General features: G+C 55.0%; 44 protein-coding genes (2 of these 44 cut by a window edge). 26 read left to right on the top strand and 18 right to left on the bottom strand.

All coding sequences use genetic code 11. The annotated features are described in order from the left end of the window. Positions 1–731, top strand: the 3' portion of a protein-coding gene (locus EH55_RS00770) for an aldo/keto reductase (protein WP_037974077.1). The gene continues 397 nt to the left of window position 1, outside the view; only the last 731 of its 1,128 coding nucleotides appear in the window; its start codon lies off the left edge, out of view; the stop codon is at positions 729–731. A gap of 107 nt (positions 732–838) precedes the next feature. On the opposite strand, the gene glsA is transcribed toward EH55_RS00770, so the two are convergent. From glsA to EH55_RS00755, 3 genes are all read right to left on the bottom strand, one after another. Beyond that, on the bottom strand, positions 839–1,780 hold the full coding sequence (glsA, locus tag EH55_RS00765) for a glutaminase A (protein WP_081839374.1): 942 nt from the start codon (positions 1,778–1,780) through the stop codon (positions 839–841). A 45-nt stretch (positions 1,781–1,825) separates the two neighbouring features. Next, positions 1,826–3,301: a sodium/proline symporter gene (locus EH55_RS00760; protein WP_201769314.1), complete on the bottom strand. Its 1,476-nt coding sequence runs from the start codon at positions 3,299–3,301 to the stop codon at positions 1,826–1,828. 73 nt (positions 3,302–3,374) lie between these two features. After that, positions 3,375–4,355 carry an agmatinase family protein gene (locus tag EH55_RS00755; protein WP_037974076.1) on the bottom strand — a complete coding sequence of 327 codons (981 nt, stop codon included), beginning with the start codon at positions 4,353–4,355 and terminating at the stop codon, positions 3,375–3,377. A gap of 207 nt (positions 4,356–4,562) precedes the next feature. On the opposite strand from EH55_RS00755, the gene EH55_RS00750 reads away from it, so the two are divergent. Next, the gene (locus EH55_RS00750) at positions 4,563–6,134 is read left to right on the top strand and encodes a PucR family transcriptional regulator (RefSeq protein ID WP_037974074.1); all 1,572 of its coding nucleotides are present in this window, start codon (positions 4,563–4,565) and stop codon (positions 6,132–6,134) included. 1 nt (position 6,135) lies between these two features. Beyond that, a complete protein-coding gene (locus EH55_RS00745) occupies positions 6,136–7,320 on the top strand; it encodes a M20 family metallopeptidase (RefSeq protein ID WP_037974072.1) in 1,185 nt (394 codons plus the stop codon). A gap of 133 nt (positions 7,321–7,453) precedes the next feature. On the opposite strand, the gene EH55_RS00740 is transcribed toward EH55_RS00745, so the two are convergent. Continuing rightward, on the bottom strand, positions 7,454–8,794 hold the full coding sequence (locus EH55_RS00740) for a glutamate--tRNA ligase (protein ID WP_037974071.1): 1,341 nt from the start codon (positions 8,792–8,794) through the stop codon (positions 7,454–7,456). A 151-nt stretch (positions 8,795–8,945) separates the two neighbouring features. Between EH55_RS00740 and EH55_RS00735 the strand changes: the two genes are divergently transcribed. The 4 genes from EH55_RS00735 (at position 8,946) to arcC (ending at position 14,536) form a co-directional block, all read left to right on the top strand. Then, entirely contained in the window at positions 8,946–11,483 is a 2,538-nt protein-coding gene (locus EH55_RS00735; RefSeq protein WP_141730451.1) for a DNA polymerase, read from the top strand. A gap of 113 nt (positions 11,484–11,596) precedes the next feature. Continuing rightward, a complete protein-coding gene (locus EH55_RS00730; protein ID WP_037974068.1) occupies positions 11,597–11,977 on the top strand; it encodes a DUF488 domain-containing protein in 381 nt (126 codons plus the stop codon). Between the two features lie 439 nt (positions 11,978–12,416). Next, positions 12,417–13,358 carry an AEC family transporter gene (locus EH55_RS00725; RefSeq protein ID WP_037974067.1) on the top strand — a complete coding sequence of 314 codons (942 nt, stop codon included), beginning with the start codon at positions 12,417–12,419 and terminating at the stop codon, positions 13,356–13,358. Between the two features lie 182 nt (positions 13,359–13,540). Further along, positions 13,541–14,536, top strand: a complete 996-nt coding sequence (arcC, locus tag EH55_RS00720) for a carbamate kinase (protein WP_051682507.1) — start codon at positions 13,541–13,543, stop codon at positions 14,534–14,536. 158 nt (positions 14,537–14,694) lie between these two features. Here arcC and EH55_RS00715 read toward each other — a convergent pair whose 3' ends face one another. Further along, positions 14,695–17,661, bottom strand: a complete 2,967-nt coding sequence (locus tag EH55_RS00715; protein WP_037974065.1) for an AAA family ATPase — start codon at positions 17,659–17,661, stop codon at positions 14,695–14,697. Positions 17,662–17,930: 269 nt separating this feature from the next. On the opposite strand from EH55_RS00715, the gene EH55_RS00710 reads away from it, so the two are divergent. The 10 genes from EH55_RS00710 (at position 17,931) to EH55_RS00665 (ending at position 29,958) form a co-directional block, all read left to right on the top strand. Beyond that, entirely contained in the window at positions 17,931–18,401 is a 471-nt protein-coding gene (locus tag EH55_RS00710; protein WP_037974063.1) for a (2Fe-2S)-binding protein, read from the top strand. After that, complete coding sequence (locus EH55_RS00705; RefSeq protein ID WP_037974062.1) at positions 18,398–19,234, top strand: FAD binding domain-containing protein; 837 nt, start codon at positions 18,398–18,400, stop codon at positions 19,232–19,234. The genes EH55_RS00710 and EH55_RS00705 overlap by 4 nt, the downstream gene beginning before the upstream one ends. Further along, positions 19,227–21,464, top strand: coding sequence for a xanthine dehydrogenase family protein molybdopterin-binding subunit (locus EH55_RS00700; protein ID WP_037974061.1), 2,238 nt, complete (start codon positions 19,227–19,229; stop codon positions 21,462–21,464). Before EH55_RS00705 ends, EH55_RS00700 begins: the two co-directional genes overlap by 8 nt. Positions 21,465–21,501: 37 nt before the next feature. Beyond that, complete coding sequence (locus EH55_RS00695) at positions 21,502–23,094, top strand: BCCT family transporter (RefSeq protein WP_037974059.1); 1,593 nt, start codon at positions 21,502–21,504, stop codon at positions 23,092–23,094. After that, positions 23,091–24,602: an HAL/PAL/TAL family ammonia-lyase gene (locus EH55_RS00690; RefSeq protein ID WP_037974058.1), complete on the top strand. Its 1,512-nt coding sequence runs from the start codon at positions 23,091–23,093 to the stop codon at positions 24,600–24,602. Before EH55_RS00695 ends, EH55_RS00690 begins: the two co-directional genes overlap by 4 nt. A gap of 89 nt (positions 24,603–24,691) precedes the next feature. Beyond that, complete coding sequence (locus tag EH55_RS00685) at positions 24,692–25,174, top strand: (2Fe-2S)-binding protein (protein WP_037974057.1); 483 nt, start codon at positions 24,692–24,694, stop codon at positions 25,172–25,174. Next, a complete protein-coding gene (locus EH55_RS00680) occupies positions 25,167–27,410 on the top strand; it encodes a xanthine dehydrogenase family protein molybdopterin-binding subunit (RefSeq protein WP_141730450.1) in 2,244 nt (747 codons plus the stop codon). Before EH55_RS00685 ends, EH55_RS00680 begins: the two co-directional genes overlap by 8 nt. Before the next feature lie 9 nt (positions 27,411–27,419). Next, positions 27,420–28,367, top strand: coding sequence for an FAD binding domain-containing protein (locus EH55_RS13195; RefSeq protein ID WP_051682506.1), 948 nt, complete (start codon positions 27,420–27,422; stop codon positions 28,365–28,367). A gap of 141 nt (positions 28,368–28,508) precedes the next feature. Beyond that, the gene (locus EH55_RS00670) at positions 28,509–28,922 is read left to right on the top strand and encodes a DUF3842 family protein (protein ID WP_037974055.1); all 414 of its coding nucleotides are present in this window, start codon (positions 28,509–28,511) and stop codon (positions 28,920–28,922) included. Positions 28,923–28,986: 64 nt separating this feature from the next. Continuing rightward, complete coding sequence (locus tag EH55_RS00665; RefSeq protein ID WP_037974054.1) at positions 28,987–29,958, top strand: formimidoylglutamase; 972 nt, start codon at positions 28,987–28,989, stop codon at positions 29,956–29,958. 158 nt (positions 29,959–30,116) lie between these two features. Here EH55_RS00665 and EH55_RS13190 read toward each other — a convergent pair whose 3' ends face one another. Then, entirely contained in the window at positions 30,117–33,548 is a 3,432-nt protein-coding gene (locus EH55_RS13190; protein ID WP_051682505.1) for an Ig-like domain-containing protein, read from the bottom strand. 268 nt (positions 33,549–33,816) lie between these two features. Here EH55_RS13190 and EH55_RS13185 point away from each other — a divergent pair, with 268 nt between their 5' ends. Further along, on the top strand, positions 33,817–34,473 hold the full coding sequence (locus tag EH55_RS13185) for an XRE family transcriptional regulator (RefSeq protein ID WP_051682504.1): 657 nt from the start codon (positions 33,817–33,819) through the stop codon (positions 34,471–34,473). A 361-nt stretch (positions 34,474–34,834) separates the two neighbouring features. After that, the gene (locus EH55_RS00630) at positions 34,835–35,182 is read left to right on the top strand and encodes a colicin immunity domain-containing protein (protein WP_037974053.1); all 348 of its coding nucleotides are present in this window, start codon (positions 34,835–34,837) and stop codon (positions 35,180–35,182) included. A 112-nt stretch (positions 35,183–35,294) separates the two neighbouring features. Here EH55_RS00630 and EH55_RS00625 read toward each other — a convergent pair whose 3' ends face one another. Beyond that, on the bottom strand, positions 35,295–36,623 hold the full coding sequence (locus EH55_RS00625; protein WP_037974051.1) for a sigma 54-interacting transcriptional regulator: 1,329 nt from the start codon (positions 36,621–36,623) through the stop codon (positions 35,295–35,297). Positions 36,624–36,977: 354 nt separating this feature from the next. On the opposite strand from EH55_RS00625, the gene EH55_RS00620 reads away from it, so the two are divergent. The 4 genes from EH55_RS00620 to EH55_RS00605 are packed head-to-tail and all read left to right on the top strand — an operon-like array spanning position 36,978 to position 41,221. Beyond that, entirely contained in the window at positions 36,978–38,096 is a 1,119-nt protein-coding gene (locus EH55_RS00620) for a mandelate racemase/muconate lactonizing enzyme family protein (RefSeq protein ID WP_037974050.1), read from the top strand. A 34-nt stretch (positions 38,097–38,130) separates the two neighbouring features. Beyond that, positions 38,131–39,696, top strand: a complete 1,566-nt coding sequence (locus EH55_RS00615; RefSeq protein ID WP_037974049.1) for a BCCT family transporter — start codon at positions 38,131–38,133, stop codon at positions 39,694–39,696. A 2-nt stretch (positions 39,697–39,698) separates the two neighbouring features. After that, positions 39,699–40,049, top strand: a complete 351-nt coding sequence (locus EH55_RS00610) for a UxaA family hydrolase (protein ID WP_051682503.1) — start codon at positions 39,699–39,701, stop codon at positions 40,047–40,049. Beyond that, positions 40,046–41,221: a UxaA family hydrolase gene (locus EH55_RS00605; protein WP_037974047.1), complete on the top strand. Its 1,176-nt coding sequence runs from the start codon at positions 40,046–40,048 to the stop codon at positions 41,219–41,221. Before EH55_RS00610 ends, EH55_RS00605 begins: the two co-directional genes overlap by 4 nt. 347 nt (positions 41,222–41,568) lie before the next feature. On the opposite strand, the gene EH55_RS00600 is transcribed toward EH55_RS00605, so the two are convergent. The 9 genes from EH55_RS00600 to EH55_RS00560 form a co-directional block, all read right to left on the bottom strand. Then, positions 41,569–42,573, bottom strand: a complete 1,005-nt coding sequence (locus EH55_RS00600; protein ID WP_037974046.1) for a proline racemase family protein — start codon at positions 42,571–42,573, stop codon at positions 41,569–41,571. A 281-nt stretch (positions 42,574–42,854) separates the two neighbouring features. Beyond that, on the bottom strand, positions 42,855–44,018 hold the full coding sequence (locus tag EH55_RS00595; protein ID WP_037974045.1) for a YgeY family selenium metabolism-linked hydrolase: 1,164 nt from the start codon (positions 44,016–44,018) through the stop codon (positions 42,855–42,857). Between the two features lie 104 nt (positions 44,019–44,122). Next, positions 44,123–44,512, bottom strand: a complete 390-nt coding sequence (locus tag EH55_RS00590; RefSeq protein WP_037974044.1) for a hypothetical protein — start codon at positions 44,510–44,512, stop codon at positions 44,123–44,125. 210 nt (positions 44,513–44,722) lie between these two features. Continuing rightward, positions 44,723–45,655, bottom strand: a complete 933-nt coding sequence (locus EH55_RS00585; RefSeq protein ID WP_037974114.1) for a thiamine pyrophosphate-dependent enzyme — start codon at positions 45,653–45,655, stop codon at positions 44,723–44,725. Position 45,656: 1 nt separating this feature from the next. Next, complete coding sequence (gene porA, locus EH55_RS00580; protein WP_037974043.1) at positions 45,657–46,838, bottom strand: pyruvate ferredoxin oxidoreductase; 1,182 nt, start codon at positions 46,836–46,838, stop codon at positions 45,657–45,659. Then, the gene (locus tag EH55_RS00575; protein WP_037974041.1) at positions 46,828–47,172 is read right to left on the bottom strand and encodes a 4Fe-4S binding protein; all 345 of its coding nucleotides are present in this window, start codon (positions 47,170–47,172) and stop codon (positions 46,828–46,830) included. The genes porA and EH55_RS00575 overlap by 11 nt, the downstream gene beginning before the upstream one ends. After that, on the bottom strand, positions 47,169–47,741 hold the full coding sequence (locus EH55_RS00570; RefSeq protein ID WP_037974039.1) for a 2-oxoacid:acceptor oxidoreductase family protein: 573 nt from the start codon (positions 47,739–47,741) through the stop codon (positions 47,169–47,171). The genes EH55_RS00575 and EH55_RS00570 overlap by 4 nt, the downstream gene beginning before the upstream one ends. A gap of 401 nt (positions 47,742–48,142) precedes the next feature. After that, positions 48,143–48,439 (bottom strand): MGMT family protein, encoded by a 297-nt coding sequence (locus EH55_RS00565; protein ID WP_037974038.1) that lies wholly within the window; start codon positions 48,437–48,439, stop codon positions 48,143–48,145. 95 nt (positions 48,440–48,534) lie between these two features. After that, on the bottom strand, positions 48,535–50,349 hold the full coding sequence (locus EH55_RS00560) for a DEAD/DEAH box helicase (RefSeq protein ID WP_037974037.1): 1,815 nt from the start codon (positions 50,347–50,349) through the stop codon (positions 48,535–48,537). A gap of 587 nt (positions 50,350–50,936) precedes the next feature. On the opposite strand from EH55_RS00560, the gene EH55_RS00555 reads away from it, so the two are divergent. The 3 genes from EH55_RS00555 (at position 50,937) to hypD (ending at position 54,995) form a co-directional block, all read left to right on the top strand. Continuing rightward, the gene (locus EH55_RS00555) at positions 50,937–51,653 is read left to right on the top strand and encodes a GntR family transcriptional regulator (RefSeq protein ID WP_037974034.1); all 717 of its coding nucleotides are present in this window, start codon (positions 50,937–50,939) and stop codon (positions 51,651–51,653) included. Beyond that, positions 51,646–52,551 (top strand): glycyl-radical enzyme activating protein, encoded by a 906-nt coding sequence (locus EH55_RS00550; protein ID WP_037974033.1) that lies wholly within the window; start codon positions 51,646–51,648, stop codon positions 52,549–52,551. The genes EH55_RS00555 and EH55_RS00550 overlap by 8 nt, the downstream gene beginning before the upstream one ends. Positions 52,552–52,634: 83 nt before the next feature. Next, complete coding sequence (gene hypD / locus EH55_RS00545) at positions 52,635–54,995, top strand: trans-4-hydroxy-L-proline dehydratase (protein WP_037974032.1); 2,361 nt, start codon at positions 52,635–52,637, stop codon at positions 54,993–54,995. A gap of 153 nt (positions 54,996–55,148) precedes the next feature. Here hypD and glgC read toward each other — a convergent pair whose 3' ends face one another. Next, positions 55,149–56,447 carry a glucose-1-phosphate adenylyltransferase gene (glgC, locus tag EH55_RS00540; RefSeq protein WP_037974031.1) on the bottom strand — a complete coding sequence of 433 codons (1,299 nt, stop codon included), beginning with the start codon at positions 56,445–56,447 and terminating at the stop codon, positions 55,149–55,151. A 290-nt stretch (positions 56,448–56,737) separates the two neighbouring features. Next, a protein-coding gene (gene aepY, locus EH55_RS00535) for a phosphonopyruvate decarboxylase (protein WP_037974030.1) crosses the window boundary here: on the bottom strand, positions 56,738–57,671 show its 3' portion. 179 nt of this gene lie beyond the right edge of the window; 934 of the gene's 1,113 nt are visible here — the last part of the coding sequence; its start codon lies beyond the right edge, outside the window; it ends in the stop codon at positions 56,738–56,740.

Here is a 57,671-nt window from a genome sequence, read left to right as displayed (position 1 = left end):
CGGAAGGGAAAATCAAACACATCGGCTTTTCTTTCCACTCGACGCACGACGAGCTCGAGCTGATTCTGAAGGCCCACCCCGAGGCGGAATTCGTGCAGCTGCAAATCAACTACGCGGACTGGGAAAATCCGCGCATCCAGTCGAGAGCCTGCTACGAAGTCGCGCGCAAATACGGAAAGCCCGTCGTGATCATGGAACCGGTCAAGGGAGGGCTGCTCGCCGACCCGCCGGAAGCCGCGGTGGAAATCCTGAAGAAGGCGGACCCGAACGCTTCCTGTGCGTCGTGGGCGATCCGCTTCGCCGCGAGCCTCGACGGCGTGATAACGGTGCTTTCCGGCATGAGCGATATCGAGCAGATGGCCGACAACCTATCGTATATGCGCGACTTTAAACCTCTTTCGGAAGACGAGCAGGCGGTCGTCGCGCGGGTAAGAGACGTGCTGAACGCCCTGCCGATGATTCCGTGCACGAGCTGCGACTACTGCGCGGAAGTCTGCCCGCAGGATATCGGCATTTCGGGGACCTTCACTGCGCTGAACATGCTGAATATCTACGGAAAATACGACTACGCCGCCGGCCAGGAGAAGTGGCTCGTAGGCTCGCACGGCAAGGCGCGCGCCACGGAATGCGTCAAATGTGGAGCGTGCGAAGACGCCTGCCCGCAGCACATTCCGATTCGCAAGCATCTCGCGGAGGCCGCCGAAGCCTTCCATATGAACGGGACGAATTAAGACTTTTTGCACTGCAGCGTGCAGGCCGGCGTTTTTTCTTCGCCGGCCTGCACGCCTCCGCTCAGTTAGTCGGAGAATCTCTTTATAGCATGATAATCGTTTGCCTCTCAGAGCCCCAACCCGCGCAGGTCGAGCTTTTCGGAGAGCAGTTCTAGCGCCCTGATTCCCGCTACGGAGTTGCCCTTGGCGTTGAGCGCGGGGGAGAATACCCCTATTCCCATCCTGCCGGGAACGACGGCGAGTATCCCTCCGGATACGCCGCTCTTTCCGGGCAGCCCGACGCGGACGGCGAACTCCCCAGACTCGTTGTAGAGGCCGCAGGAGCTCATGAGCCCGAGCAGTGTGTAGACGGTCTCATTTGCGATCAGCTTTTCTCCGGAGACGACGGATGTGCCGCCGGAGGCGATCATCGCTCCGATCTTCGCGAGGCCGCCGCTTGTGCAGCGCAGGCTGCAGAGCGTGAAATACAAATCGAGTATCGCCTCTACGTCGCCGTGCAGCAGCCCCATGCTCTTCATAAAAAAGGCGAGGGCCCTGTTCCTGTCGGCGCTTCTCTTCTCGGATAGGAAGACCTTCTCGTCAAATCCGTTTTCCTCTCCGATAACGCTTTTAAGAAAGTCGGTTATCCTTTTTAAAGATTCTTCTTTATATGCCTTGAAAATGAGCGAACAGACCGCTATGGCCCCGGCGTTCATGAAGGGATTTGACGGCTTCGACGAGGTCATCTCTATACGCATGAGCGAGTTGAACGAGTCGGCGCTCGCCTCCATGCCGACGTGGCGGAAGACGTTTTCGCATCCGAATTGTTCGATCGCGAAGGCAAGAGATATTATCTTTGCCATCGACTGCATTGTAAAAAACTGTCCGCAATCCCCTGTCTCGACCATAGGAGAATCCACAGGCTGACAGCTCAGAGAAAAGAGCTCGGCGGACATTCGCGAAAGTTCCGGTATATAGCTTGCTACCTTTCCCTCCGCGCTTGTAACGCGGGCGATATTTCCGATGTCGTTCAAAAGCTGCTTGTTTAATAGATCAGATTGATTCTCCATAGTCTCTTCTCCTCAGCGCTTTTTTCTTTCCGGCGAGGCTTTAATCTAATCCTTGCGGGGTTGGGTGCAGACGGCGGCCACAACCGCCACAAGAAGGCTCACGAAGAAGGTCATCGCCCGCGCCGAAATCAGGCTTTCGTATCCGATTATGTTCCATATCACAGTAAAGAAAACACCTGTGACCATTGTAGCAAAAGCCGCCTGCGCCGTATAGTGCCTGCTGAATAACGCGCCGAGTATTACGACCGAAAAGGTCGAGCCGATTCCCGCCCAGGCGTAGCCCACTACGGTATGTATGAGTCTTGAAGGTACGAAGAAGGCCGCCAACAGCGCGAATACGGCTACGAGCCCCGTCGTCATGCGCGAATATCTGAGCAGCTTTTTACGGTCGAGCGCTTCGAGATTCTTCATACGCGGAAATATTATGTTTTCTGCAAGTTCCGTAGACGAGAGGACCAACAACGAATCTGCCGTAGAGAGCATCGCCGCTATGCCGCCGGTAAGAAAGAGCGCCGCCAGCATCGGGTGGAATACTCTTAGAAATACGGCCGGAGTTACCATTTCCGGATCTTCCAGACCGCTCGGTCCGAAGAGAGCCACGCCGAGAAGTCCGATGAGCGGAGCTCCTATGTATGCGCCGCAACTCCAGAGAATGCCGACGTTTCGTCCTATCTTGACCTCTTGATCGTCTTTGATAGCCATGAATCTTGTCGATAGTTGAGGCAGACCGCCTAAGAAGCCAAAGAGCCACGAACCTTCGCCTATAATGACGGTGAGCGCGGCAAATCCTGTGAGCCCGCCGGTCCAGCTGTTGAATTTTGGCCCTTGAGCGGCCATCTTCGAAAACACTTCCGTCAGCGAATGTGCCCATACGTCCGGCGCCTGGCCAATATACCAGAGACCAAAGATGGGTCCTATGACCAGTGCGCCGATCATGATCAGAGCCTGTACGCAGTCTGTATAGACGACGCTGCCGAAGCCGCCGTATATCGTGTATGGAATCACTATGCAGAATGTAACTAGCATGCCGATGTTGATCGGCATACCGAATACGGTATAGAAGGTCTTTGCTCCGCCTATAAACTGTGCGCCGACATAGAAGAAAAAGAAGAAAACGATGGCGGTGCTGCTGAACACAGAGATATAGGTACCCATCGAACCGAAGCGCTTCGAGAGATAATCTGAGAATGTAACGGCATCATACTCTGCCGCCTGATCCCTTAACGGCCTGGCTATGAAAAGCCATGAGAGCACTATCCCTGCGAAGCTGCCGATAGAGGCCCATGTTCCGGAGAGACCGGCTACGTAAACATAGCCGGGGAGACCAAGGAGGCACCACGAAGATTCTGCCGTGGCTCTCTCTGAAAGCGCCGCCACCCATCCTGGCAGGACCCTTCCCGCTATTGAAAAATCGGTGGCGCTCTTTACCTTTTTGCCTTGGTAGATGCCAAACCCCATGAGAAAAAGCACGTAAGCGATCATGACTATCATAAATTGCGTGTTACCGTGCATGTAGTTCATAGACGTCACCCCTTATTGTCGGATTATCGGTGCCGCCTGAAAAGACGGCACCAGGATACGTAATTTCTGCCTCTTAATACTCTTTGTTGATTTTCCATTTTGCTATGCCGCTTATCCCGTAGATTCCGGCCCAAGCTGCCATATGACTCGATATCCCCGCGTGGTCCTGCGGTGGATATATCTCTACAAAGTCGAGCCCCTGTATTCCCTCTGCCGCAACCCTGTGCACTAAGCTAAGGAGCTGGTATGACGTGAGTCCGGCGAAGTCCGAGGGTCCTCCAGGGTTTTCGGATACATCAAGGGCGTCGCTGCATATGGTCAGATATACTATATCTGACTTGTCGAGGACGGTTTCCTTTATTGTGTCAAATACCGCATCTATCCCCTTCTGGTGGAGTTCAAATGAGCTTACGACCGTCGCTTTATGCTTTCTTGCGTGTTCGAGTCCTCGGAAGTTGTTGCGTGGCCCTCTGATGCCGACGTGTATTATACTGGCGACCTCCTCCATGTCGTAGGCGCGGTGCATGGGGCAACATCTTGCCAGCGGTTCTTTGTCAAGAAAGCTTGGCATATTGTCGAGATGGGCGTCAAAGTGTACGACGCCGATCCTCTTGCCGGGAAAATTTTTCGCCAGCGAGCGCAGCATGGGGATCGTGATGGAATGATCTCCGCCGAAGCAGAGGCTTCGCTTATTGCGGGAAAATATAGCGTCGGCTTTTTTTTCTATAGAATCGAATGTCGCGGCGCTGTCTCCAGGAAAATGCGCCGCATCGCCAAAGTCCCCGGCGGATATATAGTCGAAGGCATCGTAATCAAATTCTGGCAGATAACCGCCGTAGCGTATCGACGCGCTGCGTATCGTCTTTGTTCCCAATTCGCATCCTGTATACGACCCCGTAGTGCAGATGCCCTCCCAAGGGGCCCCCATTACGATTACATCGTGTCCGTCTATTTCCTCTTCCGTTACTTTAGGCAGCCCGAGAAAGGTAGGTACGCCGCTGTAAATTTCCGGGATCTCCCCTCTGACGTCATAGCAGGTGGGCTTGTTCTTCATAGTTCTTTCCTCCTAGGTGTGTTCAGCATATGTTCTTTTGATTTATGATGTTCCGTTACCGTAGCGATATTCTAAAAATAGGCGGTAATTTTTTATAGTATCTTAAGGACAAATAACGAGAATTTTATTGTCCTGCCCGACAATTCGCATAAAGCCGGATTAAGGTATACTTTTAACGAAAGTTGACGATAAGCGAGGTGATGCTGATTGGTAAAGAGCGTTGGGGATTTTCTAAGAGATAAAAGGTTTAAAAAATTCAGACTGATCGGTGCCGTCTCTGGCGAGGGACGATCTCTTGACGGCATGAGAGTGGTCGATCTGTTCAAGCCCGATAAGACGGTCGATTTGCACGGCAACCTTGTCTTTCTCAGCAATGCCGTTGGTGAGACCCCAGGCCCCGCTCTAATCCGCGGGCTCGCGGAGGCAGGAGCAGCGGCTCTTCTTCTCGTCGCTGGCGATGAATCTCTTCTGAGACGCTACGGAGAAATTGCCGACGAATATGGTCTGCCGCTGATTACGGCGGATTCCAACCCGTTCAACGGCAGCTTTATCGCCGATTTCGTATCATTTTTATGGGATATTTCGCCAGGCGCTTCAAATTTTTTGTCTTATACCGACATTTCGGTAGAACTGATAGACAGTCCAAATATTATGGCGCTGATGAGCCGCCTTGAAGATTATCTTGGCATTCCGTCGGCATACCGCGACATGGCCCTTAACAGGACGCTGACGGCTTCTAAGGATAGGAATTTTACGGAGATGGTAAAGACATACCCCCTGCGCGAGCTACAACGGATATTTTATTACCGATGGATCGTAAACGAGGGGATGCGCGCTGGCTGTCTGCTTTTTTCCGAAGAAGTGAAACCGGAACAGCTGAGCATCATCAATGCCGCGCTTTTAGGACTGCGTATACATCTTAAGAAGGGCAATCAGGAACGTCTGGCGCGCAAAAAATTATCGTCAAATTTTTTCACCGCCATTTTAGAGGAACGGATAGAGGATTACGCCGTCTTTATGGAAAAGCTCCGCTCCGCCGGCCTCCACAGAGACAGCGATTGTCTCGCAGTTGCCGTTGAGCTGCGTGGAGAGATGGTGCTGGACTATGACGATTTTAAATTCATGATGGGCATCGAGTCCATAGAGAAGAGGATATCGTCGCTCTTCGAAAACGTCTTCGTAATGACATATAAGGATGCGATCCTCTGCATCATCATGCCCGCCGGCGGTCAACAGAAGGAGCGTATAATGGAGCGTGTGCTTCATGCGGTTCGTCTGGCCGTGGATGAGATGGGAAGGATGGGATGGCCGGAGTGCCATATAGGATGCGGCGGCATAAAAAATTCACTGGCGTCGTTGGGCGACAGTGCTTCGGAAGCGATGAAGGCCGCGCAGTATTCCAAGATAAACGAGATCATCGGTAGCCCGATATTCTGGGAAGAGCTGGACAGTTACCAGATCATCAGCACAATTGCCGCTTGCCCCGAAGCTAAAAGGCTTCACCATCGCGTTCTTGGAAGGGTGCTCCGGCATGACAGGGAGCATAACGGAGAGTTGACGGATACGCTGGTATCGCTGGAACGAAATAATTGGAATGTCCGTCTCACGGCTAAAGAAATGTCCTTTCATCCAAATACGATAAAGTACCGCTTACACAAAATTTCCGAACTGCTTGACGGAGATGTGGATGAATATCGCTTTAAATTCGATCTTTCAATGGCGCTGAGACTTAATGCAATTTACAGATTTGACAAAAGTATACTTATGGAAGGGGATTGAAATGACGGCTGAAATGAGGTTTAGCGTAGATAAAAAACAGACGCTTGATATATTGAGCCAGCTCATCAGGATACGTACCGTACTACCGCAGGGAGACGAAATGGACATGGTAAAATATATCCTCTCTCTCTTTCCGGAAAAGATGTTGGAGACTAAGCTGATAGACCATGGAAATAACCGCGCGTCGCTGGTCGCGTCGCTCCCAGGAGCCAACAGGGGCGTGAAAATAGCTTTGATAGGGCATATGGATACATTCCCGATCATTGGCGTGGAAAGATGGAATCACCCCCCATTTGCCGCCGACTATGACGGGGGTGTTGTCTACGGGCGCGGGGCCTCAAACATGAAGGGAGGTATAGCCGCCATGCTTATGGTACTGCTTACCTTCGTGAAGGAGGGCGCTCTCCCGCCGTGCGACGTCGTCCTCTGCCTGACTGCCGACGGCGACAACGCGGCTTTGACTGGAGCGCGGGCTTTGGCTTACAGCGGTTATCTTTCAGATATATCGGAGATGATATTTGCCGAAGCGACGGGAAACAAAATTGCCGTAGCGCAACGCGGCGGCGTTTGGCTGCATGTGAGGGTGACGGGAAAGCCCAGCTACGCCTGTATTCCCGGAATCGGAATGGACGCGCTGTCCAAATTTATAGAATTTCATTCGCACATCAAAAATTTTGTCGGCTGCGGAAGAGAATCTCATCAATATCTTGGGGAGCCCCTCTGCACAATAACTCAGCTGAACAGCGGGGTGGCGATGAATGTCATAGCGCCGGAGGCGGATGGTACTATCGATATCCGACTTTTGCCGTTGCAGGACAACGACGAAGTGATCCAATTCGCTTTCCGCAAAGCGGCAGAGATGATGGCGGGAAATCCTCCGCTAAAGATTGTTATAGAGGTTATGAACAGCAATCCGGCCGTGGGCATGCCGGAGGATTCTCCTATGATCAGGCTGTTCGAAAAGGTGGTGGCGGACTTCGGCGGGAAACCGGAGAAGAGCGGGCTGCTTTACTATACGGACGCCTGTGCGATGGTCCCGGTCGTTGGCGCTCCATTTTTACTTTTCGGCCCGGGAGACAATATATACCATACGATGATGGACGAATCCGTTTCATTGGACTCTGTGGTAAGGGCTGCTGAGATTCTCATAAAATATATCCTTGAGCGCGGCGCCCGTAACAATTGAAAATTTACTAAAAGGAAAAGGACGCCGGCATTATCGCGCTATACGCCCTAAATGTGTAGCGTCGCCGCGCCGCGGTTGCACGGGCGGTGCGGTAATTTTGCTTCCGCGCGGCCCGCCCGTATTTGCCGCCGTATCAGACTAAGCCGTAAAATTCCAGCCTTTTCTTTGTTTCTTCTTTGCCGAGCTGCGCCGCTACTTCGAAAACTCCCGGGCTCACCTTACGCCCGGTCAGGGCCCAGCGCATCGGCGTCGCGGATTCTTTCATAGAACTTCCGTTCGCGTCGAATATCTGCCGAGCTTCGTCCTGCAGGCGCTCAGGCGTGCCGTCGCCCCATGCGTCCAATAGCTCTCCGTAGATTTTCTTCAGCTTCGGGCGGAGCTCTTCTTTTATCTCTTTTCCGTCGTAGCGCTCCGTTACCTTCGAGAAGTCGAGGAAGTAGTCGCTGTATTCGGCGACCTCTATCGTCGTCTGCCCGCGCCCGCCGAGCGTTTTGAGCGACGACGCGAGGTATTCGTCGTCAAATTTTTCTACCGGCAGCCCCATCTGTTTCCAGAACGGGCGTATCGCTTCGAGCAGCTTGTGCGGCTCCATCATCTTCATCTGCTCCTGGTTGATGTGGTTCAGCTTGTCGACGTCGAAGACGGCGGGCTTTCTTGTGACATTTTTGATGTCGAATATTTCCACGGCCTCCTCGCGCGTGAATATCTCCTGACCGGTGCGCGGCGACCAGCCGAGGAGCGCGAGGAAGTTGAAGACGCCGTCGGGCAGATAGCCCATGTCGCTGTATTCGAAGACGCTCGTCGCGCCCTGGCGCTTGGAAAGTTTTTTCTTGTCCCTGCCGAGTATCATCGGCAGATGCGCGAAGTGCGGGCGTCTGAAACCGAGCGCGTCGTAGACGAGCAGCTGCTTCGGCGTGTTGATGACGTGGTCCTCGCCGCGTATGACCATGTTTATCCCCATGGTGAAGTCGTCGATCACGACGGCGTAGTTGTAGGTCGGCATGCCGTCGCGCTTCATTATCACTATGTCCTTTATCGTGCCGTCCTGGTTGACCGACGCGCGCTCGCTCTCGACGTCTATATCGCCGTAGACCTCGTCGTGGAAGTGTATGTGCCTTCCGGGCTCGATGCGGAAGAATATCGCGCCCTCCTTTTCGTAGGCCTTGCCTTCGTCGAGCAGCTGTCGGGCGTATTTTTTATAAAGATACATGCGCTCGGACTGGCGGTAGGGGCCGAAGGCCCCGCCCTTGTCCGGCCCTTCGTCCCAGTCGAGCCCCATCCAGCGCATGCCGTCTAAGATGCTCCGCTCGTACTCCTTCGTCGAACGTTCAAGATCCGTATCCTCGATGCGCAGCACGAAGGTCCCGCCGGTGCGACGCGCAAGAAGCCAGTTGAAAAGAGCCGTATGGGCCCCCCCGATGTGAAGCGATCCGGTAGGGCTCGGCGCGAATCTTACCCTGTATTTTTCAGCCATTTATCTTTTCCTCCCAAAAAATTTCTCGTATCGGCCGCCCGTCCGGCATTTACCGTAAAACGCCGTTCGGTGTATCATAGGAGAAGCTCTTGAGGCGGCGCGTTTATTGCCACAGGTGAATATTATATCCTAAAGACGGCGGTGTTGTATTGTGAAGAAAGAAATACTTCTGATAGACGGGCACGGGCTTGCTTTTCGCGGGTTTTACGCGCTGCCGGAGAATTTGTGCGCGGAGGACGGGACGCCGACCAACGCGATACTCGGCTTCATGAACATGCTTTTCAAAGCGCTCGACGAGTGGCCTAGCTCGGGGCTGGCTATCTTCTTCGACGCAAAGGGGCCCACCGCGCGGCATCTGATGTTCGAAAGTTACAAGGGCGGCCGCAAGCCGACGCCGGAGGGCTTCAAGGTGCAGCTGCCGCTGATAGCCGAGCTCTGCGAGGCGATGGGGCTGCCGGTCTTTTCGCGCGAGGGCGTAGAGGCCGACGACTGCATAGCCGCGACGGCGCGCGCCTGCGCCTCGGACGGCTGCCTCGTGAGGATACTTTCTGCCGACAAGGATCTCTTTCAGACGATAGACGAAAATATCGAGGTCATCCGGCCGTCGCGCGGCGTGACGGATTTCAGCCTCTACGACCGCAGGAGCTTCGGCGAAAAGTACGGATTTGCGCCGCCGCTGATGGCGGATTACTTAGCGCTGACGGGGGATTCCGTCGACAACATCCCCGGCGTGCCCGGCATAGGGGAAAAGAGCGCGAAAGAGCTCGTCGGGAAATTCGGAAGCCTTGAAGGAATCTACGAAAATCTCGAAACCGTCGCGAAGGCGCGGCGTTCTAAGCTGGAGGAGAATAGAGAACTCGCGTTCAAGTGTCGCGAACTAATAGTGCCACAGCCTACGGACGCCGTGCCGCAGGAGGAGCTCGAAGCAAAGGAGCCGGACGTCGAAAAGGTCTTGTCGCTCTGCGCGAAGCTCGGGCTGAAAAAGCTCGCCGCGCGCTTCAAATCGCCGGAGGAGGTCCCCGCGGAGGAGGAGCGCGGCGCGCTTTCGATCACGGAGGCGAAAGAAGTCCCCCTCGCCGAGCTGCTGAAAAGCGGCGAAATCGCAGCGGCCCGCGAGGGAGAAATTTTTGCGCTCGCGGACAGAAGCGGGCGCTTCGCGAAATTCGAGCCTTCGCGCGCGGAAGAGGCGCAGGCGCTTAAAGAGTGGGGGGCGCGCGGGACGCTTTACCTTTACGGGCTGCGCGAGCTGCTGACGGAATTCCCCGATATGCCTCTGCCTCCCTACGAAAGGATACGCGACCTCGAAGCCGAAAATTATCTGCTGCACCCGGACAGGGGCGGAAGGTCCGGAATAGCGCGCGCTATAAACATGCCCCTGCCCGAGGGGAGGGAGCTCGCGCTATTGCTCTTCGGCCTCTGCGAAGCCCTTGAAAGAGAAATAGCGAAGGACGAAAAGCTCGAAAGGGTGATGAAGGAGATCGACATCCCCCTTTCGTTCACGCTCGCGAAGATGGGGCGCACCGGCATACACGCCGACGCAGGAATGCTCTCCGCCGTCGAGGGGGAGCTTGCGGCCCACATCGCGGAGAGCGAAACGGCGATAGAGGAATACGTCGGAGAAAAGATAAACCTTTCGTCGCCGAAACAGGTCGCCCGTCTTCTCTTCGAGACGCTTAGGCTGCCGCCGATAAAGAAAAACAAAAGCGGATTTTCAACCGACGCATCAGTGCTCGAAGAGCTCGCGAAGCTTCCCGAGCCGCTCTGCACGGTGCCGCGCAAAATTATAGAATACCGCGAGGAGTCTAAGCTGCAAAGCGGCTTCGTCCAGCCCTTCCTTAAGCTCGCCCGCGAAGGCGGCGGGCTGATTCACTCGACCTTCGACCACCTGGCGACTGGCACGGGGAGGCTCGCGAGCCGCGACCCGAACGTACAGAACATGCCGGTCTTCGGGGAATGGGCGGAGCGCTTCCGCGAATGCTTCACGCCGAGGAGCGAAGAACATATATTCGTCGCCGCGGACTACTCGCAGATAGAGCTGCGCGTGCTGGCGCACTTCTCGGGAGAGGGGAAGCTGATCGAATCGTTCCGCGACGGCCGCGACGTGCACGCGGAGACCGCGTCGTGGGTCTTCGGCCTGCCGTCGGATGAGATAACGCCGGAGCAGAGGCGCTTCGCAAAGACGGTGAACTTTGGCCTGATATACGGCATGAGCGCGTTCGGCCTCGCCCAGCGCCTCGGCATCCCGCGCCCGACCGCCGCCCGTATAGTGGACAGGTACTTCGCGGTGCTGCCGAAGGTGAAAGAATATATAAGCGGAAGTATCGCCGAAGCGAAGGCGAAGGGACATACGAGCTCCATCTTCGGCCGCATCCGCCCCCTCTCCGAGGTCTCGACGATAGAGGGGCGCGGCAACAACCCGCTCGACAGGGTTGCGGTGAATTCGCCGATACAGAGCACCGCATCGGATATCGCCAAGATCGCGCTGATGAAATTCGACCTCGCGCTCGAAAAAGCCTTCCCGTCGGCTATGACGATTCTGCAGGTCCACGACTCCATAGTGTGCGAGTGCCGCAGGGAGGACGCGGAAGGCGTGGAAAAGCTGCTCGTTGATACGATGGAGGCGGAAGAGGTCCTGGCGGTGCCGCTGAAAGCCGAGCCGAAGAGAAGCGCGTCGCTGAAAGGCCTTTAAGCGGGACTACTGCGGATTTCGTTTTGCGTTGATGCCGAAAGCCAGGCATGGCTTGTATCGGCTCGGCGGGTTACGGCTTGGGATTTGTTATTCGAAAGAGGTGGTCCAGCTCTATGACGCGCGAATTGAAACTGCTGCGTGTGTATGACCTCGGGGGCGATGTGCAGGGGTATCGCGTATTGGTAGACCGGCTGTGGCCGCGCGGGCTCCGCAAGGAGGCTCTGCGGCTCGACCGATGGGCTAAGGAGGTAGCGCCTTCCTCGGAGCTTCGTAAATGGTTTGCCCACGCGGAAGAGCGCTTTGACGCTTTCGCGGCCGCTTATCGCTCGGAGTTGGAGGGCAATCCGAACGCGGAAGCCTTTACGAAGGAAATGGCCGCGCTTCTGGAAAAAGAGGACGTCTTGCTCCTGTACGCTGCTAAAAGCCCCGCCTGCAACCACGCGGTAGTCCTGCGCGGCTGGATGCTGGAACAATTGGGCAGAAGAGAAGAATGATATTTCGGCCGTAAAATTCTTTTAAAAGATGAAAACGGATAACGAATAGTTCTACAGGATGATTCGTCCATATATGAAAAAACCGCAGAGCCGCTTGCCATAAAAGGCGAGCGGCTTTTTCGTCGGGAAAATTTATGTCGTCGCGGATGATACGCGCCTTTGGCTTTCGCGTGCCGCGCAAATTCTAATCTCTTCCAACTGCCCCCTTAAAGTGTCGTACACTCGCCGTAAAATGAAAATATCAGATAAGCCAGGCAACGCTTCGCGGCAAATGAAGCCGCCGGCTGAAATTACGGAAAGGGGCGATGGCGATGCCGAATATAATGCCAGGTTATCCTTCGCCTCGTTTGGGAGCGTTTTTTATCCGCCGGCCCTATGGTCGTTTTCGGCGCTCCTGGGCTTATAATATTTACCTGACGTCTGTGAAGGGGAGAGCCTCATGTATGGATTTTTTCTTGTGCTTCCGCTGCTGATCATCATTTTGACGGGCAACCGGCTCCGTGCCCGCGGATTTTATTCGGCGGAGGACGTCGCGGCCCTCATGAAGACTCTTTTCTATGTGATACTCCCGCCGCTTCTTTTCAGAACGTCTTATATCGCGGGGCGCGACGCCTTGAGCCAACCGAATCTTTTTTACGCGACGACGCTCTGCTTTCTGCTGACGATGCTGTTCGCGTATTTCGCGGCGCGCTTTGCTGTTCACAGGGGGAATCTTCGCCGCATCGCGACGGCGGTCCTGGCTTCTTTCAGAGGAAATAACGTTTATCTCGGACTGCCGGTGATACAGCTTGCGATGGGCGACAAGGGGATGAGTGAGGCGGCCGTTTATCTTGCGGTGACGGCGGTCTCGTTTCAGCTGCTTTCGGTCGCAGCCGGCGAGATGGTCCTTTACGGCAGGCTGACGCTTTCGGGGGTCTGTTCGATGCTGAAGCGGCTATTTACTAACCCGCTGATTTTGTCGTGCATCGCCGGGCTGGGCGCGTCGATGGCTGGGATACCCATCCATTTCGTGCTCGACGAGACGATGAAGCTGATGGGCAACGCGGCGACGGCCGTCGCGCTGCTCGCGCTTGGCGGTTCGCTCGACCTTTCGCGCATGAGCGCGGTCGTCCGGATCGTCCGCGAGACGTGGTTCGACGTGCTCGTGAAGTTAGCGCTGAACCCCGCGCTCATGTATCTTATGCTCTATTTCTTCCCCGTTTCTGACGATATGAGGAAGGTCACAGTGATGCTTAGCGCGATGCCGACGGCGGTGAACTGCTTCATATTGGCGCGCGGCATGGGGATGGACGGCGAATACGCGGCGGATCTCGTGGCGGCGACGACGCTGCTCTGTATCGCGGCGATTCCGCTTTGGGCCCATATCCTTCATATGACCTGATTGAACTGGTTCTTTAAATCAAGTTTAGGCAAATCCTTTCGAAATCGCCTGAATCTGGGGAGAAAAGGGATTTTTTATAGCTGAGCGAAATTGCTTATTGAACTTTTTGCGCCAACAGGTTTATAATAGCGCTGCAAAAAGCGGACCTGACAATAAATCTTTATATGAAGGAGAGCAAGCCCATGATTCCCCACACGGTAGTTCCTGAAGCAAATATTTCCAACGCTACGAAAGTAGTTATAGCTCTCGGCGGAAACGCGCTGATGGAGGCGGGGACGCCTCCGACCGCGGAGGAGCAGCTCCGCGTCGTAAAAAAGACTTGCGAGAATCTCGCAAATATCAGCTGCAGCGGCTTTGAGATGGCCATAGTCCACGGAAACGGCCCGCAGGTGGGGCGCCTCGTCCTTCAGCAGGAAATCGCCGCGGCCGCGCAGCCGGATCAGCTCCCCGCCATTCCCTTCGACTGCTGTGGCGCTATGACGGAGGGGTATATCGGCTATCAGATTCAACAGAGCCTGCGCGACGCCCTCCGCAACAAGAATCGCAACGTTCCCGTCGTCACTATCGTCACGCAGGTCATCGTCGACGACGGCGACCCGGCGTTCCAGAACCCGACTAAGCCGATAGGACGCTTCTACACCGCGAAGGAGGCGAAGAAGCTCGCGAAGGAGAAGGGCTGGACGATGAAAGAGGACTCGGGGCGCGGCTGGCGCAGGGTGGTGCCCTCGCCGAAGCCGAAGAGGATCGTCGAGCTCGATTCGGTGAAACGCCTGTGGGATTCGACGATAGTCGTCACGGCGGGCGGCGGCGGCATACCTGTCGTCGAAAATATGGACGGTTCGCTCACCGGAGTCGCCGCGGTGATAGACAAAGACCTCGCGGCCGAGCGGCTCGCCGAGGATATGGAGACGGACATACTGCTTATCCTCACCGAAGTGGAGAACGTTTACATAAACTTCGGCAAGCCGGATCAGAAGGCGCTCGAACATATCACGGTATCGGAAGCGATAAAATATATGGAGGAGGGGCAGTTCGGTTCCGGCAGCATGGAGCCGAAGGTCATGGCCGCGATAAAGTTTGCGCGCCGCTTCCCAGGCAAGAAGGCGATAATAACGTCGCTCGCGAAGGCGATCGACGCGCTCGAAGGCAGGGCCGGGACGGTAATCACGATGGCGTAGGCGGAGATTTCCGCGCAGGGCGCGGGGAAGCCAAGAATAGAAGAAAAAACGTCGCGGAGCCGGCCAGATGGCCGGCTCCGCCGATTCTCAGGGGGCGCGGCGTTGCGGGGCCGGGCGCCGGCTGCGCCTGGCTATTAGCCGTCGTGCGCTATGTCGCGTTATCCGCTTTTGAATTTTTTCCTTATCCAGGCCGCGCGCGAGGGAAAGCCGTTTTCCTCGTAGAGGCGCGCGGCGGCTGCCGCCTCTTCGCGGAAGTCCCCGCCGCTTTTCAGTGCGGCCCAGGCCTTCGCGAGGCTGTGCGAAGCCCGCCAGTCTTTTTTGGGGACGAGGCGCAGCAGTCGTTCGGAGATGCCGAGCGCCCTGCGCGCGCCCTCGGCGTCTCCGCGCTCTGCGTCGGCGATCGCCTTCGTGCTGTAGAGTATCGAGCCACAGCGGCCTCCGCGGCAGCTTTCGAATAGAGCGGCGGCTCGGTCGATGTGTTGGAAAAATTCGTCCATCTCGCGCGCGTCGAGCGCGATGTTCGCGGCCGCGGTGTGGAAGTAGCTCCTTCCCCAGAAGAGGTTCATCTCCTCGCATTTTCGCGTGCATTCGGCGAGCTGCTCGGCGGCTTTTTCAAGCCTGCCGCTCCTCTCGTATATTTCGCCGAGGTAGCATTTCGCGACGAGCTTGCCGAGCGTGTATCTTCTGCCGGTCAGCGTCATCTGCTCGAAGAGCTCGACGGAGCGAAAGAATATTTTTTCGGCGCGACAGTAGTCCTGTTTCATCGTAAAGCCCATCCCTATGAAGCGCACCGCCGTAGCTAAGTAGTGCGGCGACGGCGCCTCCTTCGCCAGGCGCAGCAGTTCGCGCGCCGCGCCTATCAGCTTGTCGGCTTCTTCCGTCTGCATGTACATGTACGCGCGGTGCTTGATGCAGTGTATCTGCGTCTCGGTGAAGCCGTAAGCTTTCGATATGCGCAGCGCTTCACTCATGTAGAGCCTTGCCGCGGCGTATTCCCCCCAGCTTATGCGATAGCCGCCGGCGAGCTCGAAGCAGCTCGCCTCGAGCCGGGCGTATTCTCTTTCCGTCAGGGCCTCTGAGCCGCGCAGTTCGTCGAGTATCGAGATGACGCGCTCGACTTTTTTGTCGGTATCGTCGCGGCTGCTGTAGGGCATCGAGCATGACAGGAAGAGACGGTCTGAGAGCGTCGGGAAGAGATCGTGGTTGAGTGTTATGTCGAATATCAGCTCGCGCAGGTACTGTTTGAGTTCGAGCACCCTCTCGCCGGCCTTCGCGTAGTGGTGGCTGAGCACGGCGCTGAGTTCGGGGTCCCAGCGCTGAGGCAGGTATCTTTTGTTGAGAGCGGCGGCGGCGCGCCTGTGCAGCTCTCTGCGCTTCGCGGCCGGTATGGAGCCGTAGACGCAGTCGCGCAGCCTGAGGTGAGTCAGTTCGAGCACTGAGCCGGCGGCATCGCCGCGTTCGCGCAGCAGGCCGCGCGCGATCAACAGTTCGGCCGACGCCAGTGTGTCTTCTATCGGTATCGCAGTTATCTCTGATATCGTCTCCGCCGGCGCTCCCGAGCAGACCGCGACGGCGTTCAGCACGTCGCGTTCGCGCCGGCTCAGTTCGCCGATGCGTTCGAGTATCAACGCGCCGAGTCCCCTCGTGCAGTCCGAGCCCGGATTTTCTTTCAACGCGCGCAGCATTTCGAAAAGCATCAGCGGGACGCCCTCGCTTTCGCGGACGAAGAAGGAAAGCCCGTGCTCTCTTATCGTGCTTTCGGGCAGCATGCCGCGGCTTATGAATTTTATCTCCTCGTTGCTGAAGGGGGCGAGTTCGACCTCCGTGACCTCGCGCCCGCTCTTCGCTCGCTTCAACGCGGCAAGCGTCGCTCGCGCCGATTCCGGGCGGCTTGAGACTATCGCGTCCGCCTGCGGCGCGCAGGAAAGAAAGGCGCAGAGCAGCTCGGCTGATTTCGCGTCGAACCAATGTATGTCTTCGAAGACGAATATAAGGCGGCGCCGTTTCGCCGCGGCGGCAGCGAGCTCGGCTATCACCGAGGCGAGGGCGATCGGATTTATCTCCGCGACGCTCGATATGTCGGCGTTGAAGGAGAGCCTCTCGCCGTTCATGAAGCCGGGGAATATCGCGGCCAGCATGGAAACGCTCCTTTTGTCCGGCAGCGCTCCGTCGCGCGCGAGCAACGCGGATAATTCTTTCAGTATGTTGTTCCACGACGAGTAAGCGTAGCTGCCGCCGACCGGCGTGGCCTTCGCCGAGAGGACGGAAGTTTCGCCGGCTGGCATCTCGGAGAGCAGCTCGCCTATCAGCGCTGATTTCCCTATGCCGGCTTCGCCGTGTATGAATATGAGGGCGGGCGCGCCCGACGAAAGTTTTTCCGAGAGCAGCGCAAGCTCACGTTCGCGGCACCAAAATTTGTTCCGTCTCCCTTTTTTATTCTGCGCGCTCGTCAGCTTCGCATAAAATCTTACCGCCCTTTCGGAGGGGGAGAGCGAGAGCTTCGCGCCGAGCGCCTCGGAGTAGCCGCGGAAGAGCTCCGCCGCTCGGCTGAAGCGCCCAGTGTCGGAGTAAAGTTCCATGAGTTCGAGCACCGAGCCCTCGTCGAAGGGGTCGAGCCTCAGCAGCGCGGAAAGCGATTCTTCGACGGCGCCGCCGTCCTGCGTCTCGTAAGCGGCGGCGACGCGCTTTTTTATCAGTTCGACGAGCCCTTGGCGAATCTTTTCCCTCTCCGCCTCGAGCCATTCCGCAAACGCCGGCGACCCCGTTGGAGCAAGCCCCTTGAGCGGCGCCGCGAATATCCGCGGCGGCAGCGGGACGCTCGGGTCCGAAAGGGGCGCGAGCACGCCTACGTCGTCTTCGAAGGGCGCGGCGCGCACCGTGCGCCGGTTCACCTCGACGGCTTCCGGCATCGTGTTTTTTATCAAGTAGAGCGCGTTTCTAAGGTTCGCGGAGGCCTGCGATTCGCTTTTATCGCACCAGAAGAGGGATTTCAGTTCGTCGCGCGCGGTCTCGCCGTTGAGGGCGACGTAGTAGAACAGGCTCTCAGCTTTGTGGAGCTGAAAGACGACTTTTTTCCCGCCATACTCTATAAAGCTGTTGCCAAGCAGCGAAATTTTAAGCTTCATGCGGTTGCCCTCTTCCGTCGACGTCCTGAATAGATTATATCAGCATAAAGCCGAAGCGTAAAAACGGCGGTGGCGCTCGGCGTTTTTGCGGGGAATTTTTTTGACGTTCGATTGACGGCGTCGTCGTAAAATATTGACGGCGGGTCGTAGAAGGATAGGGCCTACCGGCTTTACGAAAAAACTTTCGAACGCTCGGCGCCGGAGGCGATGTAGAGGGGCCGCGCGCGGGCTGGGAGAACTTCTGCTGTGTCGGCTGTTGGAGGATAAAGATGCGTATCTCATTGAAAGTCAACGGAAAAAGAAGGATGGCTGACGTCGGCGCCGATACGCGGCTGATAGACATGCTGCGGAACGATTTCAGGCTCACCGGCGTGAAGGAGGGCTGCGGCGCCGGCGAATGCGGAGCGTGCACTGTGCTGCTCGACGGCGACGCGGTGTGCTCATGCGTGGTGCCGGCCGTGCAGGCGTGCGGGCGCGAGGTGACGACGATCGAGGGGCTTGAGGCGGACGGAGAGCTCGACGCGATACAGCAGGCCTTTATCGACTGCGATGCGACGCAGTGCGGCTTCTGCACGCCGGGCATGATCATGTCGGCCAAAGCGCTGCTGCTGAAGAATCCGCACCCGACGCGCGGCGAGATAAAACGCGCGATCGCGGGCAACATCTGTCGCTGCACCGGCTACCTGCCGATCGTGAACGCCGTGGAGGCCGCCGCTAAGCGGCTCGGAGATAAAGAATGACGGCGCTTGAACGCCCTCGCTCGCTGAGCGAGCTATTTTCGCTCCGGCGCGCCGGCGTGACCTTCGTCGCGGGGGGCACCGACTGGATCATAAGAAATCGCGGCAGGCTTTCCGACGACGCTGTTGTGGCCGACCTCTCGCTGATAGATGAGATGAGGGGCATATCGCTTGACGGAGGATATCTGCGGATAGGCGCCCTTGAGACTATGACGTCGCTGCACAGAAGCGCCCTTGTGAGGAAATACGCGTCGGCTCTCGCCGACGCGGCCTACGTCATGGGCTCCGAGCAGATAAGGAACCGCGCCACGGTGGGCGGCAACGTAGCGAACTCTTCGCCCGCCGCCGACACACCGCCGGCGCTGGCGGCGCTCGGCGCCGAAGCGGTCGCGGCGTCGGCCGAAGGAAAGAGGCGTGTACCCGTTGAGGAGATCGTCGGGCGCAACAAGAACAACCTGGCCGAAGGAGAGCTCATCAAAGAATTTATCATCCCGGCGGACACCGAAAGGATTTCCGCTTTTTTGAAGGTCGGCAGCAGAAGCCAGGTCAGCATATCGAGGATAAACGTCGCGGCCGCGGTGCGCCCGCAAGGGGGCCTCTATAAAGAGGGCAGGCTCTTCGTCGGGACGCTCGGCGTCGCCGCCAGGCGCTGCGCCGCGGCCGAAGCCGCGATGGGCGCGCCGGGCTTGGAAAAGAGCCTCCCAGAGGCGCTCTGCGCTTTAGCGGTCGAAGCGATACCGGGGCGTCCGACGCTTCCCTACAAGCAGTCGGTGCTGCGCGCGCTCGCGCAGGACCTATGCGCGAAGCTCGCTGAGAGGAGGGCGGCCGATGAATAAAGAGGATTACAAATACATCGGCAGGCGTGTGATACGCGAAGATGCGGCGGACAAGGTGCGCGGCGCGTACGATTACTTGGCCGATTCTCTCCCCCAGGACACGCTGGTCGGCGTGCCGCTGCTCAGCTCCCAGCCGAACGCGATCGTGAAAAATATCGACGCCTCCGAGGCGGAGAAAATCGACGGCGTCGTCGTCCTGACCTTCCGCGACGCGCCGGAGAACAAATATAACAGCGGAGAATGGTTCCCCGGGCAGAACGACTTTCGCGACGAAAGCGTCCTAACCGGGCACGCGCGCCATGTCGGCGACCGCATCGCCCTCGTCCTTGCGGACGACGAAGCGACGGCGCGCGGCGCGCTGCGGAAGATAAAGGTCGAATATGAACCGCTGCCGGCAGTGACGGATATAGAAAAGGCGGAGGAGATGGCGCATTTCCTTCACGAGGACGGAGAAAGATCTTTCCCGGGGAAGCTCGGATACGGCGACGTAGAGGCGGCCTTCGCCGCGGCGGCGCATATCGAAAGCGACGTGGTATACACGCAGAAGATACACCACGCGGCGCTGGAGCCTCACTGCGTGCTTGCGATACCGAGGCCCGAGAAGGTCATCGAGCTGCACACGCCATGTCAGATAATCTTCGGCGTGCAGCACGCAGTCGCCCAGCTGCTTCCTCTGCCTCTTTCGAAGATTCGCGTCGTCAAGGCGAATATGGGCGGCACTTTCGGCGGTAAACAGGAATGCGTTTTCGAACCGCTCTGCGCGTGGGCATCGTGGAAGCTGCGCCGCCCCGTCTTCATCACGACGGACCGCTGCGAGACAATCACCTCGACGCGCACGCGCGCCGCGGCGCGCGGCCGCGTCACTACGGCGCTCGACTCCGGCGGGCGCATCATCGGCCGCAAATTCGAAATACTCATGGACGCCGGCGCCTATCTTACGGGGACGAAAAAAGTCATGATGGTGATGGGCAAGAAGGCTTCGCGCCTCTACAGGGTGCCGGCGTTGAGCTACGAGGGGCGCGTGGTGCGCACCTCCACGACTCCGGCCGGAGCGTGCCGCGGCTACGGTTCGCCGCAGATACACACGATAACGGAGATACACACGGACCTCATGTGCCGCAGGCTCGGCCTCGACCCCCTGCGCTTCCGCCTCGACAATCTCGTCCACGACGGAGACAAAGACCTGGGCGGCGCGTCGGATATCGGCCGCGCGCGCGTGATCGAGTGCCTCCGGGAGGGGGCGGAGCGCTTCGGCTGGTGCGAACGCCGCGAACCGGTAATGAGCGCGGACGGACGCTTCGTCACCGCCGCCGGCTTTGCCTGTTGCACGCACGGCAACGGCTACTACAAGACGGCATATCACGACGTGACGCGTATGTCGCTGCGCATACTCGAAGACGGCTCCGCGATACTGCGCACCGCCATCCACGAGCTCGGCAGCGGGAGCATTACCGCGCTGGCCCAGATCGTAGCCGAGGTCACGGGGATAGACGTTTCGCGCGTCACTGTCACCGAGGGGGATACGACTTTCAGCTCTTACGACGTCGGCTGCCAGGCGAGCCGCGTGATATACGTCTGCGGCGAATGCGCGCGCCTCGTCTCGGAAGAGGCGGTCAAGCTGCTCTGCGCTAAGGCCTCGGAGCTGTACGACGTCCCTGCCGAGCTTCGCGGCGGCCGCCTCATCGCCGGGGATAAAAAGATAGAACTCGGCGAGGCGGTGCGCGAGATCATGAGTAAGACGCGCTGCTCGATAGAGGCAAGCTACGAGCACGCGCCCGAGAACAACCCTGCCTCCTTCGGCGTCCACTTCGCGCAGATCACGGCGGACAAGCTGACGGGGCTCGTAAAGGTCGGGCGCTATCTTGCGGTGCACGACGTCGGCCAGAGCATAAACCGCAATTTCGTCGAAGGGCAGATATACGGAGGAGTGCAAATGGGCATAGGCATGGCGCTCTGCGAGGAGCTCGACTATGGCGTCGACGGCATGCCTAAAGCGAATAACTTTGATAAATATCACATGGTAAACGCGCCTGACATGCCCGAAGTGGAGGTGATGCTGATAGAAGACGAAGAACCGGGAGGCCCCTACGGCGCGAAAAGCATCGGCGAGATATGCACGGTCCCGGTAGCGGCGGCGGTCGTCAACGCGGTAAACCGTGCGCTCGGGACGTCGCTAACCGAGCTCCCACTCACGCCGGCGAAGATAGCGGCGGCGGCGAAAAGGCAGTAAAAGGGACAGCCCTTATCACACAAAGGAGGAAGTTTTCATGGATACCAAAGACAACGCGTCGAAACCGAAAAGGGATATACGCTGGGAAGTCTTCATTCCAGCCTATATCGTGGTGGCCGTTGCCGCGATCGTCGGCATCGTGAACAAGGATATGCTGACGAAGGCGAGTAACGCATTTTTCTTCTGGTCGCTCGACAGCTTCGGGTGGCTTTATCAGATATCCATCATGGCGAGCTTCGTGCTCGTCGCGGTGGTAACCTGTTTTTCAAAGATCGGCGGTATGAGGATAGGCGGAAAGGACGCCAAGCCCAAGTACAGTTTCTGGACGTGGTTCGCGATGGCGCTGACCGGCGGCATCGCGACGGGAATCGTCACCTGGGGCGTCAACGAGCCGGTCATCTACTTCGGCAACGTCTGGGGAGAGCTCGACACGCTCGGCATCACGCCGGGAACTACGAACGCCGCCATCTTCGCGATGGCCCGCACCTATTACAACTGGACCTTCGTCCCCTACGCGATATACGCGATGTGCGGCCTGCTCGTCGCCTACATCTACTATCACAAGAGAGGGGCGCTCACCGTCACCGCGACGCTCAAGCCCCTCTTCGGCGAAAGGATCACGAGCAAAGCAGCCTCCGCCGTCATCGACACACTTTCGATGCTCGCGCTCACGATAGGGCTCGCCACGGGGCTTACGATGTGCATCACGCTGACGGTTACGGGGCTCAAGAGCGGCTACGGAATCGCCGAAAGCCTGCCGCTTTTCATCGGCATCGGAGTCGCGATCATCTTCGCCTTCACCTTCTCGACCTACGTCGGGCTCGACAAGGGGCTTAAAATCGTAGGCAGCCTCAACGCCTGGTTCTATTACGGGCTGATGGTACTGCTGCTGATATGCGGCCCTACCCTTTACATACTCAGAATCGGCACCGCCGGGCTCGCGACTTGGATGCACAACTTCTGGCTCTGGGGGCTCGACCCGATCGACATCGGAGGGGCGGCGCTGACCCGTTCGTGGACACTCTTCGACTGGGCCTTCTGGGTCGGCTACGCGCCCGTCACCGGGATATTCCTCGCCCTTCTCTCCTACGGCAGGACGGTGCGCGAATATATGATCGTCAACTGGATACTTCCGTCGGTATTCGGAATCCTTTGGTTCGCTATCTGGGGCGCGAGCGCGATGCATATGCAGGCCGCCGGCACGGCCGATCTCGTCGGCGCGATCAACAGCGGCGGAGCGGTCATGGCGCTCTGGGAATTCCTCAAGCACCTTCCGTTCGGCCTCGGCTACGTGGTGCTCCCCGTCAACATCCTCGTTATCCTGGCATCCTTCATCACATGCGCTGACGCCACTCTGACCAACATCGGCTCGATGTGCGTGCGCGACGTCCCGATCGGCACTGAGCCGCCGGCGAAGATGAAAGCCGTCTGGGGAATCTCCGTAGGCATAGTCGCGATAATAATGGCGGCCTTCGGCGGCGGAGCGCAGGGAGTAGACGGCGTCAAGGCCTTAGCCGCCGCGGCGGGCTTCGTCGTGCTCTTCATCTTCGCGGTGCAGGCCGTTGCGTTCGTCAAAGTGTTCTTTATGGATAAGTTTCAGGAGGAACCGGCGGAGGATGTGCAGAAATGAAGGTCATATTGACTGGAAATGACTTGACTGTCGATAAGGTATGGGATATAGCCGTCAAAGGCGCGGAGGTCGAGATCAGCCCCGAAGCGGACGCTACGCTCGAGGCCTCAAGAAAACTTGTCTACGAGCTGGTAGACGCCGACGTCCCGGTCTACGGCTTCAACACCGGAGTCGGCTGGAACAAAGATCATAAAATCGCGAAAGAATTTTTTGAGGAGTTCAACCGCAAGCTGATATACTGCCATACGTTCGGTGTCGGGGCGGAGGCCTCCGAGGCCGAGGTGCGCGCCGTGATGGCGGTGAGGCTGAACTGCCTGCTGCTCGGCTACACCGGAGTGCAGCCCGCAGTCGCGCGCCGCTACGCGGAGCTGCTGAACGCCGGCGTGCATCCGGTCGTCCCGGAGAAGGGCTCGGTCGGCGAAGCGGATTTGACGCAGCTCGCCCATATCGGGCTTGCGATGATAGGCGAAGGCGAAGTCAACTATAAGGGGCGCAGGATGAGCTCGGCCGAAGCGCACAAGCTTGCCGGGCTGGAGCCCGTAGTGCTCGGCCCCAAGGACGGCCTCGCAGTCGTCAGTTCGAGCTCTTTTTCCGCGGGGGAGGCCGCGCTCGTCTTCAAGGAGCTCGCCGAGCTCGCCGATATGGGAGATATAATCTCTTCGCTGTCGCTCGAAGGGCTGAACGGCAACACCTCGCCGCTCGAAGCGGAGGTCATGGCGGCGCGCGGGCTGGCGGGGCAAGCGAAGTGCGCCGAAAATATGCGCGGATACCTCGAAGGCAGCGACATATACGAGGCCTACCCCGGCAAGCCGGTGCAGGACCCGCTCTGCTTCAGGGGCGCGGCCTACGTCAACGGCTCGCTGCGCGACGCGCTCGAATACGCTGAGAAATATCTTTTCATCCAGATGAACAGCACCGACGACAACCCCTGCCTGCTGTTGAAGGAAAAAAGGATAATCTCGAATTCGAACTTTGAAACGACGACGCTGGCGACGGCTATGGAGATGCTTGCGATCGTGCTGAGCCACGTCTCGCGCATGTCCTGCTACAGGATGCTGCGGCTCGCCAACCCAGAGCTGACGCACCTTTCGCGCTTTCTCAGCCACGACGGCGGGGAGTCGCACTGCTTCGGTACGATACAAAAGTGCTTCGCGTCGCTCGACACGGAGATCCGCCACCTTTCGAATCCCTGTTCGGTCGACTACCTCTCTCTCTCCGGCTCGATAGAGGATCACGCGAACAACACGCCGCTCGTCGTGCAGCATCTGCGCCAGATCGTGCAGGACCTTCAGTACATCTACGGCATCGAGCTCATCCACGCGTGCCAGGCGATAGAGCTGCGCAAGCGTCAGGGCGGCTTCACTCTCGGCAGAGGCACCGCCGCGGCTTACGATGCCTTCCGCAGGGCGCTGCCCCTCTACACGAATGACAGACCCCTCGCGCCCGACGTCAAAAAGGCCTACGAATTTGTCAAAAGCGCTGCGCTCGTAGAGAGCGTAAAGCGGTAAAATAACGAAGGAGATTTTCGTGAGCGGGCGGGATATGTTGCTTCCCGCCCGCTGTTTATAAGCGAAATCTTTTCACGGGGGATAGAGGCGTGGAGTATAAAATAAAAATATTCCTTAATGGAAAAGAAACTATGTTTAACGTTTCCGAAGGCGAAACGTTAATTGACACAATACGCGAAAGGGCCGGGCTGAAAGGCTGCAAACGCGGTTGTGACAGCGGCGAATGCGGCGCCTGCACAGTTTTGCTCGACGGCGTGCCGATAAATTCCTGCTCTCTTTTATCCGTTCAAGCCGACGGCAGGTCGGTAGTTACAATAGAAGGGCTTTCCAACGGCGCGAAGCTGCATCCGGTGCAGCAGGCCTTTTACGACGCCGGTGCCGTGCAGTGTGGTTACTGCATACCCGGCATGGTGCTTTCCGCTAAGGCTCTTCTGGATAAAAACCCGTCGCCCTCGGATGGAGAGATACGCAAAGCGCTTTCAGGTAACCTGTGCCGCTGCACAGGTTATACGAAGATAGAGGCGGCCGTGAAGCTCGCGGCAAAGAGGATGAACGGTGTGCAAAATGAATGACAGAGCTTTTTCCGTCGTCAATCATCCGCTCGTGCGTCTCGAGGCTAAGGGAAAAATTACGGGCTGCGCCGTTTATACAGGCGATATAAAACTGCCCGGAATGGTTTACGCGGCGATCATAAGAAGTCCTTACGCGCGCGCGTCGGTGACGAAGATAGATATTTCGGCGGCCGAAGCCGTGCCGGGCTACGCGGGCGCGTTGCTTCCTAATGATGTGCCGGATATTTTGTATAACTGCTCCGGCAATCCGCCGTCGCCTCTGCTCCTCAAAGACGAAAAAATATTGACTACCGAGCCTAAATGCGCTGGCGACAGAATACTGTGCGTCGCGGCTGAAACGCCGGAGGCCTGTCGCGAGGTATGTGGAAAAGTGATAGTCGAATATGCCCCGAAGAAAGCCTTCTTTACGATAGCCGACGCGCTCAAAGAGGACGCGGAGCCGCTTCAGCCACATCTCTCCGTGGACAACGTGGTATGGAAGCGCGAAGTCAAAGAGGGAGACACCGACGACGGTTTCGAGCGTTCGGACGTTGTCATAGAGGGCTGTTTTCGTATACCTCCGATGCAGCACACGGCGATAGAGCCGACGGCCTGCGTCTGTGACTTCAGCGATAGGAATGAACTGACGGTATGGAGCAATTCGCAGACGATTTTTCAGGAGCGGCGGATATTAAGCGAGCTCGTCGGAATATCCGAGAATAAAATAAGAGTCATCAAGCCGGCGGTCGGCGGCGGCTTCGGCGCACGGCAGCAGCTGCATTCCCAGCCTGTAGCGGCGCTTCTGTCAAGAAAGTTGGGCCGTCCTGTCAAGATAGTCAACGATCGCGAAGAGGAGCTCACCTCGACTGTTGTAAGACACGGCGCCGTGGCCGACGTGCGTCTCGGCTCGACGAAGGACGGAATGATGATCTCTTTCTACGCCGATTATAAATTGAACACAGGGCCTTACACTACGCACGGCCCGACGGTGCTCTGCGCCGGCGCGAGAAAATTTCAGTACGCCGTTCCGAATTACTTTTTCGACGGCAAATGCGTGCTGACCGATAACGTCACCGCCGGGGCCTTCAGGGGATATGGGAACATGCAGCTTGCGTTCGCTCGTGAAGTTATGATCGACAGGCTCGCGATTAAATTGAACGTCGACCCAGTCGAACTGCGGCTGAAAAATCACGTGACGGTCGGCGGGCATTTCCCTGGCTCGGATCTCACAGTCACGAGCTGCGAGATAGCCGAGTGCGCGCGCCTATGCCTCGAAAAGCGCAGAGAGATAGACGCGGCCGAAGGCATTACAGACGACGGCGAGGTAAAACAGGCTTGGGGAGTCTCATTTGCCTGCCACGGTTCTGGGCCATCGTCGCGCGAAGGACTCAGCTCCGCTGCCGTGAATATCAACAGCGACGGAAGTGCCGAGCTGCTCGTCGGCTCCGCGGATATAGGGCAGGGCAGTGAGACGATGCTTTCGCAAATTGCCGCGGAGACGCTCGGGATTCCTCTCGAAGACGTAACGATAACCGCTGCCGACACAAGGACCACGCCGTATGATACGGGTACGTTCGGAAGCAGCCAGACCTTTATATGTGGTACGGCTGTGCGCCGCGCATGCATCGACGTTTACGAAACGCTGAAAAAACTTCTTGAAAGCATTTCCGACGATATGGTGTCACTCTGCGACAAAGTCTTCTACGTCGGAAGGGAAAAACTGGATTTTCGCGCGGCGGTGCGGCGCGTGATGTTCCACCAACGCGGCGGCGTCGTCATAGGCCGCGGCGTTTACAAGGCCGATGCGTGCCCCAATCCCTTCTCCGTCTGCATGGTGAAGGCCGAATACCATAAAAACATTAACGCTATACGACTGCTTCATCTCATTGAAGCGGTTGACGTCGGTACGCCGATAAACCCGCTGACCGTAGAAGGACAAATAGAGGGCGGCGCGGCCCAGGGGGTAGGTTACACGATGACGGAGCAGATAGAGATAAACAATATCGCAAAAAAGCCGCTTTCAACCGACCTGCTGCACTATAAGATACCGCTTGCGTCCGACCTGCCGCGCATACACGCGCTGATCGCCGAAGGCTATGAACCGACGGGCCCGTTCGGTGCGAAGAGCGTAGGAGAGCTCAGTACGGTCCCGGTGGCGCCGGCGATAGTAAACGCCGTTTCACGCGCGAGCGGCCGCGAGATAAACAAACTGCCGCTCTGCGAGGAATTCCTCATATTGCCTAATATCGTTGAGTGAGGCGAAACTATGTATATAAAAATAAGATCGCTTGCGGATATAGAGGAGAAAGGGCTCAGAGGCCGCTTTATCGCCGGAGGCACGGATTTAGTGCCGCTGATGAAGCTTGGACTCAAAAATCCGGATACGCTGATAGACGTTTCGGGGGCTGCGGAGCTTCGTGGTATAGAATGTTCTGAAAATGAAATATCGATTGGCGCCGCCGTGACGCTCACGGAAGCGGCGGAAAATCCTGATATCGTAAAAACGCTTCCGGCTCTCGCGCAGAGCGCGGAGAAAACTGCGTCGCTTCAGATAAGAAACGTAGGCACGATCGGCGGAAATCTGATGCAGGACAGACGCTGCATATTCTTCAATCAGTCCGCTTCATGGCGCAGCACGCAGCCTAAGTGCTTCAAGGCCGGCGGACGTGTCTGCATCCAGATTCAAAACTCAGCGGTCTGCCGAGCCATATACTACTCCGACACTGCGACCGCGTTCGTCCTTTACGAAGCCGAAGCTGAAATTTTAAGAAACGGCCGCACCGAAAGAGCGCCCGCCGCCGACCTGATAGCGGAGCACTGTGCGGCTAACGGACTGTACTCCGACGAGAGCAGCGCGCTGCTCGTGCGCCTGCACGTTCCTATCCCGCCTGAACGCGAAAAAAGCGCTTTTATGAAATACAGCGTTCGCTCCTCGATCGACTTTCCGCTCGTGAACTTCGCGCTGCGCGTTTCGAACGGCGCACGTCCTGCCATGGCTGTTGCAGGGGCCGTAGCGCCCAAGCCTATCGTGCTCGAAAAGGCTTCGCTTCTGCTTGACGAGAAAAGCCTTTCTGATGCCGAATGGACAAGCGAAGCCGCAGGCGAGATAAAAGCGGCAAGCGGACTCATCCGAGAATCGGTCGTGCCGCCGAAGATGAAGCTGAGCTCCTATAGGCTTATCGGCGAGCTATTGAAGCGCGTCAAACTGAATTAGCTCCTTCGTTTGTGTGCTGAGGGCTTGTTCATTCAGCTGCAGCTGAAACCGATTCAGCGCTATGTTTCTCTCTGTTCTGGAACCTCGTTTCTGCGCGGGGCCCTCTTTTTACGCTATACTTATCGTAACGGAGGGGATGAGATGAAAATAGTAGTGATAGACGGTCAGGGCGGAGGAATAGGAAAGCAGATCACGGCCGCCGTGCGCGTGAAATTTCCGAACTCGACGCTGACCGCGGTCGGTACGAACAGCACAGCCGCCGCGGCGATGCTCAAAGCCGGGGCCGACAGGGCCGCAACGGGAGAAAATTCCGTCGTCGTATGCTGTCGCGACGCCGACGTGATAATAGGCCCCGTCGCGATAGTCGTCGCAGACTCGCTGCTCGGCGAGATAACGCCGAAGATGGCCGCGGCCGTGGCCCAGAGCCGCGCGAAAAGGATACTCGTGCCGGTCAACTGCTGCAACAACGTCATCGCCGGAGTTCCCGACCTGTCGATAGGAAGGCTCGTCGACTGCGTGATAGAGGAGCTTAAGAAAACGGAAGCGGAAAAGTGACGCGCTGCGCGCCAGCGGTGGGCAATAAAAAAACTCCGCTCAACGCGATTTGGGAGGCATTTTTATGAAATACAGGGTAAAGGCCGCCGCAAGGGAGCTGTTCTACAGCCGCAACGATCCGAAGGACAGGCGGCTCGGCGAATTGATTCCGCGCGCAGGCATAGATGAAACGGAAAAAGATACGGTCGTGATCATAGGCGTGCCGGAGGATCGCGGCATAACGGCGAACAAAGGACGCGCCGGAGCCGCAGCGGCTCCCGACGACATCAGGCGCCGCCTCTACAGGCTTACCCCCGGCTTTTCCGCCGACTTCCTCCGCCAGAGGATAATCGACGCCGGCAACGTCGTCACGGCGGGGCTTTCGCTCGAAGAAGTACATCAGGCGGAGAGCGAAGCCGTAGCGGCGATAGTCTCGCGCGGCGGGCTGCCGATCGTGTTGGGCGGCGGACACGACCTCACCTACCCGGGCATAGCCGGGCTCGTGCAGGGCGCGCAAATAGGCCGCGACGGCCTCGGGCTGATAAACGTCGACGCGCATCTGGACGTGCGCAGCGACGAATACGGCGTCAACAGCGGCACCTCATTCTACCGCGCGCTGACGCAGCTGCCGCGGCAGGCTCTGTGCGGCGGCGCGTTCGTCGAATTCGGCATACAAGAGCAGTACAACTCTCCCTACTACTACAACTGGGTCATAGGACAGGGCGGGCACGTGATAACGCTGCGCGAAATATCCGAGCGCGTGATGGAATTCTTCCTGCAGGCGCTGAGCCTCGCCGGCAGAGGCGGCCGTAAGACCGCGGTGTCGCTCGACATAGACGCGGTGCGCAGCACAGAGGCGCCGGGGGCCTCCGCGAGCAACCCGAGCGGCCTCAAGGCGCCGGAGCTGGACAAGATAGCCTATCTGGCCGGCCGCAGCGTCAAAGTGCGCTACCTCGACATAATGGAAGTCTCACCGCCGCTGGACGAAGACCACCGCACCGCCGCCTTGGCCGCCTCCGCGATATTCTCGTTCATACGCGGGCTCTGCGAAAGGTAGGGCGGAGAATTTTAGCATACAAGTATGTGTGTTTCATGACGTGCTTATATCTCTCTTCATAGTTCAAATGATATTGACGCTCTGATAAGAAAGAAGCGCCGAGACGGAATGAAAAACCATCTCGGCGCTTCTTCAGGCTTGAATTCTCGAATCAGATATTATCTTTTCCTGCGATAAATGAATGGGATTGTAAAAGTAAGCAGAAGGATTCCCGCACCGGTATCGCAGCCGCCGCCACCTCCTCCTTCGCCTGTTACGGAGACGATGCATTCAGCTGTGAAACCGCCCTCATCCGTTACTGCTGAAACTACCGTCTGCCCTTGGGCGACGGCCGTTACATTGCCGTTAGCGTCCACAGTCGCGATGTTTTCATCTGCGGATTTCCATGTAACGGCTTTGTTAGTGGCATTGTCAGGCAATACATTAACAACTATGGCAATACTTTCGTTGGGCCTCAAGGTGAGCTTGGAATTTTCGATATTGATGCCGGAAACCGGTACGTTTGCGGGGCTCACTGTTACAGTGCAGCTGTCGGAGAAGCCTCCGTCGTCAGTAGTTACTGAAATGACAGAGCTGCCTTCCGCCACGGCCGTGACATTGCCGCTGCCATCGACTGTGGCGGCGTTGATATTCGAAGACGCCCAGGTTACCGCCTTATTGGTCGCGTTCTCAGGCGCTACGGCAGCGTTGAGGGTTCCTGTTTCGCCAATCTTGAGCTCGAGCGTTCTCTGCGATATGGTGATGCCGCTGACAGGATAAATTTTTTGCTTGACCTCGACCTTTACTTTTGTTGAATTTTCTTCGTAGGTGCTCTTGTCTGAAGGTACAAAGTCGACGTCATACTCTGTTTTCAGGCTGTCTGAAATCAGCGGGATCATCTGTGGATTGCTCCATACGAATATCCCGGGAACGGGTACGCCGCCGCTCGTGGCCGTGCCGCCGGAAAGCGCGCTTTCTTTAAGGGCGCCGCCCTCTGAAATCGCGGAAGCGGTCGGCTTGAGCGTTATCGTTGTGGGATGTTTCTTAACGTGCACTTCCGCCTTGTCCGAGAAATCGCCGTCGGCCGTAGTTGCGGTGATCACGGCCTCGCCTGCCGCAACGGCTGTCATTTTTCCGCTCGCGTCTATCGTTACTATTTTGCTGTTTGACGAGCCCCAGAACACCTTTTTGTTGGTTGCATCCGCAGGGCTCACTGTGGCGGTGGCCTGAAGTGTCTTGCCAACAAAAATGTCATACGCGCTTTTGTCGAGCTTTACGCCTTCAGCTGGCACGACCGCGGCTTTTACTTCGATTTGGACAAGTCCATTCGCGCTTTCATAATTTGCGGTGTCATCAGGACGGAAAATCACTCCAAAGAACGAGCTTTTGCTGTCCGCAAGCTCAGGCAGGAGTGTCGGATTCTGCCATTCGAAGGTTCCTTTTATGGTTGCGCCTGTTGCCGGGTCAATTGCACGCCCGCCTGTTAGGGTGCTTGCGCTGAGCAGGGAGCCTTCAGTGATCGCAGAGGCCTTAGGCAGAGCGTCGATGCTTGGCGTGATTTTGCTGACAGTTACTTTAACTTCAGCGGTAAAGCCTCCATCTTCCGTCATCGCCGTTATGGTGGAAGTTCCCGCGCCCGTCGCCACGACGATGCCCGTGCCGCTGACTGTAGCGACTTTGGTATTTGATGAGCTCCACTTCACCTTTTTATTCGTCGCATCGTTGGGCAGCACTGTGGCCGTGATATCTTCAGATTGCCCCTTTACGAGATTGGCCGTGCTTTTGTCAAGGGTGATCCCGGTTACGTTGACGACAGCCTTCTCAACTGTTACGGAACAGGTATCAGTATAGCCTCCGTCCCTTGTCGTGACCGTGATGGTCGCTGTTCCTGGAGCGGCGGCGGTAACGACGCCAGATGTGTTCACGCTAACTATGCCGCTGTCGCTGGACTTCCAGCTCACGCTCCTATCGGTTGCGTCTGACGGAGTAATTGTATACCTGAGCTCACTATTTTCGCCTTCGACTATGTTGAGCTCTTTTTCAGCTAATGATATGCCGGAGACAGCAACGACGGCTTTTTCAACCGTTACGGAACACACATCAGTATGGCCTCCGTCTACCGTTGTAACTGTAATAGTCGCAGTTCCGGGGGCGACGGCTGTGACGTTGCCTGAAGAGTCTACGGCAGCTACGCCGCTGTTGCTGGACTTCCAATTTACCGTTTTGTCGGTGGCATTTGAGGGTGTTATGTTATAGCTGAGTTTGCCCTTCTCGCCTTCGGTCATGTTGAGCTGCTTTGTCGTCAGCGATATTCCTGTTACTTTAACGGTCTTTTCCTTTACGGTAACAGTTGCGTTAGCCGAATATCCGCCGTCTTTGGTCGTAACTGTAATAGTCGCAGTTCCGGGGGCGACGGCTGTGACGTTGCCTGAAGAGTCTACAGCAGCTACGCCGCTGTTGCTGGACTTCCAATTTACCGTTTCGTCGGTGGCATTTGAGGGTGTTATGTTATAGCTGAGTTTGCCCTTCTCGCCCTCGGTCATGTTGAGCTGATTTGTCGTCAGCGATATTCCTGTTACTTTAACGGTCTTTTCCTTTACGGTAACAGTTGCGTTAGCCGAATATCCGCCGTCTTTGGTCGTAACTGTAATAGTCGCAGTTCCGGGGGCGACGGCTGTGACGTTGCCTGAAGAGTCTACAGCAGCTACGCCGCTGTTGCTGGACTTCCAATTTACCGTTTCGTCGGTGGCATTTGAGGGTGTTATGTTATAGCTGAGTTTGCCCTTCTCGCCCTCGGTCATGTTGAGTTGATTTGTCGTCAGCGATATTCCTGAGACTTTGACAACGGCCTTCTGAACCGTTACAGAACAGGTATCAGTATAGCCTCCGTCCCTTGTGGTCGCGGTAATCACGGCATTGCCTGGAGCAACGGCCGTAACCTCACCCCGCGAATCGACCCTCGCAACGCCTGTATTGCTCGACTTCCAAGTTACCTTCGTATTGTAGGCGTCTGAAGGAGAAATTGTATAGCCGAGATAACTTTTTTCGCCTTCGGTTATAGTAAGCTCTTTTTCAGTCATAGATATGCCGGAGACTTTAATCGGATCGACTGTTGTAAAGTGGAATATGCCGTAGCTGATGCCTGACTGTATTGTTAATTTATACGTTGTCCCCGGCGCCAAATTTTCTTCGATTGAAGGTGAAGGATTTGCGCCTACGATTGAGATGCTCCCAGAACTGCTACTCTGCCCATACTCTGAGCTGCCTGTGAAAGAGTAACGATACGTGCCGTTTCCACCGCTCCAGCGTATAGTAATCGGGCCTGCCGGCACGTTTGTCGCGCCGTCCGGTGGATTTATCATATTAATGCCGGAGCTTTGCGATGTAAGGCTGCTGGATTCCGGTGTTATGATAGGCTCTATTGGGGCGCGAAGGTCGTCTGCTAACTTAGAATCCGTCGTTGTGCCGTCAGGTATTTCCTCCTCATCTACATAGCCGACTCCTGGTACAGTAGTGCCTCCTGGCGCGGCATACGCGCTTTGCGCTGCGGCCGACAGCAGTACGGTCACAGCCGCCAGCGCGATCAATAAAAATGCAGATAGTTTTCTCAAGACTTTTCCCCCTTAATATGTTTCCCGCTTAAAATGTCGTCATCTTTGGCCCTGTAAAAAGTACGCTGATAGATTTAAACAGATACCCGCATCGCCTTCCTTTAATTATGCAACTAAAATATTGTATATGATGCTTTATGTGTACTAATAACTACAATATTATCATATTTATGATTTTTGACAATATAAATATTATATTTTACACATCAAATATTCTGTTGTCTTAAAAACTACAAAAGTATAGTTTATAGAAAGGAAGGTGAAATATATGGAGAATTTCGGAATCAGGCTGGCCCGTTTAAGGAAAGAGAAGAGGCTGCGGCGCTCCGATCTTGCTGAAGTTATAGGTATAGATACTGAAACCATAGCGAGGTACGAACGCGGCGAAAGGGAACCGAAACTCAGCGACGCTCTTACGCTTGCAGATATGCTCGGTGTCTCCTTGGATTATCTTGCGAAGGGCGATGAAGCACAAAACAAAGGCGACTACTTCGACGGAAAAGATAATATTTGCGTCTTAACGACTGATATTGAAAATGCGGTTATTTCAGCGGACACGGCAAAAGAATCGGTATCTGTCCCCCGTGCTCTTGTCGGAAAGATCGATGTGAATACGCCGCCGTTTTCGTTGAAGATCACGGACGACAGCATGTCCAGTTTCGGAGTAAAGCGCGGCGGTTATTTGATAATAAACCCGGCTGAGCGAGTCGATGATTTCGATATTATATTGGTTGCGTATAAGTCAAAAACAGCAATAAAACGTTTTCAAAAAATGCCTGACGGCGCTGTTCGGCTTCTTTCTCCCGACGGCGGAGATATCGACATTCCAAAGGAATATATCGACGACCGCAATGTTTTCAGGATTATCGGTAAGGCTGTTCTCTTTCAATACAGCGAAACGATAAAGCTTGACCATACGTTTTAATAGTAAATTACACATTCTTTCCTAATTTTTTGTGATATCAACGACACAATGGCATAGATTCTGCGGCGTTATAGACTGCGATGAAACGTCAGCTTATATAGTGTGGGTAGCCCTTACTTATGTTTTTCTCTGCTCATAGCAATTAATGATAATAAATCTGCCCCGGAGCAAATAGTTTTTGCCATAAGGCCTACTTTTGCGGCATTCTTATTTGTTCCCTCGTAGAATTTTACTAGGGTATTTTATTTTTTCTCCAGAGTTCTTATATTACACCTAACATCTCACAGAAAATAATTTTCTGCTACGCTCCGAAATGCTATAATTAATTAAAGTAATAATAAAAGATAAGGAGGGCGGAAAAATGGAAGAAGTTATAGAAACGAAAGCCGGAATACAATTCAAGGAGATGTGTGAAAAACTCGTTGCCGGAGAACTCTCCGCTAAGGATTTCGCACACCAATATCTGGATTTGTGGGACGGGGAATATGATCAAATATCTGAGTGGGAATATAATACCTATCTGGACGATCTAATCATGTCCGTCTCCCTGTACGAGCCGGACCCCAACGTATACGAAGCGGAAAAAGAAGACGGGCTTTTGAACGACGACGCCCTTCTGGCTGATGTGAAAAAGTATTTGGAAGTATACAGGGAAGCAAAAAATAAATCAGACTTTATTTCACACGCTCAAAACGGACTTTTTCAGTGACAACTAAACGGTTTTAATGGCGTGTGATTGCTTCTGATTTCCCTGCCAAATGCGCCCCATAGATTGTCTTAAGGTTGCTAGCAAAGGCTTTTTTCGTTTTGTCCTATACCTATTAGTTTTTATCTTCTGTTCTGATATGCTTTCGTATAAGATTATTGGCCTTAGTCTGACTCAAGCCCAAATGCTTTGCAAGGTTGCGCGACGTCTTGAACTTCTGATAAGCGTCATTAATTACATAGTGTTCATACATATCCATTTTCTCGTCGAAAGACTCAGAAGAGCCCTCGATGGGAGGTTCGTCTGTGTCGCTAATGCCAAAGAAATTAATCGGTAGCTGGTTTACATCGATTACGATGTTTTCAGACATAACGACGAGCCTCTCTACTAAAAATTTAAGTTCGCTGACGTTTCTTCCCCATTCAGAATTAACCATAGCCTTAATAACTCCATTTGTAAATTGGCGCGTTACGCCATATTGCTTACAGAAGTTTTGTAGGAAGATATAAATTAGAGGGCGTATATCTTCTCGACGTCTTCTTAGCGGAGGGACATATATTTCAGCAACGTTTAATTTGTAGTATAAGTCTTCTCTGAACTGACCGTTCTTCATCATGATATTCAAGTTTTTACTTGTTGTTGCAATGATTTTTATTGCATTCATCTTTTTATTGTCCATAGGGAAAAACTGGGACAGCAATACCTGAGATTTCATAGGCATTTGTGAGATATTACAAAACAGCAGCGTACTCCCGGAGGTAAATTCTGCCGTACTGTCTTCACCTTTTATATAAGCTAATAATTCTTTAATCTTGTTCTCCAGCTGCTCGTCCGAGGCCAAGTCACAGTCAATGACAATCAAAGGTTTATCTTTTCTCTTACTAATCGCATGCAGATATCTGCCCACCACTTTTTTCCCGACCCCGCTTTCCCCACGAATAATACATGGAACGTCCATCTGCCCAATCTTTTTAACTTTTTGTAGAAGCTCTTTCATTATCTTGCTCTCAGATATCGGCTTGATGTTCTCGTTTGCAGAGTCTATATACAGATATTGTGGGTTATATAAATCAATATTGCTTATATTATCGCGCACGTTCATTACAACATATTTGATGTTTTTGCTCTCGTCAAAGATAGGGACCGCTATTGTAAGAAGTTCAGCGCCGATATATGTCTTTTGTTTTATCGCATATGTCCTCTTTTCCTTATACACAATTGGTAATATTGATGGATCCCACCAATCAGCGTTAATGAAATCAAAAAAGTTTTTGCCAATCATGTACTCGGGGGTGCAGCCGTAGTGTCTACAGCACGCTTGGTTGACATAAACAATGTTGTAATTGCCATCATAAATTATCACTTCGTCGTACATGCAATCAATAATTTTGGAGAGCTCGTTCCCATCAAGGGGGGTATTAATCTGCATATGCATAGGTGACATTTTGCCTTTTCCTCCATGTTATTTGATTTGCAACGTTGCGTCCTCTGCCAATTATTAAAAGTTCATCGTTTCTAATGTAGGACTCTAAATAATGATAACAACGCAAACTCGTTCTCAAAATTATAAACGTAAAGCAAGGCTTGAGTCAAATATGACTCAAATCTCAAGTAAAAAATATAGTTTTGAGTTAAAAATAACTCATTAAAAGTTAATTATATAATGTAAAAAACAATATTTTATTAATATATTTTTGATAATAATCGATTTTACGCTATTGACTTTAATAATACTGCGTGATAGATTCTAAGCATCAAAGATATATCATTAAGATTCAAAGGGGAGAAAACAAGTGATATGAAGATATCAAAAGTTGAAGTAATTTGTTTGCGTATACCTGGTTATGACGAGGCTTGTGAGTGGGGCGACGATGCCTTCATCGTGAAAGTATTTACTGACGAAGGGCTCGTAGGTATCGGAGAAAGCGATACGTCGCCGCTCGTAGCAAAGGCGATGATTGATGCGCCGGAGTCAAACCTATATTGCGGCGGGCTGCGCAGGCTTCTGGTTGGGGAGAATCCGTTAGAAATTCAGAAGCTGTGGGATAAGATGTATTGGTCGTCAAATTATAATGGAAGAAGAGGCGTTGGAATTCATGCAATGAGCGCGGTGGATATTGCACTTTGGGATATTGCTTCGCAGTACTATAATGTCCCAATCCACATGTTGCTCGGAGGAAAGTACAGGGATAAGATTAGAGCTTATGGAACGTTTATACCCGCTGACTCGCCTGATGATAACAAAATCATAGTCCGCGATTTGATAAATCAAGGGTTTACAAGTCTCAAATTTGGAGGCGGCATTCTTGGCGATGATCCAGAGAGTGACGTAGCCATAGTCGAGGCGGCCAGAGAAGAAGCGGGCAAGGATTTTGATTTATCTATCGACATAGCAACAAAATGGCGCACATACGGACATGCCGCCAGCATGTTTAAACGTTTGGAACGATTTAATCTTAACTGGATAGAGGAACCGATCCTCTCCGACGACATGAACGGATACGCTCGCCTTTCTCGCCTCGCTGCGACGAGAATTTCCGGGGGCGAATCTTTAACGACGCGCTATGAGTTCAATGAATTTATAAAGAGGTCTAAGGTAGACATTGTGCAGCCAGATATAACCCGTTGCGGTGGAATAAGCGAAATCAGGAAAGTATACGACATTGCGGCAATGCAGGGGACTAAACTTGTCCCGCATGGTTTCAGCACCGGGATTCTTCTTGCTGCAACGGTCCAGTTCCTCGCGGCTGCCGAACAGTGTGATTTGATGGAATATTCTCAGAGCACAAGCCCGTTATTCACAAGACTTGTCAAAAATCGCATTCCCTTTGTTGGCGGGTACGTTACTGTCCCAGACTGCATTGGCCTAGGTGTCGAATTAGACGAAGATTTGATCGACAAATACCGCATGGCTTAGCAAGGTGTATGTAAATTAACAGGAGGTAGTTAGAATGGATAATACGTCGGATAAACGAATAGATAAATTGTTGGTTGGCGTCAGCATGTTGGTGGTTTTTTTTGTCACTGGATGCCTATATTTCTTGCCGGAATCCTCTCTTAAGGTAGCGAAATCCATATTCAATATTTTGACCGATATCTTTGGCGCACCGGTTCTGCTCCTAACATTTATCGGCCTGATCGTTTTGGTGTTTCTCGCATTTACAAAGTATGGAAAAATACAGCTTGGCGAGGGGAAACCCGAGTTCAGTACGTTCAGTTGGGTGGCAATGATGATAAGCTGCGGCCTTGGTTCTGCGACAGTTTATTGGGCGTTTATAGAATGGGCTTATTATATCGGTACCCCGGGTTTAGGAATAGCAGTCGGATCCAAGCTTGCTTATGAGATGAGTGTAACTTATTCAATGTTCCATTGGGGATTCAGCGCATGGGCCTTGTATGCTATGGTCGGATTGCCGATAGCATACCATTTTTATGTTAAGAGAAATGAAGGTCTAAGTCTAAGCGCTATTGTTAGCGCGATTACGGGAATCAAAACCACAAACGCCATATGCCGCATCGTTGACATATTGTTCATGTTTATCTGTTTTGGCGGTTTGAGTATCACTCTTGGCCTTTCTACGCCGCTGGTTACAATGGTTATCTGTGATGTCCTAGGAATTGAAGCATCCTTTATCATGAATGTCGTGCTTATAATAATGATATCTATTGTCTATTCTTTCAGCTCATATATCGGGATTAAAAAGGGTATGGCTAAGATATCTGACTGGAATATCAAGCTCATGATACTTTTTATAATTACGCTGGCACTCCTTGGCCCGACATTGTTCATAATGTCAAATTTTGTAAATTCGTTCGGGTTGATGCTCCAGAATTTTATCCATATGAGCCTGTTTACAGATCCTATAGCAAAATCCGGATTTCCAGAAGCTTGGACAATTTTCTACTGGCTGTATTGGATTACTTACGCTCCTTTCACAGGCGTGTTCATTGCAAAGGTATCAAAGGGCAGGAGCATACGTTCTGTTGTAGCCAACACAATACTTAGCGGTAGCGCGGGCTGCTTCCTGTTCTTCGGTGTGTTAGGAAGTCTTTCTATGCAGCGCAGCATTACTAAGGTGGTCAATGTTGTCGATATGCTTAATGCCGGACAAGACAATGCCGCCATTGTACAAATACTGCGTTCTTTGCCTGGAGGTCCGATCCTGATGATAATATTCTGCATCTCGACGATACTTTTCCTTGCGACAACGCTTGACGGCGCGGCATATACAATGTCCACAACAACGACTGTCGGGCTCCGTAATAATGAGGAGCCCAATCCGATGCTTAGACTGTTCTGGTGCATTATGCTTTCACTCGTTCCCCTTACGATGATATTCATCAAAGCTAACTTGAACACAATTAAAACTTGTGCGATTATTACTGCGATTCCTATAGTATTTATAATGGCGCTGCTAATGGGTGGATGGATACGGTGGATGATTCAAGACTACGGAAGCGTAACGACCCTCCAGATCGAAAAAGAGGCGCAGGAAAAGATTGCGAAGGCGGTGTAACGTTGAAACGGTCTATACGAATGCATCAAAACGATATGGTTGCCACGGTGCTTGAAAGTGTTGATGCTGGAGAATATGTTGATGTCTTTGACGACGGTAATAAACCTCTCTTTTCTGTATGTGCTGTGAATAATATTCCTTATGGGAATAAGATTGCTCTGTCAGATATAGAGATGGGCGAAAAGGTTGTCAAATATGGCGCGGTTATTGGGGTATGTACCAACAGAATCAAAAGGGGCGAACTTGTACATGTGCACAATGTTAAAAGCCAGTATGTTGATATACCGGCCTCCATACGGGAAGCGATAATCAAAGAGATGGGGATTAGTGTAAATGGGAGATGTCCGTCATGAATTTTGAGGGATTTAGGCGCCCTGACGGCAGTGTTGGAATACGCAACAAAGTTCTTATTGTTGCCGTAGACGAATGCTGTGATGGAATCAGCAGGGAAATAGCAAAGAATTTTACAAATACTGTTGTTCTCACAAACTGGTATACATGCATGCTTGGTGGTAACGAAGAGACATTTAATCAGATGGTTGAAGTAAGCAAGACGCCAAATGTTGCAGGTGTAGTAGTGGTTGCGATGGGCTGCGGAAGTATTTTGCCGTCTCAAATAACGGAACTCGTAAGAGCGACGGGGAGGCCGGCCGAAGAGCTTTGCTGCATAAAGCTTGGCGGTACGCGAAAGTGTATAGCTGAAGGGATTGAAAAAGTCAAGAAAATTGAGCGATATATCGACAGCTTAGTCAAGGAAGAATTTCCGATGAGTAAGTTAGTGATAGGAATAAAGTGCGGCGGAAGTGATACGAGCTCCGGGCTCGCTTCTAACCCAAGCGTTGGCCGCGCCGCGGACAAGCTTGTCGATATGGGGGCGATCTGCATTGCTGGAGAATTATTTGAGTTACAGGGCTGCGAGGATATCCTCGACAGACGCGCTGTTAGTCCAGATGTGGCAGCTAAAATCAATACCCTTATCAATAATGAACGCCGCAGGTGGAGTGTAAAGGGCGCCGACGTAGAAACCATGAGTGTGGGTAATTGTATCGGCGGTCTTACTACAATTGAGGAGAAATCACTGGGCGCATTACATAAAACCGGCTCCCGCCCAATTGTTGATGTCTTGCAGATCAACAACAGCTTCATAGACAAACCATCCAAGCCCGGTTTCTATTTATCAGAAGCGACGATGCTTTGCGGCGGGGCCGGCATTAATTATGCTTCGCTTGGAGCGCATATAGTCCTTTGGACGAGCGGCGCAGCGGGATTCAATAATTCCATAGTTCCTGTTATAAGAGTGAGCGGGAACAAAGAATTATTCAACGAAGATATGGATGTCGATGCTAGCGGAATTTTGGAAGGAACGCATGGCATAAATGAAGTTGCTGAGGATATAGTTGAGAAGGTCCGCCGCGTTGCGAGTGGGGAATTTACCGCGATAGAGGGCGTTGGTGATTCTACTATGACCCTATATCAGAAAGATGTTAGAGTGGAGAATCTCCTGGGGCTACACTGTGTTAAGTGAGAGGTAAAAACTTTTGCCCACAGCACTTGCAGGGTAGCGGCAAACAAAAGGTCCGCCGCTCTAAGGCCCTTGCGTTTAGAGCGTGTACGCAGGCGCTTTTTGGGTTAAGCGACTTTCGACCCGTAGCGCCAAATCTACCGCCGTAAATCAGAGACGTCTGATTTACGGCGGCTTTCCAGTTCTGTGTGACCAGATCATGACGACACAGAAAAATCATTTAATAAACTAAAGTTATTAGATTATCCGAATTGGCTCTTTGTGTTTCGTATCTCTGAGGCCCCGACATAATGGGTTTCTTCGTTTCATCTCTTTACAGTGATGAACGTATATTTCAGGGACGATTTTTGTCAGCAGAGCAGAAAACCGGGGAGCAGCGGATCTCTGCTCTGCTCGATGAGCCAGTTGAAACCCGTTATATTGGCTTCGCCGCGCACGAATGGTGTGATCGCGTCGAAATCGCCGATCTTTGTCTTTTCCGAATAGTGTCCTTCGAAAATAGTTCCTATAATGCTTTCATGCCTGAAAACTTCCTCCGGCTTAAGCTTTCCCTGCGCCGCGAGCAGCGCCATTTTGGCGCAAGTCCCCGTGCCGCACGGCGAACGGTCGATGTTGGAGGCCCCGAAGACTACGCAGTTCCTGGCGTTGTCGTTATTTTTGTATATACCGAACTCCGCCAGAAGAATCATATTGTTCTGCGCTATAAGAGGATGCTGCACGTGGAATTGCTTGTTCGCCTCCGCGATAGCCTCCACTCCCAGTGCCTTTATCTTTGAAGATTCTGAGGGTATGAGCGTCAGGCCGAAATCTTCCGCGTCCAGCATGGCGAAGAAACTGCCTCCGAAGCATATATCCATATCGACATGTTTGCCGAGCGACGGCATATACAGGCTGCATCCCTGTCGGTAGACAAACGCGGGGACGTTGCGTAGGACGGCGCCGACCGCCTCCCCGTCTTTTACGCTGACGGATATCGTAACGAGCCCCGCCGGCGTGTCCAGCGTTACATCGGTATAAGGCTCCTTTACTTCCACCATTTTTAAATTTATCATTGCCGACGCGAGGCCTATAGAACCGTGCCCGCACATGGAAACGCTGCCGCCGGAGTCGCAGAAGATGACTCCCGTGTCGGCTTCTTCGGAAATAGGCGGAACGAGCACCGCGCCGAACATGTTTTCGTGACCTCTCGGCTCTGTCATGATAAAACGTCTGAAATCGTCGTGATTGCGCTTAAAGTCGTCCCATCTTTCGGGCATGCTCCTGCCTTTGAGTACCGGCGCCCCGCCTACGACGATGCGCGTCGGTTCTCCGCATGTATGCGAGTCGACTACCGCAACAAGTTTGCCGACTTTCATATTCTTTCACCTGCCGTTCTATGCCGCCGAAAGGAAATGCGGCAAAAATTTATATTTATACTAACATATAATCGTTTGATATGTGTTGTATTTTTTTGCTGAGTTTGACTGAATATATATTAATATAATCAGATAGCAAGAAAATTCAAGAATGTCTATGGCGTTTCATTTATCATTTGATTGTTGAGTTATATTAGCTCCATCTGCCAAAAATTTTTTAAATATCACAAAAAATCCGCATGGCGTGTTTTTAGCCATGCGGTACATCGTTGGAGGGTGTTTTACAACTTTCCTATTATTTCCGCGTAGAATTTTGCGGCGTCTTTTATTTTTTCCGTCGCGCAGTGTTCGTCTCTCATGTGCGCTAATTTGTATTCGCCGGGGCCGAAGCCGATCGTCTCTATCCCCATCGAGACCGGCGTGACTGCGTTTGTGCCGAAGTCCCAGAAGTCGTACTTTTCCGGCGCTTTGCCGAAGGACGCTTCGTAGGCAGCGTTCGCGGCCGCATAGAGCGGGGAAGTCTCGCTTATCTTCCACGCCATGTGCAGCGGTTCGTAGACGAGCGGCGCGCCTTTCCAGCTCGTGCGGCGCAGCGTGCCAAGTTCCCAGGTCGCGCGTTTGCCGCTGATCAGCTCTTCCATCTCGGCGCGGACTTTTTCTTCCGTTTCGCCGAGTACGAGACGGCGGTCGAGGTATATTTCCGCCTCGCTCGGCACGGCGTTCAGCGACGCGGAGACGCAGCTGATGTCGGAAAGGACGATCGTTCCGTGCGGCGCGCCTTCGGACGTGAGGCGCTTGTTCAGCGCTTCGACGCGTTCGATTATCTCGGCCATTTCGTAAACGGCGTTTATCCCCTTTTCGGGTGCTGAGCCGTGAGCGGAAACGCCGTGCGTATTTATCCTCATCTGGGCCTTTCCCTTGTGGCCGAGCGTTATAACGTTGTCGGATGGCTCGCAGATTACGACGAAGTCGGGGCGCAGCGACAGCTCTTTATACATCATCTTTATGTTTTCGCCGTCGCAGTATTCTTCGCAGACTGAGCCGCTGACGCAGATTCTTTTCCCTTTCGCGTACCCCAGCTCTTTTGCGAGAGCGGCGCCGTATACGGAGGCCGCGAGCCCGGATTTCATGTCGACGGAGCCGCGCCCGTAGATGCAGCCGTCCTTTATTTCGGCGGAGAAGGGCGGCAGCAGCCATTCTTCGGCGTCGGAGGCTTCTACCGTGTCCATATGGGAATCGAAATGTATCAGCTTTCCGGCTTCTCCGATAAAGCCGACCGCGTTGCCCGTGCCGTCGATGAAGGCTTCGTCGTAGCCGAGCTCGCGCATTTTCGCGATCACCGCTTCGGCGACCACGCCTTCGTGGTCGGAATAGCTCTGCAGGCGCACGAGCCGTCGCGTGAATTCGATAAGCTCTGTTTCAAAGCTCTCAGACAACAATGACATAAATATCCCTCTGGCTGACGGCGAATATCTCCTGCTGAAAGTATATCAAAAAAACCGCGCCAAATCTTGTCGGCGCGGGACTTTTTACGCTTGAACTATCTGACTTATCCGAGGATGATTCTGTCTTCGGCAAAGAAATCCGTGACCGCCTTTTTTATGTATTTGTCGACCATCTTCTCTGCATCTTTCTGCAGTTCGCTGCGATGCTCCTCTAAATATTTCGCCGCAGCGTCCTGTTTACCTTCGGGAAGTTCTGATATGTCGATCAAGCATTCGATGCATTCCGTGTTGAATTCCGGCAGTTCGACGTGTGCGATGGCCGCCTCCGCCTCATGGCGTCTGTTTACCGTCGTCTCGACGACGGTGTTGGTGCCGTTTCCGGCCGCCGTCATTTCCTGGGCGAAGTTCTGCGCGTCCGACTCGAAATCGAATGCGAGGACAGAAGCTATACCGTTGCAATCCTGCTGAATAACTACCCATAATTTTTCCTGCATAGAAGCACCCCCTATTTTTTACCTTTCCCTATGTCTAAGTATAAGATAAAAAATCTTTGCTGTACAGATAAAGCTATGAGAAAGCGCAAAAATTATAGGACGCCGTCTTAATTTTGAGATAAGCCTAATATTGCCGCGCGCTTGCGCGCCCAAAATAAAAATCCGGCTGGTCTCCGCTTCCAGCCGGACGTTTGCCGTTATCGCAAAGTTTTATCTGCCGCACTTTTCGAGCAGCTTCGCCCAGCTTTCGTCCGCGTCGCGCTGCGCCTCTTCGACGAGGTCGAGGCGTTCCGAGCCTTTTTTGAAGAGGTGGGAATAGCGCCCCTGCGCGCGTAGGAATTCCTCTATCGTGCGCGGCCGCTTCGGCTCGTAGGAGAGCGAGTATTTGCCGTCTGCCACCTCGTAGACGGGCCAGAATTTGCTGTCGACCGCGAGCTTGCATATGTCAGCCTGCTCCGACGCGTCTATCTTCCAGAACAGAGGGCACGGCACGAGGACGTTGACGAAGGCCGGCCCCGGCGTCTCGACGGCGCTCTTGACTTTAGCTATGAGGTCGAAGGGGTTGTGCAGCGAGGTCTGCGCGACGTACGGGATGTTGTGCGCGGCGACGATTTCCGTCAGGTCTTTCGCGCGCTGCAGCTTGCCGAAGGATGCGCTGCCGGCGGGGGAGGTCGTTGCGTTGGCGGCGAGGGGCGTCGCGCTGGAGCGCTGCGCGCCGGTGTTCATGTAGCCCTGGTTGTTGTAGCAGATGTATGTGAAGTCGTGCCAGCGCTCGAGTGCGCCGGAGAGCGACTGCAGCCCGATGTCGTATGTGCCGCCGTCGCCGCCGAAGGCTATAAATTTTATCTCTTTGCCGATTTTTCCTTTTCTGCGCAGCACCCTGTAGGCGGTCTCGACGCCTGAGATGCCGGCGCCGGCGTTTTCAAAAGCGATGTGCATGAAGGGCACCCTCCAAGCGCTGTAGGGGTAGACAGTCGTAGAGACTTCCATGCAGCCGGTGGCGCCTACCACTACGACTGGGCAGCCGACGCCCATCAGAGCCTGGCGTATCGCTGTGGGCGCGCCGCAGCCAGGACACATGCGGTGCCCCTGCGTAAGCGGATTTTCTTTTTTCGTCAGATCTTTTATGTTAAGCGCGCTCATCTTAGTCATCCTTTTCCAGCAGGCCGATGAAGCGCACCTCTTCGCTGTAGTCGCCGGCTATCATCTTTTCAAATACCGCGCGCGCGTCCTTCGCGTATAGGTCGCGCCCGCCGAGGCCGAAGATGTATTCCTGCACGGGCACGCGCATATCAAGGGCGTAGAGGGCGGATTTTACTTCCGAAGAAAGCGGCGCTGTGCCGCCGATGCTCGCGCTTCTGTCTAACACCGCAACGCCGCGCTTGCCCTTCGCGAGGGAGGCGAGTTCCTCGCGCGGAAATGGGCGGAAGAATCTGACGCGCAGCGCGCCGGCTTTGACTCCCTCTTCGCGCAGCTCGTCTACGACGTCCTTGACGACGCCCGCCGCCGAAGACATGACCACTATGAGATAATCGGCATCGTCGGCGCGATAATTTTCAACGGGACGGTAGTTCCTCCCCGTCTCTCTTTCAAGCTCTGCCGCGAGCTCCGCGTAGACGGAAAGTACGTTGTTCATCCCCTCCATCTGATTGCGCTTTATCTCGAAGTAATATTCCGACATCGTGAACGAGCCGTAGGATACGGGGGCATCGGTGTCGAGCAGCGGATATTGGGGCGTGCGTTCGCCGACGAAGTTTTTTACCGTCTCGTCGGAAAGAAGTTCGACTGCTTCATAGCAGTGGCTCGTGATAAAGCCGTCCTGACAGACGAAGACCGGCGTCAGCACGCGCGGGTCTTCGGCGAGGCGCACCGCGAGCAGCACGGAATCGTAGACTTCCTGCGCGTCCTCGCAGTATATCTGTATCCAGCCGGAGTCGCGCTCCGGCATGCTGTCCGAATGGTCGCAGTGTATATTGACCGGTGCCCCGAGAGAGCGGTTGACGAGGCCGAAGACTATCGGCGCGCGGAAAGAGGCCGCGATCGGGAATATTTCATGCATCAGCGCAACGCCGTTCGCGGAAGAAGCGGTCATCACACGCGCTCCCGCCGCCGACGCGCCTACACAGGCCGAGATAGCCGAGTGTTCGCTCTCTACCGCTATATATTCTGAAGTGACCCTGCCGTTCGCGACAAAATCCGCAAACTTCATGGGGATCTCCGTCGACGGCGTAATAGGGTACGCGGCTACGACGTCGGGATCTATCTGGCGCATCGCTTCGGCGAATGCCAGATTGCCGGAGGTCATCACCTTTATTTTATTTGACATGGGCGCCGACCTCCCCCGGATGTTCTCCGCCCTTCTGTTCTTCGTGAGCGAAGCCGCTCTCGGGGTGCATCGATATCGCGCCAGCGGGACATACCTTGGCGCAGAGGCCGCAGCCCTTGCAGAAAAAGAGGTTTATCCCTTCGACTTTGCCGCCTGAGCCGAGTGCTATCGAGTCGTCGGGGCATTGAATCCAGCATTTGAGGCAGGAGACGCATTTCGCGGCGTCTACTACCGGGCGCGAGGAGCGCCACAGCCCGGTCTGAACCTTGAGGGCGGAAGCCCCGAAGGCCACGGTGCCCGGCGGGACCTCCTGCCAACTTTGTGGTTTGCTCATGCGAAGACGGCCTCGTCGCGTCCGCGGAGTATCGCTCTGCGGTTTGCTTCGAGCGTCTTTGCGGGGAGCGTTTTCATTTTGTTTGTAAAATGGTTTACGAAGGCCTCCACGGGGACCTCCGTGAAAACGTTCGAAAGGGCGCCCAAGATCGGGGCATTCGGCCTGTTCTGGCCGAGTTCTTCGAGAGTTATCTTCGTAGCGTTCACCACGAGTACGCGCGCCTTCGAGGTGACGCCGAGGCGGCTGCGGAGCTTCTTCGCGTTTTCGCCGCTGTTGACTATATAGAGTGCGTCTTCGGCCGAGCCTTCCGTTGGGTTGGCGCTCTCGACCATCGTCGGATCGACAACGACGACGATATTCGGGTTCTGCACGCCGCAGCGGCGGCGTATCGGAGCGTCGGAAACCCTATTGTATGCGCGGATCGGCGCGCCCTGGCGCTCTGCACCGTATTCCGGGAATGCCTGTACGTACTTTCCCTCTTCGAACAAAACCTCGGCGAGTACCGCCGAGGCGCTCTTCGCGCCCTGTCCGCCGCGTCCGTGCCATCTTACTTCTACCGTCTTGTTCATTGCAATTCCTCCTAAAGTTTAAAAGCCTTTTTTAAATTTTGATATAAAAAGGGGCCCTTTCAATTTGAAAGGGCCCCTTACTCGCTTGTACAAACGGCGCTAAACGCCGATCCTGCGAGGAGGAGCCGCGTTAATAATTATAATTATTATGTTGTTGCTGTTTAAAGTCTTTAACATAACGCTTCCTCCTTCTTCAAGATTGCGGGAATGATAACATCATTTTTCTGAGCTGTCAAACATTTGTAATGTTTGAATTTACCGATTTTTACCCTACTGTTCTAACGTTTATTAATACGATTGGCACAAAAGGGCATCATTATATGGTGCGGATAGAATATCTGTTTTAAAAAATATGGAATTATCTCTCATAAATTTTTAAAAGAAAGGAATACTTTCGCGCGTCATCTGCCCCTCCATCTGTTTTTTCTCATATCTACGCGCCCGTCGGGCAGGAAAGTCACGCCTTCTGCGGAGAGCAGCGAACGAAAGCGCTCGCCGTCGACGCCGCGTGCGAAAGAGCCGTCCGCCATTATCACGCGGTGGCAGGGCAGTTCCTCCGGCGCGCGGCGCATCGCCCAGCCGACGTGGCGCGCGCAGTGCGGCGCACCTGTCATAAAGGCGATCTGCCCGTAGGAGGCGACGCTGCCGCGCGGAATTTCCTTTACGATTTCGTAGACGCGTTCGAAAAAGGAAGTCATCGTACACGCTCCTTTGTGCATAATTATACCGCGCCGGCCGAAAAATAAAAAAGGGACTTCCGCCGCGAGCGTAAGCCCTTTGTAAAATCCTACCGTCAGTCTTTCTTAGCGAAGCGCTTTCTTACGCCGCGCTGTGCTTCCCTCTCCCTGTCGCGCTGTTTTCCGTGGCGAAATTCGCGGTCGCGCTCCCTTTCTCTGAAGAACGAGCGCTCGCTGCGCTGAGGTTTTCTGTCTCCGCGCGCCGAATCGCGCCTCTCGCCGGAGGCCGGCCTTACGGAAGCCGCTACGAGCCCGTCGCGCGCGAGGCGTTCTTTGCGCGCGTCAAGCATTTCCGCGCCGCGCTGCGAAAGCTCGACGGTCGCGCTGGAGTCGCGCAGTTTTATGTTGCCGACGTCCTCGCGCCCGATTCCGAGACAGCGGCAGAGCGAGCCGAGCAGCGGCCCGACCTCCCAGCCGTCGCTGCGTCCCTGCGAAAACTGCACCGCGACGCCGCCGGTCATATCGGCGCGTCTGAAGCGGTCTCCGCGTTCACCGCGCCCCCTTCCTTCATTTCTGCGTCCCTTTTCGCGGTCCATCTCCGCCTGTACGTCCTCGCGTATCGAATAGCCGGAGGGCTGGTCGCCGTAGGCCTTTGCGAGCAGACCCGCCACCAGCGTCGGCGCTTCTTCGCGCGAGAGCAGCTCATGCGCCCACTCGTCGAATTCGTTCGATTCGAGCGCGTGCTCTAAGATGTTGTTCTCAAAGCGTATCCGCGACTGCCCCTCTATCTCCGCCGCGTCCGGCGCGGGCATCCACTCAAGCTTAAGCTTAGAGCCGGAGTGCGCGATCATTCCCTTGAACTGATGGGCCTCGCGCGACGTGAGCAGTATGAGGTTGCTCCCCTCGTGCCCGGCGCGGCCGGTGCGGCCGCTCCTGTGGACGAACGCTTCCAGATTCTGCGGCATACCGTACTGGATGACGTGGCTCACGGCGTCGATGTCGAGGCCGCGGGCGGCGACGTCGGTCGCTACGAGTATCGCGACCCTGCCGCCGCGCAGAGCCGAGAGCGCGTTGTTGCGCTCGCGCTGGCTCATGTCGCCGTGTATCGCCGTCGCGCGGAAGCCGTTGTCGCACAGCCTGTCCGCTATATCCTGAGTCTCGGCCTTAGTGCCGCAGAAAATCAGCGACCTGCTCGGATTCTCCCAAATGAGCACGTTGGTGAGCCCCTCGAAGCGTTTTCGCGACGGGATGATATAGGCGCGCTGCGAGATTTCGCTGTGCGCCGTGATATCCGCTACGAGAGATATTTTCTTCGGTGCGTCGAGATAGTTCTTCGCCAGAGAGAGCACCTCGTCCGGCATCGTAGCTGAGAAGAGCCACGTGCGGTCGACGCTGCCGACTGCTTCGAGTATCGCCTCCATCTCGTCTCGGAATCCCATGTCGAGCATGTGGTCCCCTTCGTCTAATACGACGCTGTGTATATCCTCCGTCCGGAGCGTGCCGCGGCGTATATGGTCGAGCACGCGCCCAGGCGTCCCGACTATCACCGCGGCGCCGTCGCGAAGCGCGCGAATCTGCCGCTCCATGTCGAGTCCGCCGACGAGCGTCGCCACCCTCACTCCGAGGTCGGCGCCGAGCCACGCGAATTCGCGCGCCGTCTGCTGGGCGAGCTCGCGCGTCGGAGAGAGCACGAGAATCTGCGGCTCCCTTTCCTGGGCGTCGGCTATGTTCAGAAGCGGCAGCGCGAAAGCGAGCGTCTTGCCCGACCCCGTCTTCGCCTGCACTATTACGTCGTTGTCGAGCAGCCCATCGTCCTCGAGCACGGCCGTCTGCACGGGCATCGGATGCTCGAAGCCCTTGCGTTCGATGGCCCTGAGCAGCGTAGGCTTTAAATTGAAATCCGAAAAACTTCCCTGATATTCCTCAGTCATTACAGTACCTCCTGAAAATCCGGGGGTAAAAAACTACAGGCCTTACGGCGCACGCCGATAAAAGCGCGGAGACGTGGACTGCCGCGAAGCAGACAATATGTTTTTTCACAAATCGGACGAGATAAATATCGCGCCCGCCCCGTAGAAATCTGCGCAAGAATTCTTCCATCGCGCAGATCGAAGCAGGCTGCAAGCTGAAAAAACTCCCAAGTTACACCGGCGCGCGGCAAAAAGAATTATTGCGCCGCGCGGCAAATTTTCCGCGCAACTTTTACATTATACTCGGCATTCGTGAAAAGTCAAATACTTGCCCCGGCCTTGGCCAGGCTTGGACCCAGATATTTGCCAAATTATTTTTCGCGTCTCTTTAGTCGTATTATAATTAGAAAGAGAAGATAGTATGTCCCAGAATTATTTGAAAGGGAATCATAGAAAAATATCACGAAAAGTCAAGGTGATTTTAACGAAATATATTGCAAACACAAGACAATTATGCTGTTTACAAAAAATGATAAAAACTATCTTTTCAAGGATATTGCAATCTGATATATCTGTGCTACAATTTAACGAGAGAGGGGAATATTGATATGCCGTGCGAATCGCAGTTCACGCTGAAATCTCTGAGGGAGCAGGTCTATGATTACCTTCGCGTACAGATGAACGAGGGAAAGATACGTCCTGGCTCTTTCCTCAACCTGAACGATATAAGCAGGGAGCTCGGCATGAGTCGGACGCCGCTGCGCGACGCCCTGTTCCAGCTCGAAGCGGAGGGCTTCATCACGATCTTCCCGAGGCGCGGAGTAGTCGTGAACGCGCTGACGTTGGAAAAGATACGCAATATATACGAAATGCTCGGAGCGCTCGAATCGGCGACGCTGCTGCTCGTCGCGGTGCGCTTCCACGACGGCGACGCCGAAGCTATGGAGAAGCTGAACCAGCAGATGGCGAAGGCTCTCGAACAGAACAACTTTTCTCTCTTCTACGAAGACAACCTGAAATTTCACAACACCTATCTCGATCTTTCCGACAACCAGGAGATGCTGCATGCGATAAAGATACGCAAGGAACGCCTTTACGATTTCCCGAGAAGCAAAGCGTTCGTCAAGGAGTGGGAGCTCCATTCCGTCGTAGAGCATCAGACGATGGTCGATTTGCTCAAGGAGCACGACTTCAACGGTGCGGCGGACTTCATCCGCGACGTCCACTGGTCGTTCTCGGTGCAGGAGCGCTTCATACGCAAATATTATTTCGCAAAGCATATAGACCTCGACGTATCCGAAGAAGGGGGAAAAAAAGTTGAGTAAACCGGGGATTATCTTCGATATCAAGAGATATTCCATTCACGACGGCCCAGGGACGCGCACTACGGTGCACTTCAAAGGCTGCCCGCTGTCGTGCTGGTGGTGCCATAATCCCGAGAGCCGGTCTGCCGCCCCCGCTCTGCTCTTCCGCGACGAAAAATGTATCGCGTGCGGTTCCTGCGTCAAGGCCTGTCCCCGGCACGCCGTTTCCGTTCGAAACGGCGCCCTCGTTACCGACGAGGGGCTCTGCGTCGGCTGCGGTGCGTGCTGCGACGCGTGCCCCGCGGAAGCCCGTGAGCTCTGCGGTCGTCCCTGTACGGTCGACGAGCTGATGCCGCAGCTTGCAAAGGACGAAATATTCTTCCGCGAAGGAGGCGGCGTAACCTTCTCCGGAGGCGAGCCGCTGATGCAGCCGGAATTTCTGATCGAAGCGCTTGACGCGTGTGGCAGGGTCGGCTATCATCGCGCGATAGACACGAGCGGCTTCGCGGGGAAGAGCGTGATCCTCGAAACGGCGAAGCGCGCGGATATCTTTCTCTACGATATAAAACATATGGATCCGGGCAGGCATAAAGAATTTACCGGCGTCGACAACGCGGTGATACTTGAAAATCTGGTTGCGATATCCGAGGCCGGCGCGAAAATAAACGTCCGCGTCCCCTTCATGCCGGGGCTGAACAGCGGCGACGAAAACATTAAGGCGACGGGCAGCTTCGTCTCGCGGCTGAAAGGAGTGGTCGGCGTCAACATCCTGCCTTACCACACGGTGGCGAAGGGCAAGCACGACCGTTGGCACATGGATTACAGGCTGAACGACCTGCTGCCGCCGACGGACGCCCAGACCCATCACGCGGCGGGGATACTCGAAAGCTTCGGACTAAAGGTGCACATCGGCGGTTGACCGCCGCGGCGGGCGCGGCCCGCAGGATAAAGAGGGCAGTCGGCAATCGGTCTTATTGATGTCAAACAAGGGAGGTAATTTTTATGAACGAAAGAGTCAAACGGCTCCGCGACGCAAGCTTCAACACACACGCGACGATCAGCATCGAAAGAGGTCTGCTCGAAACGGAGTTCTACCGTGAACACGAGGGCAAGATGCCTATGCCCGTGCTTCGCGCTGCGAACTTCAAGAACCTCTGCGAGAAAAAAGAGATCTACATCGGCCCCGACGAACTTATCGTAGGAGAGCGCGGCCCGAAGCCGAAGGCCGTTTCGACTTTCCCCGAGCTCACCTGCCACACGCGCCAGGACTTTGAGATACTCACGACGCGCGAGCAGCAGAACTACACGGTGGACCCGAAGGATATGGACGCCTATGAAAAATTCGTCGAACCCTACTGGCGCGGCCGCTGCATGAGGGACCGCCTCTTTGAGCGCATGCCCGAAGCGTGGAACCTGCTCTACAAGGCCGGCACCTTCACGGAATTCGGCGAGCAGCGCGCTCTTGGCCACACCTCGCTGGACGGCTACATCTATCAGCACGGCGCGCTCGATATGAAGAAAGAGATCGCGGAAGCCCGCGCGAAGCTCGACTTCATCAACGACCCGGAAGCGACGTCGAAGGACGAAGAGCTTCAGGGCATGGATATCTCCTGCGACGCCGTCATCATCTTCGCCGAGCGCCACGCCGCCCTCGCAGAGAAGATGGCCGCCGAAGAGAGGGACGAGACGCGCAAGGCCGAGCTCCTGCAGATAGCCGAAGTCTGCCGCCGCGTTCCGGCGCACGCTCCTCGCAGCTTCTGGGAAGCCATACAGATGTACTGGTTCGTACACCTCGGGACCATCACAGAGCTCAACGGCTGGGACGCCATGAGCCCGGGGCATCTCGACCAGCATCTCGCCCCCTTCTATGAGAAGGGGCTCGCCGACGGAACGCTTACGCGCGACAAGGCGAAGGAGCTTCTCTCCTGCTTCTGGATCAAGGTGAATAACACGCCGGCGCCCCCGAAGGTCGGAGTGACGGCGAAGGAAAGCGGCACCTACAACGACTTCACCAACATCAACCTCGGCGGCCTCAAGAGGGACGGCTCCGACGGCTCCAGCGAGATCACCTACATCATCCTTGAGATACTCGACGAGCTTCGCCTGCTTCAGCCGCAGTGCAACATCCAAGTCAGCGAGCGCACGCCCGACAATGTAATCCGCGCCGCGGCCCGCGTCTTCCGCAACGGCATGGGCTACCCGTCGATGTTCAACTGCGACCTCGTCATACAGGAACAGATGCGCGTCGGCAAGGCGCTCGAAGACGCGCGCGAAGGGGGCGTCAGCGGCTGCGTCGAGACCGGATGCTCCGGCAAAGAGGCCTACCTGCTGCACGGCTACCTCAACGTTCCGAAGCTCCTTGAATACGCGCTGACCAACGGCGTCGACATGCTGACCGGCGAACAGGTCAGCATCAAGAGCGGCGAACTTTCGGAGTTCAAGACCTTCGACGACCTCTACGCGGCTTTCGAGAAACAGATCCGCCACGCTGTCGACACGAAGATCGGCGTCGACAACTACCTGCGCTCGCAGTACGTGCAGCATATGGCGGCGCCGTACCTCTCCTGCGTCGTACGTGACTGCATCGAGAAGGGCAAAGACTACTACAACGGCGGGCCGCGCTACAACAGCGACTACATCCAGTGCTGCGGCTTCGGCACGGTCACCGACAGCCTCTCCGCGCTCAAGAAGCACGTCTACGAGGAATGCAGATACACGCTGCAGCAGGTCGTCGACGCGCTGAAAGCCAACTGGGAAGGCTACGAGGAGATGCGCCTCACGATGTGGAACAAGACGCCCTTCTTCGGCAACGACGACGATTACGCCGACAATATCACGAGAAAGGTGTTCGACAGCCTCTTTGAGACCATCGACGGCAGGAACAGCATACTCGGCCCGACATACCATCTGAACGGCCTCAGCACGACTTGCCACAACTACTTCGGGCAGAAGCTCGGAGCGACGCCGAACGGACGCTTCAGCGGAATGCCGGAATCCGACGGCACGTCGCCGAGCCACGGCGCGGACCGCCACGGCCCGACGGCGGTCGTCAAGTCGCTTGCGAAGCTCGACCAGGTCAAGACGGGCGGAACGCTTCTCAACCAGCGCTTCCTGCCCTCCGTCCTCGCCGGCGAAGAGGGCATCGAGGGGGTCAAGAACCTCATCCGCTCCTACTTCAAGCTCGGCGGGCACCATATTCAGTTCAACGTAGTAGACGAAGCGACACTGCGCGACGCGCAGGCGCATCCGGAGGATTACCGCGGTCTCCTCGTCCGCGTCGCCGGATACAGCGACTACTTCGTAGACCTGGACAACTACCAGCAGGAGGAAATAATAGCCAGGAACGCGCAGGAAACGTTCTGACGCATACGGCGCAGCTTTCGGCTATACGGTTATAATCATTGCAACACAACGAAGGCGCGGTTTTCCGCGCCTTCTCTGCATTAGGCGGAATCAAAACAGGCCCGGCGTTTTACGCTGGGCCTGTGGCGCTTGGAGCGTTTTGAAAAAATTTTCTCAGAACCCTGAGCCGTCTGTCGAGAATATCTCGTATGAGCCGGGGATCTGCATCTTTTGTCTCAGATCGATGCTCGGCATCCCGACGACTACCACACCGGACGTCGGGTCGACGTGATAGAGCTCGGCGTCGGCCGCATGGTCGTAGCCGATAGACGTGCCATCCGGGATTATATTGTGCGAGTCGACTATCACGCGATGCAGGCGGCAGTTGGAGCCTATCGTCACGTTCTGCCCGATTATCGACTCTTCCACGACGGAGCCGGAGTTGATCACGCAGTTGCGCGAAAGCACGCTCTTTCTCACGTAAGCGCCGAGCACGCGGCTCGCTTCCGCGCACATGCAGGCGTCAACGGAGCAAGAATGGTCGTTCGCGGGATAGGTGAAGCAGGGCGGATCCGAATAAGATACCGTCCTTATAGGCCACATCTGATTGTAGAGCGAGAGCGCCGAAGGATGGAGTAACAGATCCATGTGCGCCTCCCAGTACGCCTTTATGCTGCCGACGTCCTTCCAGTAAGGCTTGTCGCCGCCGGGCAGGACGTTCGTGGAGAAGTCGTAGGCCATCAGCTTGTAGTCGCTGAAGAGCTTGGGCAATATGTCGCGCCCGAAGTCGTGCGTGCTCTCCTTGCGTTCGTTGTCGGAGAGGACCGATTCTCCAAGTATTTCACGCTCGAAGATGTAATTGCCCATCGAGACGAAGCTGAAGCCTGGACGGCCGGGAATTTCCGGCGGGATCGCCGGCTTCTCGACGAAATCGGTTATGCGTCCGCTCTCGTCCGTCGCTATGCAGCCGAACTGGCTCGCTTCGGAGGAGGGGACGACGTAAGCGGCGACCGTGACGTCGGCCTTGTTGTCCATGTGATAGGCGAGCATCTGTTCAACGTCCATCTTATATACGTGGTCTGCCGCGAAGACGCAGACGCGATCCGCGTTGAAGAGCGTCACCAGGTGCATGTTCTGGAATACCGCGTCCGCCGTTCCTTCGTACCAGCGCTCGCCGTCCCACATCTGCGCGGGGACCACGTTGACGAAGAAATCGCGGCCGCGCAGAGCGCTGCCGAACTGCCAGCCCTTGCCGATATGTTCGTGGAGGGACTGGCTTTTGAACTGAATAAGGCAGTATATGGAAAAGAGCCCGCTGTTGACCATGTTTGAGAGGGCGAAGTCGATTATGCGGTATTTTGCGGCGAAGGGCACCGCCGGCTTTGCACGGTACCTTGTCAAAGGCATCAGGCGTTCGCCCTTTCCTCCGGCAAGAACCATGCCGAGCACACGCCCGTATTTTCCGTGTATCATTTACGAAAACCTCCTTTACAAAGGGGACTGCTTTAACGATTAACTTTCTACCTCTATCCATCATTATTATAATTCATTTAAATACAATAGTCCATTGGCGCGCCGACATTTGAGCGTGCAGAAAGCATGATAATTCGTCATTGGAGCGAATTTTAGAAAGTTTATCTCATATTCGCATATCAATATTTCAGCCGGAGAAAAAGTTCCGCGATTTTTCCGCGAACCGTTAGGCGCTTGGCGCCGGATTCTATTATTAAGTATTAAGCGTCTGATGAAGCTGTGCCGCCCCGTCAGTCTTTTCCTGAGAGGTACTCCATGAATTTTTTTCTGTTCTCCTGCGGCGTCGTTGTCGGGCGGCCGAGGTCGGGCCTGGCTCCTATCGCTGCGCGGGCTTCGATGAAGCAAAGCTCGCGCGCATTGCGTGCCTCGCTCAAAGCATCGTCGAGTTCTTCGCGGCTGCTTGCTGAAAAGCGCGACGGGTAGCCGCAGCCGTCAGCCACTTTAAGAAGATTGATTTTTCCCGCCACGGTAGGAATGCCGCCGACGCTTTCGTGCGAAGCGTTGTTTATAACGACGTGTACGAGATTGGCCGGGCTATTCGCGCCGATGACGGCCATCGCGCCCATATGCATGAGGGCGGCGCCGTCGCCGTCGAGGCACCAGACCCGCATTCGCGGCTTCGCCAGCGCGATGCCGAGCGCGATCGATGAACTGTGTCCCATCGAGCCGACCGTGAGGAAGTCGCGCCCGTGTCCCTCGCCGCGCTTCTCTCTTATCTCGAAGAGTTCGCGCGAGGTTTTGCCCGTCGTCGATACGATGACGCCCTCTTCGGCCGCCTCGACGACGGCGCGGACGATCTCTTCGCGCTTCATCGTGAAAGCGTTGCCGCAGCTCCAGCGCGCTTCGTAGTCGAGTGCGTCCTTCCTGACGACGAAAGCTACGCTCCTGCCATCAGCGAGCAGCGGCGCAAAACGGCGCATCTGACCTTCGATCTCTTCTTTCGTCGTTTCTCTGCCGACCACGAAGGCTTCGATGCCTATATCTGCGAGCAAATTCAGCGTCACTTCGCCCTGGAACATGTGCTGCGGCTCGTCGCGAACACCGGGTTCGCCGCGCCATCCGATGAAGAAGATGCAGGGGATGCCGTATACTCTGTCGCTGAGCAGCGAGAGGACCGGATTGACTATGTTGCCGACGCCGCTGTTTTGCAGGTAGACGACCGGC

This window comes from Synergistes jonesii, from assembly GCF_000712295.1.
Taxonomy (GTDB): domain Bacteria; phylum Synergistota; class Synergistia; order Synergistales; family Synergistaceae; genus Synergistes; species Synergistes jonesii.
The sequence above is the reverse complement of the archived record's forward strand: the minus strand, read 5'-3'. Positions and strand labels throughout refer to the sequence as shown.

Bases quoted from the DNA above. Each gene is read 5' to 3' on its own strand.
- glsA (WP_081839374.1), bottom strand. From the start codon at position 1,780: ATGGAGAATCAATCTGATCTATTAAACAAGCAGCTTTTGAACGACATC.
- EH55_RS00760 (WP_201769314.1), bottom strand. From the start codon at position 3,301: ATGAACTACATGCACGGTAACACGCAATTTATGATAGTCATGATCGCT.
- EH55_RS00755 (WP_037974076.1), bottom strand. From the start codon at position 4,355: ATGAAGAACAAGCCCACCTGCTATGACGTCAGAGGGGAGATCCCGGAA.
- EH55_RS00745 (WP_037974072.1), top strand. From the start codon at position 6,136: ATGACGGCTGAAATGAGGTTTAGCGTAGATAAAAAACAGACGCTTGAT.
- EH55_RS00740 (WP_037974071.1), bottom strand. From the start codon at position 8,794: ATGGCTGAAAAATACAGGGTAAGATTCGCGCCGAGCCCTACCGGATCG.
- EH55_RS00730 (WP_037974068.1), top strand. From the start codon at position 11,597: ATGACGCGCGAATTGAAACTGCTGCGTGTGTATGACCTCGGGGGCGAT.
- EH55_RS00725 (WP_037974067.1), top strand. From the start codon at position 12,417: ATGTATGGATTTTTTCTTGTGCTTCCGCTGCTGATCATCATTTTGACG.
- arcC (WP_051682507.1), top strand. From the start codon at position 13,541: ATGATTCCCCACACGGTAGTTCCTGAAGCAAATATTTCCAACGCTACG.
- EH55_RS00715 (WP_037974065.1), bottom strand. From the start codon at position 17,661: ATGAAGCTTAAAATTTCGCTGCTTGGCAACAGCTTTATAGAGTATGGC.
- EH55_RS00710 (WP_037974063.1), top strand. From the start codon at position 17,931: ATGCGTATCTCATTGAAAGTCAACGGAAAAAGAAGGATGGCTGACGTC.
- EH55_RS00705 (WP_037974062.1), top strand. From the start codon at position 18,398: ATGACGGCGCTTGAACGCCCTCGCTCGCTGAGCGAGCTATTTTCGCTC.
- EH55_RS00700 (WP_037974061.1), top strand. From the start codon at position 19,227: ATGAATAAAGAGGATTACAAATACATCGGCAGGCGTGTGATACGCGAA.
- EH55_RS00695 (WP_037974059.1), top strand. From the start codon at position 21,502: ATGGATACCAAAGACAACGCGTCGAAACCGAAAAGGGATATACGCTGG.
- EH55_RS00690 (WP_037974058.1), top strand. From the start codon at position 23,091: ATGAAGGTCATATTGACTGGAAATGACTTGACTGTCGATAAGGTATGG.
- EH55_RS00680 (WP_141730450.1), top strand. From the start codon at position 25,167: ATGAATGACAGAGCTTTTTCCGTCGTCAATCATCCGCTCGTGCGTCTC.
- EH55_RS13195 (WP_051682506.1), top strand. From the start codon at position 27,420: ATGTATATAAAAATAAGATCGCTTGCGGATATAGAGGAGAAAGGGCTC.
- EH55_RS00670 (WP_037974055.1), top strand. From the start codon at position 28,509: ATGAAAATAGTAGTGATAGACGGTCAGGGCGGAGGAATAGGAAAGCAG.
- EH55_RS00665 (WP_037974054.1), top strand. From the start codon at position 28,987: ATGAAATACAGGGTAAAGGCCGCCGCAAGGGAGCTGTTCTACAGCCGC.
- EH55_RS13185 (WP_051682504.1), top strand. From the start codon at position 33,817: ATGGAGAATTTCGGAATCAGGCTGGCCCGTTTAAGGAAAGAGAAGAGG.
- EH55_RS00630 (WP_037974053.1), top strand. From the start codon at position 34,835: ATGGAAGAAGTTATAGAAACGAAAGCCGGAATACAATTCAAGGAGATG.
- EH55_RS00625 (WP_037974051.1), bottom strand. From the start codon at position 36,623: ATGTCACCTATGCATATGCAGATTAATACCCCCCTTGATGGGAACGAG.
- EH55_RS00620 (WP_037974050.1), top strand. From the start codon at position 36,978: ATGAAGATATCAAAAGTTGAAGTAATTTGTTTGCGTATACCTGGTTAT.
- EH55_RS00615 (WP_037974049.1), top strand. From the start codon at position 38,131: ATGGATAATACGTCGGATAAACGAATAGATAAATTGTTGGTTGGCGTC.
- EH55_RS00605 (WP_037974047.1), top strand. From the start codon at position 40,046: ATGAATTTTGAGGGATTTAGGCGCCCTGACGGCAGTGTTGGAATACGC.
- EH55_RS00600 (WP_037974046.1), bottom strand. From the start codon at position 42,573: ATGAAAGTCGGCAAACTTGTTGCGGTAGTCGACTCGCATACATGCGGA.
- EH55_RS00595 (WP_037974045.1), bottom strand. From the start codon at position 44,018: ATGTCATTGTTGTCTGAGAGCTTTGAAACAGAGCTTATCGAATTCACG.
- EH55_RS00590 (WP_037974044.1), bottom strand. From the start codon at position 44,512: ATGCAGGAAAAATTATGGGTAGTTATTCAGCAGGATTGCAACGGTATA.
- EH55_RS00585 (WP_037974114.1), bottom strand. From the start codon at position 45,655: ATGAGCGCGCTTAACATAAAAGATCTGACGAAAAAAGAAAATCCGCTT.
- porA (WP_037974043.1), bottom strand. From the start codon at position 46,838: ATGTCAAATAAAATAAAGGTGATGACCTCCGGCAATCTGGCATTCGCC.
- EH55_RS00575 (WP_037974041.1), bottom strand. From the start codon at position 47,172: ATGAGCAAACCACAAAGTTGGCAGGAGGTCCCGCCGGGCACCGTGGCC.
- EH55_RS00570 (WP_037974039.1), bottom strand. From the start codon at position 47,741: ATGAACAAGACGGTAGAAGTAAGATGGCACGGACGCGGCGGACAGGGC.
- EH55_RS00565 (WP_037974038.1), bottom strand. From the start codon at position 48,439: ATGACTTCCTTTTTCGAACGCGTCTACGAAATCGTAAAGGAAATTCCG.
- EH55_RS00560 (WP_037974037.1), bottom strand. From the start codon at position 50,349: ATGACTGAGGAATATCAGGGAAGTTTTTCGGATTTCAATTTAAAGCCT.
- EH55_RS00555 (WP_037974034.1), top strand. From the start codon at position 50,937: ATGCCGTGCGAATCGCAGTTCACGCTGAAATCTCTGAGGGAGCAGGTC.
- hypD (WP_037974032.1), top strand. From the start codon at position 52,635: ATGAACGAAAGAGTCAAACGGCTCCGCGACGCAAGCTTCAACACACAC.
- glgC (WP_037974031.1), bottom strand. From the start codon at position 56,447: ATGATACACGGAAAATACGGGCGTGTGCTCGGCATGGTTCTTGCCGGA.